At 76.2% G+C, this 43,463-nt stretch carries 33 protein-coding genes; 16 read left to right on the forward strand and 17 right to left on the reverse strand.

Features of this window, described 5'->3' with window-relative positions; genetic code table 11:
• Positions 1 to 157: 157 nt before the first annotated feature.
• Both AB0442_RS32450 and AB0442_RS32455 read left to right on the forward strand, forming a co-directional pair.
• Complete coding sequence (locus tag AB0442_RS32450; RefSeq protein ID WP_366167187.1) at positions 158 to 1,204, forward strand: CHAP domain-containing protein; 1,047 nt, start codon at positions 158 to 160, stop codon at positions 1,202 to 1,204.
• Between the two features lie 288 nt (positions 1,205 to 1,492).
• Positions 1,493 to 3,319: a BTAD domain-containing putative transcriptional regulator gene (locus AB0442_RS32455; protein ID WP_366167188.1), complete on the forward strand. Its 1,827-nt coding sequence runs from the start codon at positions 1,493 to 1,495 to the stop codon at positions 3,317 to 3,319.
• Positions 3,320 to 3,455: 136 nt separating this feature from the next.
• Here AB0442_RS32455 and AB0442_RS32460 read toward each other — a convergent pair whose 3' ends face one another.
• From AB0442_RS32460 to AB0442_RS32485, 6 genes are all read right to left on the reverse strand, one after another.
• The gene (locus AB0442_RS32460; protein ID WP_366167189.1) at positions 3,456 to 4,712 is read right to left on the reverse strand and encodes an ABC transporter substrate-binding protein; all 1,257 of its coding nucleotides are present in this window, start codon (positions 4,710 to 4,712) and stop codon (positions 3,456 to 3,458) included.
• Positions 4,709 to 5,863: a branched-chain amino acid ABC transporter permease gene (locus AB0442_RS32465; protein WP_366167218.1), complete on the reverse strand. Its 1,155-nt coding sequence runs from the start codon at positions 5,861 to 5,863 to the stop codon at positions 4,709 to 4,711. Before AB0442_RS32465 ends, AB0442_RS32460 begins: the two co-directional genes overlap by 4 nt.
• 1 nt (position 5,864) lies before the next feature.
• Entirely contained in the window at positions 5,865 to 6,755 is an 891-nt protein-coding gene (locus AB0442_RS32470) for a branched-chain amino acid ABC transporter permease (protein ID WP_366167190.1), read from the reverse strand.
• Positions 6,752 to 7,534, reverse strand: a complete 783-nt coding sequence (locus tag AB0442_RS32475) for an ABC transporter ATP-binding protein (RefSeq protein ID WP_366167191.1) — start codon at positions 7,532 to 7,534, stop codon at positions 6,752 to 6,754. Before AB0442_RS32475 ends, AB0442_RS32470 begins: the two co-directional genes overlap by 4 nt.
• Positions 7,531 to 8,346, reverse strand: a complete 816-nt coding sequence (locus AB0442_RS32480; RefSeq protein WP_366167192.1) for an ABC transporter ATP-binding protein — start codon at positions 8,344 to 8,346, stop codon at positions 7,531 to 7,533. Before AB0442_RS32480 ends, AB0442_RS32475 begins: the two co-directional genes overlap by 4 nt.
• 302 nt (positions 8,347 to 8,648) lie before the next feature.
• Positions 8,649 to 9,950: a helix-turn-helix domain-containing protein gene (locus AB0442_RS32485; RefSeq protein ID WP_366167193.1), complete on the reverse strand. Its 1,302-nt coding sequence runs from the start codon at positions 9,948 to 9,950 to the stop codon at positions 8,649 to 8,651.
• A gap of 309 nt (positions 9,951 to 10,259) precedes the next feature.
• Between AB0442_RS32485 and AB0442_RS32490 the strand changes: the two genes are divergently transcribed.
• Positions 10,260 to 10,679 carry an SHOCT domain-containing protein gene (locus tag AB0442_RS32490; protein ID WP_366167194.1) on the forward strand — a complete coding sequence of 140 codons (420 nt, stop codon included), beginning with the start codon at positions 10,260 to 10,262 and terminating at the stop codon, positions 10,677 to 10,679.
• A 102-nt stretch (positions 10,680 to 10,781) separates the two neighbouring features.
• Here AB0442_RS32490 and AB0442_RS32495 read toward each other — a convergent pair whose 3' ends face one another.
• Positions 10,782 to 12,668: a M1 family aminopeptidase gene (locus AB0442_RS32495; protein ID WP_366167195.1), complete on the reverse strand. Its 1,887-nt coding sequence runs from the start codon at positions 12,666 to 12,668 to the stop codon at positions 10,782 to 10,784.
• Positions 12,669 to 12,899: 231 nt separating this feature from the next.
• Positions 12,900 to 13,355 carry an ATP-binding protein gene (locus AB0442_RS32500; RefSeq protein ID WP_366167196.1) on the reverse strand — a complete coding sequence of 152 codons (456 nt, stop codon included), beginning with the start codon at positions 13,353 to 13,355 and terminating at the stop codon, positions 12,900 to 12,902.
• Between the two features lie 181 nt (positions 13,356 to 13,536).
• Between AB0442_RS32500 and AB0442_RS32505 the strand changes: the two genes are divergently transcribed.
• On the forward strand, positions 13,537 to 16,194 hold the full coding sequence (locus AB0442_RS32505) for a LuxR C-terminal-related transcriptional regulator (RefSeq protein ID WP_366167197.1): 2,658 nt from the start codon (positions 13,537 to 13,539) through the stop codon (positions 16,192 to 16,194).
• Positions 16,195 to 16,437: 243 nt separating this feature from the next.
• On the opposite strand, the gene AB0442_RS32510 is transcribed toward AB0442_RS32505, so the two are convergent.
• The 3 genes from AB0442_RS32510 to AB0442_RS32520 form a co-directional block, all read right to left on the reverse strand.
• Entirely contained in the window at positions 16,438 to 17,067 is a 630-nt protein-coding gene (locus AB0442_RS32510; RefSeq protein ID WP_366167198.1) for an MBL fold metallo-hydrolase, read from the reverse strand.
• Complete coding sequence (locus AB0442_RS32515) at positions 17,067 to 18,152, reverse strand: S-(hydroxymethyl)mycothiol dehydrogenase (protein WP_363547932.1); 1,086 nt, start codon at positions 18,150 to 18,152, stop codon at positions 17,067 to 17,069. Before AB0442_RS32515 ends, AB0442_RS32510 begins: the two co-directional genes overlap by 1 nt.
• A 125-nt stretch (positions 18,153 to 18,277) precedes the next feature.
• Positions 18,278 to 19,396: a DUF3103 family protein gene (locus tag AB0442_RS32520; RefSeq protein WP_366167199.1), complete on the reverse strand. Its 1,119-nt coding sequence runs from the start codon at positions 19,394 to 19,396 to the stop codon at positions 18,278 to 18,280.
• Between the two features lie 431 nt (positions 19,397 to 19,827).
• Here AB0442_RS32520 and AB0442_RS32525 point away from each other — a divergent pair, with 431 nt between their 5' ends.
• Positions 19,828 to 20,163: a hypothetical protein gene (locus AB0442_RS32525; protein WP_366167200.1), complete on the forward strand. Its 336-nt coding sequence runs from the start codon at positions 19,828 to 19,830 to the stop codon at positions 20,161 to 20,163.
• On the opposite strand, the gene AB0442_RS32530 is transcribed toward AB0442_RS32525, so the two are convergent.
• The 5 genes from AB0442_RS32530 to AB0442_RS32550 form a co-directional block, all read right to left on the reverse strand.
• Entirely contained in the window at positions 20,157 to 22,973 is a 2,817-nt protein-coding gene (locus AB0442_RS32530; protein ID WP_366167201.1) for a poly(A) polymerase, read from the reverse strand. The genes AB0442_RS32525 and AB0442_RS32530 overlap by 7 nt on opposite strands.
• The gene (locus AB0442_RS32535) at positions 22,973 to 24,718 is read right to left on the reverse strand and encodes an RNA ligase family protein (protein WP_366167202.1); all 1,746 of its coding nucleotides are present in this window, start codon (positions 24,716 to 24,718) and stop codon (positions 22,973 to 22,975) included. Before AB0442_RS32535 ends, AB0442_RS32530 begins: the two co-directional genes overlap by 1 nt.
• Before the next feature lie 100 nt (positions 24,719 to 24,818).
• Complete coding sequence (locus tag AB0442_RS32540) at positions 24,819 to 25,349, reverse strand: hypothetical protein (RefSeq protein WP_366167203.1); 531 nt, start codon at positions 25,347 to 25,349, stop codon at positions 24,819 to 24,821.
• 90 nt (positions 25,350 to 25,439) lie between these two features.
• The gene (locus tag AB0442_RS32545; protein WP_366167204.1) at positions 25,440 to 26,873 is read right to left on the reverse strand and encodes an MFS transporter; all 1,434 of its coding nucleotides are present in this window, start codon (positions 26,871 to 26,873) and stop codon (positions 25,440 to 25,442) included.
• Positions 26,870 to 27,460 (reverse strand): TetR/AcrR family transcriptional regulator, encoded by a 591-nt coding sequence (locus tag AB0442_RS32550; RefSeq protein WP_366167205.1) that lies wholly within the window; start codon positions 27,458 to 27,460, stop codon positions 26,870 to 26,872. Before AB0442_RS32550 ends, AB0442_RS32545 begins: the two co-directional genes overlap by 4 nt.
• 206 nt (positions 27,461 to 27,666) lie before the next feature.
• Here AB0442_RS32550 and AB0442_RS32555 point away from each other — a divergent pair, with 206 nt between their 5' ends.
• Positions 27,667 to 30,141: a glycoside hydrolase family 9 protein gene (locus AB0442_RS32555; protein ID WP_366167206.1), complete on the forward strand. Its 2,475-nt coding sequence runs from the start codon at positions 27,667 to 27,669 to the stop codon at positions 30,139 to 30,141.
• 103 nt (positions 30,142 to 30,244) lie between these two features.
• Positions 30,245 to 30,454 carry a hypothetical protein gene (locus AB0442_RS32560; protein ID WP_366167220.1) on the forward strand — a complete coding sequence of 70 codons (210 nt, stop codon included), beginning with the start codon at positions 30,245 to 30,247 and terminating at the stop codon, positions 30,452 to 30,454.
• Here the strand turns inward: AB0442_RS32560 and AB0442_RS32565 are convergent, their stop codons facing one another.
• Entirely contained in the window at positions 30,455 to 30,808 is a 354-nt protein-coding gene (locus tag AB0442_RS32565) for a hypothetical protein (RefSeq protein ID WP_366167207.1), read from the reverse strand.
• A gap of 89 nt (positions 30,809 to 30,897) precedes the next feature.
• Here AB0442_RS32565 and AB0442_RS32570 point away from each other — a divergent pair, with 89 nt between their 5' ends.
• From AB0442_RS32570 to AB0442_RS32610, 9 genes are all read left to right on the forward strand, one after another.
• A complete protein-coding gene (locus AB0442_RS32570) occupies positions 30,898 to 31,500 on the forward strand; it encodes an alpha-ketoglutarate-dependent dioxygenase AlkB (protein WP_366167208.1) in 603 nt (200 codons plus the stop codon).
• A 201-nt stretch (positions 31,501 to 31,701) separates the two neighbouring features.
• Positions 31,702 to 31,995, forward strand: coding sequence for a hypothetical protein (locus AB0442_RS32575; protein WP_366167210.1), 294 nt, complete (start codon positions 31,702 to 31,704; stop codon positions 31,993 to 31,995).
• Between the two features lie 94 nt (positions 31,996 to 32,089).
• Positions 32,090 to 32,797: a GNAT family N-acetyltransferase gene (locus AB0442_RS32580; protein WP_366167211.1), complete on the forward strand. Its 708-nt coding sequence runs from the start codon at positions 32,090 to 32,092 to the stop codon at positions 32,795 to 32,797.
• Between the two features lie 106 nt (positions 32,798 to 32,903).
• Complete coding sequence (locus AB0442_RS32585; RefSeq protein ID WP_366167212.1) at positions 32,904 to 37,514, forward strand: hypothetical protein; 4,611 nt, start codon at positions 32,904 to 32,906, stop codon at positions 37,512 to 37,514.
• 514 nt (positions 37,515 to 38,028) lie between these two features.
• On the forward strand, positions 38,029 to 40,698 hold the full coding sequence (locus tag AB0442_RS32590; RefSeq protein WP_366167214.1) for a nitrate- and nitrite sensing domain-containing protein: 2,670 nt from the start codon (positions 38,029 to 38,031) through the stop codon (positions 40,696 to 40,698).
• Positions 40,695 to 41,132 carry a roadblock/LC7 domain-containing protein gene (locus AB0442_RS32595; RefSeq protein ID WP_344624175.1) on the forward strand — a complete coding sequence of 146 codons (438 nt, stop codon included), beginning with the start codon at positions 40,695 to 40,697 and terminating at the stop codon, positions 41,130 to 41,132. Before AB0442_RS32590 ends, AB0442_RS32595 begins: the two co-directional genes overlap by 4 nt.
• The gene (locus tag AB0442_RS32600; RefSeq protein WP_363547974.1) at positions 41,129 to 41,533 is read left to right on the forward strand and encodes a DUF742 domain-containing protein; all 405 of its coding nucleotides are present in this window, start codon (positions 41,129 to 41,131) and stop codon (positions 41,531 to 41,533) included. The genes AB0442_RS32595 and AB0442_RS32600 overlap by 4 nt, the downstream gene beginning before the upstream one ends.
• Before the next feature lies 1 nt (position 41,534).
• Positions 41,535 to 42,101, forward strand: a complete 567-nt coding sequence (locus tag AB0442_RS32605) for an ATP/GTP-binding protein (protein ID WP_344624173.1) — start codon at positions 41,535 to 41,537, stop codon at positions 42,099 to 42,101.
• 107 nt (positions 42,102 to 42,208) lie between these two features.
• Positions 42,209 to 43,342 carry an FAD-dependent monooxygenase gene (locus AB0442_RS32610; RefSeq protein WP_366167216.1) on the forward strand — a complete coding sequence of 378 codons (1,134 nt, stop codon included), beginning with the start codon at positions 42,209 to 42,211 and terminating at the stop codon, positions 43,340 to 43,342.
• Positions 43,343 to 43,463: the final 121 nt, after the last annotated feature.

Raw genomic sequence — 43,463 nt, forward strand, 5'->3', positions numbered from 1 at the left:
GGTGTTTTTTTGGGGGGGGGGGGGGGGGGGGGGGGGGCGGGGGGGGGGGGGCCGCTCCGCGCGGGGGGTGGCGGCCCAGCCCGGGGGGGCGCCGGGGCCCTCCCGCCCCCCCCCCCCACCGCAGCGCCCGCACAGCCCCTTCGTCCTGAGGAGAACGGTGAAACCCACGTTCGCCCTGCGCCGGACGGCCCCGCTGGTCGCGGCCGCGGCACTCGCCCTCGGCCTCACCGCCTTCGCCCCGACCCCGCACGCCGCCGCCGTGACGCCGTCCGCCGCGGCGGTTCCGGCCGCTCCCGCCACCGCTGCCACCGCCGCGGCCGCCGCCGCCACCGCCGCCCAGCTCGCCGCCGCCAACGTCGGCCGCTCCGCCGGGACCTGTGCCGACACACCGACCCACAACACCCTGGGCGGCTCCCAGTTCGAGCACAGCTGCGTCGGCTGGGCCGGCGTCCCCGAGTACTGGTGCGCCGACTTCGCGATCTGGGCGTGGCGCAACGCCGGCCTCGCCGTGACCGGACTCGACGCCTCCGCGGTCAGCTTCCGCACCTACGGGCAGAACAACGGCACCCTGCACACCGCGGCCACCTACCAGCCGCAGCCCGGCGACGCCGTGATCTACGGCACCGGCACCGGCTCGGGCACCGTCGTCCACCACGTCGGCATCGTCACCTCGGTCGGCGCGGACGGCTCGGTGGTGACCGCCAACGGCGACTGGAACGGCGACCCGAACGCCGTCGACGAGCCCGCGTTCGCCAAGAGCTCCTCCGTGGTGTCGCTGGCCGTCCCCGCCTCCGAGCGCGCGGTCGGCAGCGTGCCCAGCACCGTCGACCCCGCCCACGGCTACCGCATCGACGGCTACATCACCCCGGTCACGACCTCCACAGCCAACCCGTACACCCCCACCCAGGTCTGCGGTCCCGGCTTCGGCGTGATCGACTCGCACGCGTTCGGCGGCGCCACCGCCTACCTGCTGTACGAGGCCTCCAGCGGCCGCAACTGCGTGGTCACCCTGGCCGACCGTCCCTCCGGCGCCGTCCCGATGGACGCCACCCTCACGGTGCAGGGAGGCGCCGGTGCCGCCAACCCCGGCAGCTTCACCTACTACGCGGGCCCGGTGACGCTGGACGCGGCGGGCACCTGCGTCGACTGGGGCGGCTCCTACCGCGGCACCACCTGGACGAGCGGCTGGAGCCACTGCGGCTGAACCGGCCGTTGACCGGAATTGATTGACCGGCCCGGACGGGGGCCGGCGGCGGCCCGGCCGAATCCGCCCCGCCGCCGCCCCCACCCGCTCCCCGGAGCGGGTCGGCCGTGCCGTGCCGCCGTCCGCGCCCACCTCGGAAGACCGACACTGCCCGGAGTTGATTGGTCGTCACCGCAAGATCCACCGGTCAACCCCGCACCGGCATAGAACGGAGTCACGCCGGGTGGCGGACCGGGGGACGGGCCCCGCCGCCCGGCGCACCAGGCCGAGGTGTGGGGGAGCGTGGGGATGGAGTTCGGAATACTCGGGCCGCTGCTGGTGCGGGACGCGGAGGGCGACCGCCCGGTGGCCGCGGCCAAACAGCGGGCGCTGCTGGCGGCCCTGCTCGTCCGGCGAGGGCAGGTCGTACCGGCCGACGTACTGGCCGACACCGTGTGGGACGGGTGGCCGCCGCGCACCGCCGCCACCACCCTGCGCAACTACGTGATGCGACTGCGCAAGGCCCTCGGTGAGGCCGGGCCCCGGCTCACCACGGAGGCCGGCGGCTACCTCCTGGCCGTCGCCGCCGAGGAGTTCGACGCCGACCGGTTCACCCGGCTGCGCGACCTCGGCCACGACCGGCTCCGCAACGGCGACGCCGAGCAGGCCGCCGCCCACTACGAGGCGGCGCTCGCGCTCTGGCGCGGACCCGCCCTCGTCGACGTCCCCTCCGAGGCGCTGCGGCGCTCCGAGGCCGGCCGGCTCGCCGAAGCCCGCCTCGACGTCCTCGAAGGCCGGACCGAAGCGGCGCTCGCCCTCGGTCGGCACACCGAACTCCTCGGCGAACTGAGGACGCTGACCGCAGCCCACCCCGAACGCGAGCGCCTCTGGGCCCAGTTGATGACCGCCCTCTACCGCAGCGGCCGCCAGTCCGAGGCGCTCGCCGTGTACGGGGAGGTCCGCCGGGTGCTCGCCGACGAGTTGGGGGTCGACCCCGGCAGCGAGATCCGCACCGTGCACGGCCGCATCCTGCGCGCCGACCCCGCCCTCGCCGCACCCGCCCGCCCGGCCGCCCGCACCCGTACCGTCCTCGTCACCCCCTTCCAACTCCCGCCTGGCCTGACCGACTTCACCGGCCGGACGGAGCCGGCCGCCGACCTCGCCGCGCTGCTCTCCGCCGACGACCGCCGCGCCCCGCTGATCGCGGTCGTCAGCGGCCAGCCCGGCGCGGGCAAGAGCGCCCTCGTCCAGCACGCCGCGCACGCCGCCCGCGGCGCCTACCCCGACGGCATCCTCTACGCCGACCTGCGGGGCAGCCACCGGCAGTCGGCCGGTCCGCACGCCGTGCTCGGCAGCTTCCTGCTGGCCCTCGGCGTGCCCGCCGCCGCCGTTCCGTCGGACACCGACTCCCGGACGGCACTGTTCCGCTCGCTGCTGGCCGGCCGACGGACACTGGTCGTCCTGGACGACGCCCGCGACAGCGCCCACATCCGGCCGCTGATGCCCGCCGGGCCCGGCAACTCCGCCCTGGTCACCGCCCGTACCCGGCTGCCCGACCTCGGCGGCAGCCACGCCCTGCACCTCGGGCCGCTGCCCGCCGACGAGGCCCGGCAGTTCCTCGCCCGGCTGGTCGGCCCGGCCCGGGCGGACGCCGAACCCCGGGCGCTCGGCCAGCTCGCCGCCGCCTGCGGCGGGCTGCCGCTCGCCCTGCGGATCTGCGGCGCCCGGCTCGCCGCCCGGCCCTCCTGGACGGTCCGGCACCTGGTGGAGCGGATCGTCGACGAGGGCCGTGCCCTGGACGAACTCTGCCTCGGCAGCCTGGACGTCCGCGCGGCCTTCGCGGCGGGCTGCGAGAGCCTCGACCCGCCGACCGCCCGCGCCTTCCACCTGCTGGCCCTCGCCCCGACCGACACCGTCGGCCTGAGCACCGCCGCCCGCCTGCTCGGCGAACCCCCGGCCCGTGCCGAACGCGTCCTGGAACGGCTCACCGACGCCGGCCTGCTCACCGCCCGCGAGCCCGGCCGGTACCGCTACGAGCCGCTGCTGCGCGCCTACGCCCGCGAACGCGCCCGGCACCGCCCCGCCCAGGCGTGGTCCGACCCGTACGCTCCCCGCCGCGCCGCCCTGGCCGGCTGACCGGTCCGGCTGTTGCGGCGGGCGGCCTCGGCGAGGATGCAGGCGAGGGAGAGCGACACGGGCCGGCACCTTTCGTCGGTCGGTCGGTCGGGCGGGGGACGGGGGCGACCGGGCCGGCCCGGTCGCCCGGGCGGGCTCAGCCCCTGGGCAGCGGGTAGCCGCGGGTGGCCGCGACCTCGTGGGCGGCCTCGGCGACGGCGAGGCCGCCGGTGGCCGACTTGGCGGGCTTGAGGATGAACGAGCCGTACGCCGAGGGCTCGGCGGCGTCGGTGAAGTCGAGCGGCACGTCCAGGACGTTGAGCGCCTTCTGGCTGCGGTGGGCGGCCACGATGCCCTCGCGGGTGAGGTCCTTGGCGGTGCAGGCGTTGCTGAGCGCCTCGGCGGCGACCTGGGCGGCCACCCAGCCGCTGACCACGCCGCTGTCCACCGGCGCGCCCGGGTACTTCGCCTGGTAGTCCTGCACCAGCTGGCGCATCCGCGGGGTGTCGGCGCTGGGCGCCGGGTAGCCGCTGACCAGGTAGAACATCTTCTCCAGTGCGGGGGCGGCGGCGCTGTCCAGCAGCTGCGGGGCGAAGCCGGGGGCGGAGCCGACCACCGGTACGGTGAGTCCCTGGGCGGCGGCCAGGCCGACCAGCGAGGCGGACTGCTTGGGCCCGGCGCTGACCAGGATCGCCTTCACCCCGGCCTGCTTGAGGGCGGTGACCTGGGCGCCGAGATCGGTGTCGGTGGCCTTGATCTTCTGTCCGACGATGCCGTAGCCGTGCTGCTTCGCCGCGTACTCGGCACCGGCCAGGGCGTTCTCGCCGTACTCGCCCTCGAAGTAGACGTGGCCGATCCGGTCCCCCGCGGCGAGTCCGGCCTTGCGGGTCAGGAAGTCCACCGCGTTGATCATGTCGATGTCGTAGGTGGGGCCGACCACCTGGATGTAGTTCTGGCCGAGCAGGGTGGAGGACCAGCCGAGCGGCAGGGTGAGGATCTTCTTGCCGGCGATCTCCTGCTTGAGCGCGGCGACCACCGGCGATCCGATGACCTGGGTGAGCATCGCCGAGTCGGGCTCGATCTCGGCGAAGGCGGCGACGCCCTTCTGCACGTCGTAGCCGTGGTCCTTGACCTTGATCTCGACCTTGCGGCCGCAGATGCCGCCGACCTTGTTGGTCTGTTCCACCCACAGCTGCTGGGCGTTGACGATGCTCTTGCCGAGCGAGGCGTAGACGCCGCTGAGGTCGGTGAGGGCGCCGAGGGTGATGGTCGTCCCGGTGACGCCGGGGCCCATCTTCACACCGTCCTCGCCGACCCGGTCGGAGGAGGTGTCGGCCTTGGTGCTGCAGCCGGTCGCGGTGAGCACGAGCACGGCGAGGGCGGCTGCGGATCTGAGCGTTCTGCGATCGGTCACGGGGTCGGCTCCTTGCCGGGCGAGGGACGGGTGGTGGTGCGGGAGACGGTCACGGGGACGGGCACCAGGGCCGCGGGAGCGGCGGCCGGCGCGCGCCGCGGCCGGCACCGGCGGGCCAGGCCCGCCAGTCCGTCCGGGGCGAGGGTGAGGATCAGGACGACGGCCGCGCCGTACAGGTAGCGGGCGGCCTCGCCGGGGGTGGCGCCGAAGGCGTCCGAGCCCGCGGGGGCGATCAGCGGCAGCCGGTCGGCGTACACGGTGAGGACCTGCGGGAGCAGCGAGACGAGGACGGCCGCGGCGGCCGCGCCGCCGACCGAGCCGAGCCCGCCGATCACGATCATCGCGAGGAAGTCGATCGACAGGGCGAGCCCGAAGTGGTCGGGCACCACCCGTTTGAAGGCCAGCGCGGTCAGTGCCCCGCCGGCCCCGGCGTACAGGCAGGAGACGGTGAACGCGGCGCAGCGGTACCGGGCGACCGGCACGCCCATCACGGCGGCGGCGGTGCCGCTGTCCCGTAGTGCGGCCAACGCCCGTCCGGGGCGGCCCTGTTGCAGGTTGCGGGCGGTGAACAGGCCGAGCGCGACCAGGGCCAGCCCGAGGTACCAGAGCCGTTCGAGGCCGCCGAAGGGCACGCCGAGCACGGCCAGGCCGCGCGGCGAGGCGTCGCTGAACGAGAAGCCGGACAGCGCCATCGGCTCGACCGGCCGGCCGTTGAAACCGCCGGTCACACTGCGGGAGTTGAGCATCACGTGCTGGCCGAGGAAGACCAGGGCGAGGGTGGCCACGCCCAGGTACATGCCGCGCAGCCGGCCGGCGATCGGACTGAACGCCGCGCCCGCGGCGCCGGCCAGCGCGATCGCGAGGACGAGGGCGAGCAGCGGCGGCAGGCCGAGCCCGGTGAGCTTGGACGGACCGCTGCCGGACGCCCCGCCGGAGAACCAGACGTAGCCGTACGCACCGACGGCGAGGAAGAAGGAGTGGCCGAGCGAGAGCTGCCCGGCGGTGCCGGTGAGCAGGCCGAGGCCGATCGCGCCGAGCACCGCGGCCATCGCGAACAGCCCGCTCTGCAGCCAGAACCCGTCCGCGTAGAAGGGCAGGGCGAGCAGCACGAGGACGCCTGCGGCGGCCGCGGCGCGGCGCCCGGTGATCAGCTCAGACACGGACGGCCTCCTTCGATCCGAGCAGCCCCGAGGGCCGCACCAGCAGGACGGCGACCATCACCAGGTACGGGGCGATGCCGGGCAGCCCCTCGCCGAGCGCGCCGAGCGCGTCCTGGTAACCGGCGGCGAGGGCGCCGGCCAGGCCGATGGCGAGGCTGCCGGCCAGGGCTCCGGCGGCCGAGTCCAGGCCGCCGAGGATCGCCGCGGGGAAGGCGGCGAGCGCGAGTTGGCCGGTCGAGCGGTCCAGGCCCGGCGCGGGGAAGGCGGCCAGGAAGACCGCGGCGACGGCGGCCAGCGCACCGGCCGCGCACCAGGCGGTCAGCCGCATCCGGCCGAGCCGCACCCCCATCAGCGCGGCGGCCTCCTCGTCGGCGGAGGCGGCCCGCATCGCCAGCCCCCAGCGGGTCCAGCGGAAGGCGGCGAAGACCGCCCCGATCAGGGCGACGGAGACGGCGATCCCGGCCAGCCGGGCCTCGGCGGCGTGCACCCCGCCGATCCGGACCACGGCCGGGCCCCACGGGTCGCCGGTGGCCAGGTAGTCGGCGCCGATCGCCCGGGCCAGCGCGGTCAGCAGCACCAGGTCGGCCCCGATGGTGAGGATGGTGGCGACGTGCGCGCCCGCCCCGCGCAGCCCGCGGGCGGTGAGCAGGTGGAGCAGGCCGGAGGCGGCCGCGGAGGCGGCCGCGCCGAGCAGCACGGCGAACGGGAAGCCGACCGCGCCGTGCGTGGCGGCGACCACCCAGCCGCCGAGCAGCAGGACGGAGCCGTGCGCGAAGTTCATCACCCCGGAGGCCTTGAAGACCACGGTGAAGCCCAGCGCGACCAGGGCGTAGACGGAACCGAGGGCGATCCCGTCGAGCAGGGTTTCGAGGAGCCGGGTCATGCTGCTTCCTCCTGTCCGAGGTAGGCGCGGAGCACCGCCGGGTCCTGCTGGACGGCCTCCGGGGTGCCGTCGGCGATCCGGCGGCCGAAGTCGAGGACGGTGACGGTGTCGGCGAGCCGCATGACCATCCCCATGTCGTGCTCGACCAGCAGGACGGAGATGCCGAGGGCGGCGCGGATCGCGGCGATCGTGTCGGCCGTCTCCAGGCGTTCGGCGGGGTTCATCCCGGCCACCGGCTCGTCGAGCAGCAGCAGTCCGGGTTCGGCGCAGAGCGCCCGGGCCAGCTCGACCCGCTTGCGCACGCCGTAGGGCAGCGCGCCGACCGGCTGGTCGAAGTGGGCCTCCAGGCCGAGGAACCCGGCGATCTCGGCGGCCCGTGCGCGGTGCCGCCGCTGCTCGCGGACGGCGCTCGGCAGGCGCAGGGCGGTGGCGGCGAACCCGGCCCGGGTGAGCCGGTGCCGTCCGAGCATCAGGTTGTCGGCGACGGTGCCCGCGGTGAGCACGATGTTCTGGAAGGTCCGGGCGATGCCGAGCCCGGTGACGGCGTGCGGCGGCATGCCGGTGATCTCCCGCCCGCCGTAGGCGACGCTGCCGGAGGCGGCCCGGTACACGCCGGAGAGCACGTTGAAGCAGGTGGACTTGCCGGCGCCGTTCGGGCCGATCAGGGCGTGCACGGTGCCCGGTTCGACGGTGAACGAGACGTCGTCGAGTGCGGTGAGGCCGGCGAACCGGACGGTGACGCCGCGGACCTCCAGCCGTGCGGCGGCGGGGGCGGTCATGCCGTCCACCTGCGCAGCTCGCGGACGGGCGGACGGGCGGCGGTGGCCGGGCCGTCCTCCTCGGCGGCGCCGAGGTAGAGCCGGCGGACCTCGTCGCCGGCGGCGAGCTCCGCGGCGGTGCCCTCCAGCCGGACGAGCCCGTTCTCCAGCACCAGCGCCCGGTGCGCGACGGCGAGGGCCATCGCGGTGTTCTGCTCCACCAGCAGGACGGAGGTGCCCTGCCGGTTGATCTCCTGCACGATCGCGCCGATCCGCCGCACCATCCGCGGGGCCAGGCCGAGCGAGGGCTCGTCCAGCAGCAGGACGCGCGGATCGGCCATCAGCGCCCGTCCGATCGCCAGCATCTGCTGCTCGCCGCCGGACATCAGGCCGGCCCGCTGGCGGCGGCGCTCGGCCAGCACCGGCAGCAGGGCGAAGACCCGCTCGCGGGCCTCCCTCCGGGTCGCGGCGCCGCGGCGGCCGCGGCCGAGCTCGCCGGCCCGCAGGTTCTCCTCGACCGTGAGATCGGCGAACACCCGTCTGCCCTCGGGGACCTGGACGACGCCCGCGCGCACGGCCAGGGCCGCGTCCTCCGCCAGCGGACGGCCGTCGACCGCCACCGTCCCGGCGGTGATCGCGCCCCGGTGCAGGCCGAGGGTGCCGGAGACGGTCCGCAGCAGGGTGCTCTTGCCGGCCCCGTTGGCGCCGAGGACGGCGGTGATCCGCCCGGCCGGGAGGTCCAGCGAGACCCCGCGCAGCGCCCGGACGGCGCGCCCGTAGGCGACGTGCAGATTCTCGACGGTCAGCGCGCTCGACCGCTCGGGTGGGCTCATGGTGCTCCTTGCGTCCGAGCGCCGGGCCGCGCACACGGGGCAGCAGCCGCTCGGGAGGGTGGGAAGCTCGGGCGACGGGGGCGTCCGCCCGGTTCTGGGTGAGCGGCAGGACACCACGGCGGCGGAGCGGCGGTCCATGGCGGGACGGGCACGCGTTGCGGCTGCACAGCGCCCGGCGGGCCGCGTTGTGAGCTCGACCAGTACCGGCGGCCGGGGCGGCGCGGGCGGTCCGGGAGCGGGGAGAGTGCACGGCAGGTCCGCCGCCGGGGCTTCAGGACGGCCCCGGCGGCGGCGCCGCGGTGTCAGGACGGCAGCAGCCGGTACGCGTCCAGGGCGAGCGACAACTCGACCAGGTGGCGCGGGTGGTTGAGGCTGCGGCCGCTCAACTGCTCGTACCGGCGCAGCCGGTTGAGCACGGTGTTGCGGTGGCAGAACAGCCGGGTGCCGGCCCGCTGGGCGGAGCCGGCGCTGTCCAGCCAGACGTCGAGCGTGCTGAGCATCGACTCGCGGTCCTGGACGTCGAGCTCCAGGACGGCGCCGAGCGCCCGGTCGACCAGCGCGGTGCCGAAGTCGGGGAGGGAGACGACCAGGGCGGTGGGCAGCCGCTCGTGCAGCAGGGCGACGTCGCCGTCGGCGGTGCAAGTGCGCAGCGCGATGTCGGCGGAGCGCCGGGCGGCGCCGATCTCGGCGAGCTCCTCGACGACGGTGCCGATGCCGACCCGGGTGCCGCGGTGGTGGCCGAGGCAGGCGGCGACCTCGGCCGGCTCGGCGTCGCCGAGCAGGACGAGGGCGTGCTCGCCGTCGGTGCCGCGGTGCCGGACGATCCGGACGCCGGGCGGCGGTCCGGCCTGCGCCGGGGCGGCCTCGGCGGGGTGCCGGGGCGGTCCGACCGGTCCGGCGAGGGCGGCGACCGCGTACCGGCCGCGCTCGGGGAGGTCCAGCGCGGCGGCGACGGTGGGCAGGTCGGTGATCCGGGTGGTGCCGTCGAGCAGGGCCTGCACCATGGCGCGGGCGCGTTCGCGGTGTTCGCGGGCGGTCTGGCTCTCGACCAGCCGGTAGGCCTGGGTGATCAGGTCGGAGTGCTCGTCGACGAAGCTCCAGATGCCGGCGGCGCTGTGCAGCAGCAGGTGGGCGTGGTCGGGCTCGCGGCGGGTGGCCGTCTCGACCAGCCGTCGCCAGACCAGGGCCCCGCCGAGCCGGAAGGCGTGCAGCAGGGCGTCCAGCGGGAGTTCGCGCTGGGCGCGGCGGGCGCCGATCTGCCAGGAGCAGAGCCGGGCGGCCTCCCAGGTGCCGGGCGGGTCGAGCAGGGTGCGCACCGAGCTCTCCAGCGAGGTGCGCACCTCCAGCCGCAGCTCCTCGGGGCCGATGGTGGCGGGGTAGGCGGGCTCCCGGGCGCTGATCTGCGCGACGAGCTCGCGGGCGAGTCCGTCGACGTCCTGCAGCAGGTGACCGGCGGTGCGGCGGAGCAGCTGTTCGGAGGCGGTGTCGGCCCGGGACCGGACGGGCCGCCGGGCGGGCGGTTCTTCGGGCAGGCCGCGCAGCCGGGGCTTCGGGGCGGGGCCAGTCGGTGCGGCGGCGGGCGGAGCCAGGGCGGGTGGTCTCACGGGCGCTCCCTCGTCGACTTTCAACTAGCAGTGCTAGTCAAAATCATCCGGCCGGCCCGCACAAGGACGACCGCCGACCTCGGCGGCAGTCGGCCGAATCGTGACCGCGCGCTTGCCGGGGCGTGACCGGACGGCGGACCGCCACGGAGCCCCCGATCGGCCGACACGCCGAGTGCTGCGCCCGGAATACGGTGGTATGACTCGTTCTGTCCCCCGTCCGGACCGGACGGCTGGGGCGGGCGGTGCGGGGGCGCCGCCGTGGACCGACAGCCCGCCGGTCGACCGGCGAACGGCTGGGACGGGAGTGCCATGGACGACTACCCGCTGCTCAACCTCTTCTGGACGATGCTGGAGCTCTTCGTCTTCATCCTCTGGTTCTTCCTGCTTTTCAAGATCATCACGGACATCTTCCGCAGCAAGGACATGGGCGGCTGGGGCAAGGCCGGCTGGACGATCTTCGTCATCCTGCTGCCGCTGATCGGCGTGCTGGTCTACCTGATCGCGCGCGGCGGCTCGATGGCCGAGCGCGACCTGGAGCAGGCGCAGCGGACGGACGAGGCGTTCCAGGCGTACATCCGCCGCGCGGCCGCTGACGGCGGCGGGGGCGGCGGAGCCGGCGGCGCGGGCCGGAGCCACGCCGACCAGCTGGCCAAGCTCGCCGACCTGAAGACCACCGGCGCCATCTCCGAGGAGGAGTTCCAGAAGGCGAAGGCGAAGCTGCTGGCCTGACCGGCCGTCCCGTCCGGGTCCTCGTGTCACTCGAACGGCGGAGCACCGGGCGCCCCTCCACGGGGGCGCCCGGTGCCGTGCGCGCCGGGGGCGGTCCGGCCCTCAGCCCTCGATCCGGTGCTGGGTCCAGAACGAGGTCAGATCGGTGCCGGCCGCGGCCTGGGCCGCCGCCTTGAACTCGGCGGTGGTGCTCACCCCGTACCAGTGCGACTGCGCGTAGTCGTGCAGCAGGGTGCTCATCGCGCCGTCGCCGATCAGCCGCCGCAGGTCGTGCAGGGCGCACTTGCCGTAGGTGTAGACGACGGTGGAGTACCGGGACGCGTGCGCGTCCCAGTACGCCATCGAGTCGGTGATCTTCTCGGCGGAGGACGACCAGGAGACGCTGCTCCAGCAGTTGCTGCCGGTCTTGCCGAGCGCCAGGTCGGTGGCGTAGTCGGTGAACGACTCGTCCAGCCACGGGCTGGTGTACTCGTCGTCACCGACGATCCCGTAGAACCACTGGTGCGCGATCTCGTGGGTCAGCGCGGTGGTGGAGACCAGGTCGAGCACGAAGCCCGGGTACTCCATGCCGCCGAACCAGAAGCCGTTGTCGAGCACCGCGTCCAACTCGGCGTACGGGTAGGCGCCGAAGCGCTGCGCGTGGGCGTCCACCGCGGACTCGGCGGTGGTCAGCATCGACTGGGCGTCACCGGAGGAGATCCCGCTCACCGCGTAGACGTTGACCTTCACGCCCGCCGCCGAGGTGCCGCTGACCTTCGTGAACGGCCCGGCGCCCCAGGCGAAGTCGCGCACCTTGGCCGCCGTGGCCCGGGTGACGGTGCGGCCCGGGGCGCCGGGGGTGTCCACCGAGGTCCCGGTGGCCGGCACCAGCAGGCCGCTGGGGTGGTCCAGGGTCACGTCGAAGTCCGCGGCCAGTGAGTAGAACGACTCCCCGTTGTTGGTGTACGGGTCGAGGTGCCAGCCCGCGGCGTCCCGGACGGCCAGCACCGGCAGCGCGTTGCCGAGGAAGTCGTACGCCCCGTCGTGGCCGAAGCGGTCCGCGCCGCTCGGCACGGTGATGCCGAGGTCGAAGCCGATCGTTCCGCCCTGGCCCTGGGCCAGCGGCGCGGGCAGGGTGACCTTCATCGCCGTGCAGGCCACCGAGAGCGCGGAGGCCGTGCCGCCGGTGACGTTGGTGACGGTGATCGGGGTGCTCGGGCAGCTGCCGTGCGCGTTGTCCCACAGCCGCAGGTACACCTCGGTGAGCGGGGTGGCCGAGGCGTTGGTGAAGGAGGCGCTCTCGTGGCCCGTCCAGGACGCGCCGGAGGCGTCGCTGCTCAGCGAGACGGTGTAGGCCGGTGCGGCCGGGGTCCGGGTGGCGTTCGGCGTCGGGGTGCCGGTGGGGCTCGGCGTCGGTGTCGGTGTCGGGGTGGGCGTGGGTGTCGGGGTGCCGCCGCCGGAGACGTTCAGCGCGATGTCGTCCAGCACGAAGCTGGTCTGCAGGCCGGAGTCCTCGGTGCCGGTGAAGGAGAGCGCCACCGTGCGACCCGCGAAGGAGGAGACGTCGAAGGTCTTCTGCAGGTAGCCGGGACGGGCGTCCAGGTTGGACCAACTCGCCAGCACGGTACCGCCGATGCTCGCGGTGAGCTTGTCGTAGGCGGAGGCGGCGGTGGTCTCCGCGGTGTCCACGTGCAGCCAGAGGCTGAGCGTGGCCGAGGTGCAACCCGCGGGCAGGGTCACCGACTGGGAGAGCGTGTCGGTGTGGGAGGAGCCGTAGCCGTCCAGCCAGGCGAAGGAGCTGCCGCCGTGCGCGGTCTGCCCGCCGCTGGTGATCACTCCGCTCGACGCGGACCAGGGTGAACCGCCGGACTCGAAACCGCCGTTGGCGACCACCTGGGCGGGGGTGCAGGCCGCCGCCGCGGTCGCCGTGGCCGTGGTGGCGCCGGTGGCCGCCACGGCGGCCGCGAGCAGCGCGCCGGCGGCGACCAGGGGGAGAAGGGTGCTTCTCATCGATCCTCTTCGGGTAGGGGACCCTTCCGTGCCGGACGAAGGGTCAACCCGCCCGTACGGAAGGCACGTTGACGACCGGCGGGGATCGGGGCCCGCCGGTCGCGAGGCCGAGAGAAGCGTGACAGCAGCCCGCCCTTTCATTGAAGGGGGCATGCCATAGATTTGGCCGGGTCTTTGCGCGGGCACCGCGGCACCGCGGCCTTCGCGTCCGCCGCGTGCCGGGGAGGGGCCCTACAGGGCGATCACGGCCTCGACGAGGGTGCCGTCGGGGGAGCGGACCACGGTGGTGTCCACCGCGAAGGCGTCGACCAGGTCCAGCCCGCGCCCGAACGCCGCGTCCACGTCGGCCGGCTCGCGGCGCGGAGCGGTCCGCTCGCGCCACCGGCCCCAGTCCCTGACGCGCACCGTCAGCGCGGACTCGCACACCTCGAAGAGCACCGACACGTCCGCACTGCCGCTGTGCAGCACCGCATTGGTCACCAGCTCCGTGACGATCACCGAGAGCGCCTCGGCCACGTCCGCAGGCAACCGCCGGCTGCGCACCAGCGCCCGCCCCGTGGCGCGCAGCCGCGGCACCGACTCGGGCACGGCGGGGAGGGTGACCGAGGCCGTCAGCCGGGAGGGCCGGACCGGAACGTCCGGTCCGGGAGCCAGGGCGACGGGTCTGGAAGAGGTCGAATTCCTCACGCGGGGCTCCTGCCTGCGCGGTGGGCGGCATCGGCGGCGGCCCCCGCCGACCCACGGGCCGCGAGGCCATGACCCGGACCACGCTGCCCGCCTTCCCACGGTCGCGGCAATCAGTGGAGACTGAAGTACGGATACGCAAAGAAAGCCCGGCGGTCCGGTGAACTCCGACAGGGTGGCACGTGTGGACGCACTGAACGAGACCGCGCTGCGGCACCTGCTGGCCCGGGCCTGGACGGCCGACGGCGGCGGCCGCCCCGTCCTGCTGCTCGTCGAGGGCGAGGCCGGCACCGGCAAGAGCCGCCTGCTCGCCCGGCTCGCCCACGGCGTCCCGGTGCCCGTCCGTACCGACCCGCAGGCCGCAGCCCCGGCCGAGGGCCCCGCCGCGGGCCCGGCGCTGCTCCTCGCCGATGACGTCCACCGGGCCGTCCCGGACCGCCGGGCCGCCCTGGGCGCCCTGCTCGCCGACCCGCCGGCCGGCCTCGCCTGCGTGCTCGGCTACCGCCCCGAGGAGCTGGACGAGCCCGGGCTGCCGCTCGGCCCGGACACCGAGTACGCCGCCGGGCTCACCGTCGTCCGCCACCACCTCGGACCGCTCGGCCCCGAGGAGGTCCGGCGGATGGCCGCCGCCGCGCTCGGCGCCGACCGCTGCCCACCCGACCTCGCGGACCGGCTGCACCGGGCGGCCGGCGGCACCGCCCAGGTGGTCGCCGACCTGCTCGACCTGCTCGCCGCCCGGGAAGGCCGGCTCCCGGACGCCTTCGCACCCCCGCCGCGGCTCACCGCCCTCGCCCTGCGCCGCACCGCCGCCCTGCCCGCCGCGCACCGAGGGGTCGTGCACGCCGCCGCCGTCCTCGGTGAACCCGCCACCGCCGCGGAGCTCGCCGAAGTCGCCGGCCTCGCCCCCGACACCGGCCGCACGGCCGTCCAGGCGGCCCTGCGCACCGCGGCCCTGCACGATCACGGCGACGGCCGGTACGGCTTCCGCGTCCCGCTCGCGGCCGCCGCCGTCCGGGACCACCTGACCGGCCCGCACCGGGAGGAGCTGCACGGCCGCGCCGCCGACCTGCTCGTCCGCCGGCAGCCCGTGCCCTGGGAACGGGTGGCCGGGCACCGCCGGGCCTGCGGACGCGAACGCGGCTGGCTTCAGGCCGTCGAACGGGCCGCCCAGCGGCACGCCGACCGCGGAGACCTGGAGCGGGCCGTCGCCCTGCTGGAGTCCGCGCTCGCCACCGGCCCGGTGCCCGAGCACGCCCGCTCCCGACTGGTCACCCTGCTCGCCCGCTCCGCGGTGATGGGCCTGCGCTCCGACCGCACCCTCGCCGTGCTGCAGCACATCGTCGCCGACCACGGCCTCGCCCCCGCCCTGCGCGGCGAGATCCGCCTCGACCTCGGCCTGCTGCTCTGCAACCAGATCGGCCGCTGCACCGACGGCCTGGCCGAGCTGGAGCGGGCCGTCGGCGAGCTCCAGGAACAGCCCGTGCTGCTCGCCCGGGCCATGTCCGCGCTCTCCATGCCGTACTGGCCGGGTGCCCCGCTCGCCGAGAACGTCGCCTGGATCGAACGCGCCCTCGCCGTCTCCGAGCAGGTCGGCGACCCGGTCGTCCGGGCCGCGGTCGCCGCGAATCGGGTCAGCGTGCTGCTCAACATCGGCGACCCCGCCGCCTGGCCGCTGGTCGACGCACTGCCGCGGGACGGCGAACCCGTCGCCGTCCGCCAGCAGGCCGCCCGCGGGCTGTGCAACGCCGCCGACGCCGCCGTCTGGATCGGCCACTACGACCGCTCCCGCGCCCTGCTCGGCGAGGGCGTCGCCCTGGCCGCCCGCAGCGGAGCCTCCTACGCCGAGCAGACCGGCCGCGGCTGCACCCTCGTCCTCGACTGGGCGACCGGCCGCTGGGCCGGCCTCGCCGGCCGCGCCGGCGCCCTGGTCGCCGAGGCCGGCGACATGCCCTTCATCGCCTCCGACGCCCGGCTGGTGCTCGGGCTGCTCGCGCTGGCCCGCGGCGCCTGGGCCGAGACCGAGGAGTACCTCTCCGGCCCGGACGCCCCGGACCGCGACCACGGCCCCGTCCCGCTGTCGGCCGCCTCCTCCGGCGCACTGATCCGGCTCGCCCTCGCCCGCGAGGACGTTGCCGGTGCGGCCGCCGAGGCCGCCCTCGCCTGGGACCGGCTGCGCGCCAAGGGCGTCTGGGCCTGGGCCGCCGAACTCGCCCCCTGGGCCGTCGAGGCGGCCGCCCGCGCCGGGGCCGCCGCGACCGCCCGCGAGATGGCCGCCGAGTTCGCCGCCGGCCTCGACGGCCGGGACGCCCCCTCCGCCGAGGCCGCCCTGCACTGGACCAGGGCCGCCCTCGCCGAGGCCACCGGCGACCCGAAGACCGCCCGCACCCACTACGAGCGGGCCGCCGCCGGCTACCGGTCACTGCCCCGCCCGTACCACGCCGCCCTCACCGCCGCCGCGGCCGCCCGCTGCACCCTGGAGGCCGGCGACACCGGCACCGAGGCCGCGGTCGAGGCACTGGCCGACAGCGCCGCCGCCTTCGAGGCGCTCGGCGCCACCTGGGACGCCGCCCGGACCCGGGCCGAACTGCGCGGCCACCGTCCGCCGGAGGACCGCCGCGGGCCCGGCCGCCCCGCCTACGGCGACCTGCTCTCCCCGCGCGAGGAGGAGGTCGCCCGGCTCGCCGCCGCCGGGATGACCAACCGGGAGATCGCCGCCGCCCTGCACCTGTCCCCGCGGACGGTCGAGCAGCACGTCGCGCGGGCCCTGCAGAAGACCGGAGCACGCTCCCGCCAGCAGCTCACCGCGGTGCCGCGGGCCGTCGTCCCGACCGAACCGGATTGATTGCGTATCCGTGGAATCCGGGCTCCGGATTCCGGGTCGCCCGCCGGGTGCGGCAGGCTCACCACGGGCGGCGCCGCACGTGATCCGGTCGGCGCCGCACGGGGGCCCGCCGCGACCGCGGCCCGCCCCCCGCACGTAGGCGCGGGAGGCACCGCGGCGGACCACCGCGGAGCCTCCCGTCACGCGTGTCAGGGGCGCCCCCACGCGCCCCCATGTGGCATCCGTACGCCTTTGACGACAGCTCTAGTGGCCTCGGGCGATCCACTCCTCCAGGTGCGGGGCCTCCGTGCCGATGGTGGTGGAGTCGCCGTGGCCGGTGCGGACGACCGTCTCCGGCGGCAGGACGAGCAGCCGCTCGCTGATCGAGCGGATGATCGTCGGGAAGTCGGAGAAGGACCGGCCGGTGGCACCGGGGCCGCCCGCGAAGAGGGTGTCCCCGCTGAACACGGTGCCGAGGTCGGGCGCGTACAGGCAGACCGCGCCGGGGCTGTGCCCCGGGGTGTGCAGCACGGTCAGCTCGGTGCCGGCCACCGTCAGGCGCTGCCCGTCCGCCAGCTCGCCGTCCGGCTTGAACCCCGGGTGGGTCTGCTGCCAGAGCACGCCGTCCTCCGCGTGGAGCAGGACGGGCGCGCCCGTCCGGTCGGCGAGCCCGGGGGCGGCGTTGACGTGGTCGTTGTGCCCGTGGGTGCAGACGATCGCGAGCAGCCGCCGGTCGCCGACCGCGGCGGCCACCGCCTCGGCGTCGTGGGCCGGGTCGATCACCAGCACCTGCTCGTCGTCGCCGACGATCCAGACGTTGTTGTCGACCTGCCAGGTGCCGCCGTCCAGCGTGAACTCGCCGGAGGTGACCAGGTGTTCGATCCGGGCGGCCATCAGAACAGCACCACCGATCGCAGGACCTCGCCCTTGTGCATCCGCTCGAAGGCCTGCTCGACGCCGTCCAGCGGGACGGTCTCGCTGACGAAGGCGTCCAGGTCGAGGCGGCCCTGCAGGTAGAGGTCGATCAGCATCGGGAAGTCCCGGCTCGGCAGGCAGTCCCCGTACCAGGAGGACTTGAGGGCGCCGCCGCGGCCGAAGACGTCCAGCAGCGGCAGCTCCAGCTGCATCTCCGGGGTGGGCACGCCGACCAGGACGACGGTGCCGGCGAGGTCGCGGGCGTAGAAGGCCTGCTTGTAGGTCTCGGGGCGGCCGACCGCGTCGATGACCACGTCCGCGCCGTTGCCGCCGGTCAGCTCGCGGATCGCCTCGACGGCGTCCGCGGCGGAGGAGTCCACGGTGTGGGTGGCGCCGAGCTTCTGCGCGGCGGCGAGCTTGCGGGCGTCGACGTCGACCGCGATGATCCGGGACGCGCCGGCCAGTCGGGCACCGAGCACGGCCGCGCTGCCCACACCGCCGCAGCCGATCACCGCGACGGAGTCGCCGCGGCCCACCCCGCCGGTGTTGATCGCCGCGCCGAGGCCGGCCATCACGCCGCAGCCCAGCAGGCCCGCCGCGGCGGGTGAGGCGGCCGGGTCGACCTTGGTGCACTGGCCCGCCGCGACCAGCGTCTTCTCGGCGAAGGCGCCGATCCCGAGCGCGGGCGACAGCTCCGTGCCGTCGGTCAGCGTCATCTTCTGCTTCGCGTTGTGGGTGGCGAAGCAGTACCACGGCCGGCCGCGCCGACAGGCCCGGCAGTCGCCGCACACCGCACGCCAGTTGAGGATCACGAAGTCACCCGGGGCGACGTCGGTGACGCCCTCGCCGACCGACTCCACCACGCCCGCGGCCTCGTGGCCGAGCAGGAAGGGGAACTCGTCGTTGATGCCGCCCTCGCGGTAGTGCAGGTCGGTGTGGCAGACACCGCAGGCCTGCACCTTCACCACCGCCTCTCCCGGCCCCGGGTCGGGCACCACCACCGTCACCACCTCGACCGGCGCACCCTTGGACCGCGCGATCACACCCCGTACCTGCTGGGCCATCAGAGCAGCACTCCCTCGTCGTGGGGCCCGGCCGCCCCGCCCGTCGCGCGGCGGCCGGGTGTTCCGTGGACCAATCTATCCGATCTGTCCACATTTCCATGGGAATTGCTGCCGATCAGGGCAGATCAGAAGGCGGACACCCAGTACGGCGAGACGTTCATCCAGCCGTTGCCCCGGGCGCCGTTCAGCCGGCCCGAGGACGTCCGGGCCAGGGTGTACCAGGAGTCCACGTAGTCCGGGTCGTCCGTCCACCACTCGGTGGGGATCGCGTCCAGCACCGCGTTGACCAGCGGGATGTACGCGCCCTGGTCGGTGACCGTGAGCAGGACGGCCGCGATGGCCTTGGCGAGGGCCTGGTAGTTGGTGCTGCCGTCCTCCTCCATCAGCACCACGTCGGCCAGGTCGTACTTGTAGTTCGACCAGTTCACCAGGATCTGGTTGGGCCGGTAGACCGTCCCGTCGTAGTCCAGGTACGGCATGTCGACCGGGTCGACCCGCACCTTGCCGTCCGTGCCGAAGCCGGTGACCAGGGCGTACATCTCGGCCGCGCCCTTGAACCACGGCTCCTCGTCGTCGGACACCTCGATCGCGTCGATCTTCGTGCCCCACCAGCCGCCCGCGGCGGCGGCCTGCGGCTTCACCGCGACGCCGCCCAGCGTGCGGCGGAGGATCTCGGCGCCGCCGGCGAGCGCCCGGGTCACGTCGAGGTCGACCAGGTAGACCGGTTGCCGGGGCACCTGCGTTGCGTCCAGGACGTGCGCCCGGCCCCGGGCGTCGTAGGCGGTGAGGGTGGTGGCCCGGTCGCTCGCCGGCGCGGCCGCGACCCAGGGCGCGGTGCCCGCGTCCAGTGCGGCGCGCATCGACGGGTCGCCGAGCCGCAGCCGCAGCAGCGGGCCGGTCGCGGCGTCCAGGCCCTTGGCGGCCAGGACGCGGGCGTTGCCGTCGGCGACCGAGGCTGCGAGCCGGTGGGCGGCGGCGCCGGAGGCACGCGAGGCGAGGGTGCCCGGGTCGACCTCGGCGCCACCGCGGACGGCGGCCCGCAGGCCGTCCCGCCAGGCGGCGTCACCGAGCGAGGCGGCGACCGCCCGCGCGGTCTCCTCCTCGACGGCCTGCACGGCGGAGTGTGCGCGGCCGGGCTGCGGCGGGGCCTCCGCCCGGGCGCTCGCGGTCTGTGCGGCGGCCCCCATGACCAGGGCGAGGACGGCGCCGACCGCGCCGACTCTCAGGGTGCTGATGGTGCTCAACGGTCCTCCATGGCTGGGTGTACGGAGTGCGCCCGCCACCCGTGGGCCACGGCAAGTTGACGCTCGTCGGCTTCCGCGTGGGGGCGGTGTTGAGTGAGCCAGGACAGCGAAGCAACCCCGTCGTGCCCGCGTCAAGGCTGCGCGGAGCACCTGCCTGACGAACAGTCAGTGTCGCTGCGGGGCAGCTGGCCACCACCCGAAGGGGGGCGCCGGGAGAGTGTCGGGTCCATCATGCCGGGTCGGAGGGGGTCGGCGGTAGGACGGAGAGCACCCCGGTTCGATCTTGTCCGGGGCGGGGCGCACCCCGCACACTCGACGGACCCACCCCTTCCCACGCGCCCGGACTCCCCTGCGGAGGCACCGGGGCGTCCGCCGTGCTGCCCTGACGGCGGGTCGGGCCGATCGGGGTGGCGACGCGAAGGGGAAGCGGAATGAACAACGACGCCGTCCTGCGGGCCCGGGTGCTGCTGCTCGGCACGGGGAAGCTCAGCAGGCTCCAGCGGGTCACCGCGCACCGGCTGCTGGCCGTGGACAGCCCGGCCGTCCACCTGCCGAAGCTTTCCCGCGCCCTGGTGAAGCTCGGCAAGGAGATCGCGCACCTCCCGGAGGCCCGGCTCGCCCTGCTGGACGAGGCGGTGGCGGCCGCCGGGGCGATGGACCCCGCCGACCCCCACCGCCCGCAGGTGCTCGCCGAGGCGCTGGACGCCCGGCGCGAGCAGCTCCACGCCATGGGCCGGACCGCCCACGGACCGGCGGGCGGTCAGTAGAGCGTCGGCACCCCGCCGCCCTCCGTCCGGGTGACCTCGACGCCGGGCATGCCTCGGGTCCAGCGGTCGGTGACGGCGGCGAGGGTGTCGGCGTCCGGCGGGGTGCGGCCGAGGCCGACGGCGAAGCGGGCGGTGGCGGGGCCGGTGGCGAACGGGTGCGGCCAGGCGTGCGCGTCGGTGGCACCGGCCTCGTCGAGGGCGGCGACCAGGGCCCGCATCCGGCCGCGGACGAGGCCGAGCAGGGTCTCGAACTCCTCGGCCCGGCCCGGCCGTACCGTCACCACCGCCCAGGCGGCGTGCCGCCGGTGCAGGGGCGGCGGGGCGAGCAGGCCCGGCTGCGGGTCGGTGCCGGTGGCGGCCGCCGACTCCAGGAGCTCCCAGGCCCGGTAGAGCTCCTGGGTGAGCAGCTCCCGTCCGCCGGTGGTGACCTGGGCGGTGCAGGAGCGGACGGGGGCGGTCGGGGTGGTGACGGTGACCGGCCCGGGCGGGCCGACCTGCGGGCCGACCGGTTCGCGCCAGTCCCAGGCCGCCCAGCTGCCGAAGAAGTGCCGCAGCAGGTCCTCGCCGTCGAGGTCCGATGCCTCCTGGACCGTCCGGGCGGCGAGGAGCGCCCAGGCGAGTCCGGGCAGCCCGCCGAACGGCGCCGAGTCCAGGCCGCGGGCCCTCGCCCAGGCCTTGACCTCCCGTGCCAGGGCGGCGAAGGCGGCCCGCCGCGGGCCGACGGCGGCGAGCAGCGCGTCGGCGTCGGAGACGGCGCTGAGCGCCAGGGCCGCTGCCTCGCCGAGTTCGGCCCGCCGCTCGACCGCCTCCGCGGGGTCGAGCGGGCCCGTCGGCACGACCACCAGGTCGACCGCCAGCCCGTCGACGGTGAAGCGCAGGCCCGGTACCCGGGCGCCGACGACCTGCCGCAGCCGGACGGCCTCCGGCAGCGCGGCCGCCACCCGGGCGGCGAGTGCGGGCGGGTCGGGCTCGCCGGGCAGTGCGGCGACCAGGTCCAGGTCGGCGCCGGGCAGGGCGCAGCCCGTCCGCCGTGATCCGACGAGGTGCAGCACGCCCTCGCCGAGGGCTCCGGCGAGCCGCCGGGCGGTGCGGTCGGCGAGCGCGTCCGGTGCCGGGTCGGGGGCCGGTGCGGCGGGCTCGGGGAGCCAGCGGAGCTCCCCGGTGCCGAGGGTGAGCACGGCGCGCGGCCGCATCGGTTCCCCGGCGCGCCGCGAGAGCAGCACCAGCTCGCCGACCGGGGCCGCGGCCTCGGGCAGCCGTGCGGTGCACTCGGCGACGAGTGCCCACGGGTCGTCCGTCCGGCCGAGGCTCAGGTGAGGGGTGAAGCCCTCCGAGCGTCCGCGGCAGCGCGGGAACCGCTCCAGCAGGGACCGGTGCAGGGCCTGCCACGGCCCGGCGCCGTCGGCGGCCGGGTCCAGCCAGACGGTGGAGCCGCTGCGGTGCCGGAAGCCGTGCACCCCGGCCAGCCGGGCGGTGAACGGCGCCGCCTCGGAGGCGGCCTCCGCGAGCAGCGGTGCGGCCTGTTCGAACTCGGCCTCGGGGACGAACCCGTACAGCACGTTGACGTGCGGCGGCCAGCGGTGGATCTGCGGGTCGTGCTCGGCCCGGACGGCCTGGATCGCGGGCCACAGCGCGTCCGGCGGCAGCCAGGCGAGGGCGGTGCGCACCGACGGGCCGACGTCGAAGACGCCGCCGGGTGCGGCCCCGCCGGGGCCCAGTTCGACCGCCACACCGTAATGGTCCGACGGGTGGAGGCCGTCCGCGGCCGGGCGGTCGCCGAGCAGGACGGCGGAGCGGGCCTGCGGACCGCCGGGGCGCAGCAGCACGCGGTCCAGCCGGGAGGCCCGGCCGGAGAGCGAGGAGACCGCGGCGAGCGGATTGGCGCCCGGGTCGAAGGTGGGGGTGCCGTCCTCGGGGCCGTGCACCGCGCTCCACGCGTCCTGCAGTCCGAGGACGGCGGCCGGGCCCTCGGCACCGCCGCGGCCGTCGTTGAAGTCGCCGGCCAGCACCAGGTCGCCCTCGACGCCGGCCAGGCCCTCGGCGATCCGGGCCAGTTCGGCCCGTCGGCGGGCCGGCCCGTCCTCGCTGTGGTCGCTGGTCAGGTGGGTGGCGGCCACGGTGAGCGGCCCGCTGCCGGTGTCGACGACGACCGCGGCGAGCGCCTTGTGCGGGCCGAGCGGGTGCCGGCCGGCCTCCAGCACGGGCAGCCGGCTGAGCAGCAGCAGTCCGCAGTCGGGCACGTCCCGTCCGCGGGGGTCGGTGCCGACCGTCCAGCCGTCCCGCAGCCAGGGCTCGCGCAGCAGCAGGTCGACCAGGGCCGGTTCGACCTCCTGCAGGGCGATCACGTCGGCGTCCGTGCGGGCGAGTGCCGCCAGCAGCAGCGGGCGGCGGCGCGCGGTGTCGATCCGCTCGCTGTCGTAGCGGTCCCAGAGGGTGTTCCAGGTGACGACCCGGACGGTGCCGCGCGGCAGCCGGCCGGCCGGGCGGTCGGCGGGCCGCCAGGCGGAGCCGTCCCAGGTGTGCGGGGTGCGGGCGGTGAAGAACGGTGCGTGCAGCCGCCGCCCGTCGCCGGCCCGGCCGGCCGCGGTGGTGTCCAGCCGGTCCACCCCGGCGGCGCGGTCCCAGACCGTCTCGCCGTCGGCCTCCACGCAGAGCACCCGGTGCCAGGGGATGTCGCCGCCCGGGGCGAAGCCGTCCAGCGGGACGCGCTCGGGGTCGGCGCCGCGCTGCTGGACGACCAGCACGAACCGGGACGGGTCGAACCGGGCGTCCCAGCGGACGCGGTGGTAGATCTCCTCGCTGGTGCGCATCAGGCGTCCTCCCCGTCGATCGTCCCCGCCGTGTCCTCGACGGCGCCGGCCTCGCCGACGTACCAGGTGCGGTGCGCCTCGCCCGCGTACGGCGGGCCGAACCGGTGCAGTTGCTGGGCGAGGACCCCGGACGGGACGGGGTGCGGCCGCACGCCGTTGCGGCGGACGAGTTCGGCCTCGCCGACCAGCAGCACCGCCTGGGTGACCAGGGCGTCGCGGCGCTGCGCGATGCCCTGCACGAGCGAGCGCTGCTGCCGGTTGAGCGAGGTGGCGTCCCACACGACGGTGCCGCCGCGGGCGAGCGCGGCGTCCAGCCGGTCCAGCCCCTCGCGCAGCACGTCCCCGTTGGCCCGCTGGTCGCCGCGGTCGCCGCGCTCCTCGCGCAGCCCGTCCAGCGAGATCCGGGCGGCGGTGCCGGGCAGCCGCTCGGCGAAGACGCTCTTGCCGCTGCCGGACGGGCCGACCAGGTGCACCAGGTGCGGGAAGGCGCCCGAGCGCCACCGCCAGGCCGCGGCCACGGCGTCGTCCACCCCGGTGACCCGGCCGAGCGCGAACGCCTCCCGGGCCTCGGCCCAGCAGCGGTCGGCGGCGTCCGGCCGGAGACCGGCGAGCGCCTCGCGGAGCCCCGTGCGGAGGGCGGCGAGCGGGGCCTCGCCGAGCAGTCCGGCGTCCTCGGCGTGCAGCGCCGACCAGGCGGCCTGTTCGCGGGCGTCGTCCGCCTCGGCGTCCGTCCGGCCGGCGGTGACGGCGGCGGCCACGGCGTGCAGCACGCCGAGGTCCGCGGCCTGGGCCAGCCGGACGAGGCCGGCCCGGCGGTCCTCGTCCGGGTAGGGGCGTTGCACGACGGGGTGCAGGCCGACCAGGTCGGCGACCCGGCGGGCGAGCGGCATGCCGAGCGGTGCGGCGAGCGTGGTGGCGAGCCGGGCCCGGTTGCTGCCGGGCAGGGCGGCCGCCAGGACGCCGGCCAGCCGGGCGTCGCCGCGCCGGCCGAGGACGTCGAGCCGGGCGGAGACCTCGGCCGCGGCCGCCTCGGCGGCCGGTGCCCGCTCCGGGTCGAGTCCGGCGGCGCCGAGCAGGGCGGGCAGGTCGGCGGGCGCGCCGGAGCGCACCGCCCAGAGGGCGGCCGCCGGGCCGAGGCCGTTCTCCACGACCGCGGCGTGCATCCAGTGGGTGTCGGTCCGTACGTGGTGCGGGCGGACCCACTTGGCGACCCGCTGCCCGAACTCCGCGCGGGGGAAGCCCTCGGCGGTGCGGACGACGTACCCCTCGACCCGTTCGGTGTCGAACCGCAGGGCGCGCAGGGCCTTCTCGTGGAGGACGCCGCGCCACAGCACCCGCGGGGCCGGGACGCCGAGGCGGCGCAGGAAGCGCACGGTGTCGTCCCAGCCGAGGCAGTGGTCGGTGTCGTCCCAGACCGAGAATCCGTAGAACCAGCTGTCCAGTTCGCGGTAGGCGAGCGAGTGCCGGGCGAACAGGTTCTCGCCGCAGACCCGCCAGCCGGCCGGGACCGCCGGGCCGATCCGGCCCTGCAGGGCCTTCACCCAGGTGCGCGAGGGGTGGTGGCCGGAGTCCAGCGAGCGGGCGTGCAGGCCGTCCCGGTAGAGGGTGGTGTTCTCGCCGTCCAGCTTCTCGGTGACGACGACCTCCCGGCCGCGCAGCCCTTCGAGGCCGCCCGCTCGGACGTCGTCCGCCGAGGCCCCCGGCGACCAGGGCAGGTGCGGGGTCCGCGGGTAGCTCACGCGCATGATCCGCTCCTGGTCGGGGTGGTGGGACCCCGTCACTGTAGGAGGCGGCCGCCGACCGATCCATCCAATTTGTCACCCTCGGCCGTCCCCGGCCGGACGGTCAGCGCGGGGGGAGGGGGACGCCGGTGCCGGGGGCGGTGGGTGCCCAGGTCGGCTCCGCAGTGGCGGTCTTCGGGTCGGTCTCGTTCATTCCGATCTTCCAGCCGTCCTCGCCGGCGTTCCCGTCGAGACGGAGACGCAGGGCCATGCGCCGGCCCGTGTCGTGGAAGTAGAGCACCACGGCCTGCCGGTCGATCGCGGGCCCCATGAACTCGGCGGTGACCCTGCCCTGCGCGCCCTTGCCGAAGGCCTCCACCCAGATCTTGGCATTGGTCAGCGCCCGGGTCTTCGAGCCGTCGGAGGTGGCCAGGGCCGACAGCCGCCCGGCGTCGCCGTCGGCCATCCGCCAGACCGCCTTCTGCACCACCTCCAGGGTCTCCGAGGACGGGTACCCGGCCACCTGCAGCGCGGTGTGGTCGGCGTAGTCGTTGGTGTACTCCACGTCCGGGTCGGAGGGGAGGCCCAGGTAGACCACGACCACCGCAAGGGTGAGCACCGCTGCGAACAGGGCACTCGTGCGGTTCTGGGTCATCGGCGGGCTCCCGACGGTGTCGATCATGCGGATGGTCCGCGACACCCTAGCGCCCGTGGAACCCCGGGCCGGAGGCCGTCCCGCGCGCGCCTACGAGGTGCCCAACCGCCGTGGACCCGCGTGGGCGGGGGTCTGGTCGGCGGGGGCCGTGCGGTGGGGGAGGGCCAGGGCGAGGGCGGTGCCCGCGGTGCCGGCGAGGGCGAGGAGGGCGAAGGACGGGCCCAGGGCGTTCTCCAGGGCGGGGCCGGCCGGGTGCGGGGTGCCGGCGAAGAGGGCGAGGGCGGTGGTGGCGGAGGCCACGCCGAGGGCGGGGCCGGTGTTCATGGCGGTCTGCTGGAGTCCGCCGGCCACCCCGGCGTGGGCGGTGGCGGCCCGGCGGACGACCACCGCCGTCGCGGCGACCATCACCGTGCCGAACCCGGCCCCCATCAACAGGAATCCGGCACCGGTGGACAGCGCCCCGGCCGTCCGGTCCAGCCGGGCGAGCACCAGGACGCCGGCGGTGAGCAGCGCCATGGCCGAGGCGATGGTCCGCCGCGGTCCGTACCGCTTCAGCAGGACGGGGGCGAGCGGCGCGGCGAGCACCATGGCGGCGGCCAGCGGCAGCGCGTGCAGGCCGGCCGAGAACGGGTCCAGTGCCAGGACGTCCTGCAGGTACCAGCCGGCGAGGAAGAGCGTGCCGAACATGGCCGCCGAGGCGGTGACCAGGACGCCGAGCGAGGCGGCCACGGCCCGGGAGCCGACCAGGTCCGGGGGCACCAACGGGCTTGCGGTGCGCCGTTCGTGCCGGACGAAGGCGGCGCCGGCCGCCGCGGCGGCGAGGGCTCCGAGGGCGGCGGACGCCGTCCACCCGGTCCCCGGCAGGCCGACCAGGGTGTGCACCAGGCAGGCCAGGGCCGTGCCGAGCAGCGCGGCGCCGACCGGGTCGAGCCGTACGGGTGCGGAGGCCGCGCTCGCGGAGGGCGCCGGGGGTGTGCCGCGGAGGCCGAGCGCCAGCACACCGATCACCAGTGCGGGAAGGACGTTGAGGGCGAACACGGCCCGCCAGCCGAGTGCGGTGACCAGGGCCCCGCCGAGGACCGGGCCGGCTGCTGCGGCGGCGCCGATGGCGCTGGTCCGGATCGCGACGGCGGTGGCCAGCCGTTCCGACGGGTAGGCGGCGCGGAGCATGCCGAGGGTGGCGGGCTGCAGGAGGGCGCCGAAGACGCCCTGGACGATCCGCAGGGCGATCACCCAGCCGATGCCGGGGGCGAGCCCGATGCCGGCCGAGGCCGCGCCGAAGCCGAGCGTGCCGACGGCGAACACCCGCCGGTGCCCGTACCGGTCGCCGAGCCGCCCGGCCAGGACCAGCAGGCTCGCCACGGCGATGAGGTAGCCGGTGCTGGTCCACTGGACCTGGGCGAAGTCCGCGTGCAGGTCGCGCTGCAGGGCGGGTTGGGCGACGGTCAGCACGGTGCCGTCCAGTGCGACGAGGACGGCGCCGGTGGTGCTCGCGGCCAGGGTGAGCCGGGGGGAGGGGCTCATGGCTGCACCGTCCCGAGGTGGGCGTCGAGCGCGGCGTGCAGCAGCGGTTCCACGTCCTCGGAGCCGGTGGCGAGCTGCAGGCTGCCCCACTCGCGGAGCTGGGCGATGCCGTGCAGGTTGGCCCAGAGCGCGGCGGCGGCGACCTCCGGGGCGGCGCCGGTGCGCGGACGGGCCCGGGCGACCAGGTCGACCAGCATCCCGAACAGCGGCAGGCTGGTCTCGCGCAGGCCCAGCCGGCCGCTGGCCAGCAGGTCGTGGCGGAACATCAGCTCGAACATGCCGCGGTCGCTGCGGGCGAAGTCGAGGTAGGCCCGGCAGAGCGCGGTGAGCCGCTCCCGCGGGTCGGCGTCCTCCCCGGTGCCGGCGGCCGCGGCGACGGCCCGGGCGGCGAGCTCGGCGAATCCCCGCCGGGCGATCGCGGACAGCAGCTCCAGACGGGTGGGGAAGTACCGCCGCGGCGCGCCGTGCGAGACGCCGGCGCGGCGGGCGATCTCGCGCAGGGTGAGGGCCTGCACCCCCTCGGCAGCCAGCAGTTCGACCCCGGCCCCGATCAGCCGCTCACGCAGCCCGATGTTCTCCTCGTTCATGGTGGACAGTGTCTACACCAGGTTCGTAGACACTGTCTACTCGCTTTCGTCGCGGGAGCGCTCCCCTCGGGATCGCCGAACGGCCGTCGTGTGCACGCCTCTTGACGTGCTCTCAGCGGACTGGCTTCACTGGCTTTTGGGAGCGCTCCCATACTGCGCTGCCCGAATCCCCACCCCCGTTCCCCCGTCCCAGGAAGGCCCCACCCGTGCCTCCAGCCACCGCCGCCCGCCGGCTGCCGCGCCGCGCGGCCGCCGTCCTGACCGGCCTCGCCCTGGCCGCCACCGGGTTGACCGGCGCGCTCGCCGCCCCCGCCACCGCGGCCACCGCCGCTGCTGCCGCCGACACCCCCGTCCGGGTCAACCAGCTCGGCTACCTGCCGAACGGCCCCAAGCGCGCCACCGTGATCAGCAGCGCCACCGCCCCGCTCGCCTGGCAGCTGCGCAACGCCGCCGGGACGGCCGTCGCCTCCGGCTCCACCACCGTGCACGGCGCCGACCCGGCCTCCGGCCAGGCCACCCACCTGGTCGACTTCACCGCCTACGGCACCGCGGGGACGGGCTACACCCTGGTCGTCGACGGCCGCGCCAGCCACCCCTTCGACATCTCGGCCGCGCTCTACGACGGCCTGCGCGCCGACAGCATGTCCTTCTTCTACCAGCAGCGCAGCGGCATCCCGATCGACGCCTCGCTCGCCGGCGCCGCCTGGGCCCGCCCGGCCGGCCACCTCGGCGTCGCCCCGAACAAGGGCGACACCTCGGTGCCCTGCCAGGCCGGGGTCTGCGACTACGGCCTGGACGTCCGCGGCGGCTGGTACGACGCCGGCGACCAGGGCAAGTACGTGGTCAACGGCGGCATCGCCACCTGGCAGCTGGTCAACTCCTTCGAACGCGCCCACCGGGCCGGCACCGACGCCGCCCTCGGCGACTCCACCCTGAAGGTGCCCGAGCGCGGCAACGGCGTCCCCGACGTGCTCGACGAGGCCCGCTGGGAGCTCGACTTCCTGATGCGGATGCAGGTCCCCGTCGGGAAGCCGATGGCCGGCATGGCCTTCCACAAGGTCCACGACGCCCAGTGGACCGGACTGCCGACCCGCCCCGAACTCGACTCCCAGCAACGCGAACTGCACAAGCCGTCCACCGCCGCCACGCTCAACCTGGCCGCCACCGCCGCCCAGTGCGCCCGCGTCTACGCCCCGTACGACGCCGCCTTCGCCGCCAAGTGCCTCGACTCCGCCCGCCGCGCCTGGGCCGCCGCCAAGGCCGACCCGAACGTCCTCGCCCCCGGTACCGACAGCACCGGCGGCGGCGCCTACGACGACGCCGACGTCTCCGACGAGTTCTACTGGGCCGCCGCCGAACTCCTCGCCACCACCGGCGAGGCGCAGTACCGCGACGCCGTCACCTCCTCCGCCCTGCACACCGCCCCCGCCGACGCCATCTGGTGGGGCGGCACCGCCACCCTCGGCCGGATCACCCTGGCCACCGTCCCCGGCGTCGCCCTGCCCGCCGACGACCTCGCCCGCCTGCGCGGCCGGCTCACCGCCGCCGCCGACGGGTACCTCGCCACCATGGCCGGCCAGGGCTACGCCGTCCCGATCGCCGCCGACGGCTACGTCTGGGGCTCCAACAGCTCCGTCGCCAACGACGCCGTGGTGATGGCCGTCGCCTACGAACTCACCGGCCAGCAGCGCTACCGGGCGGGCGCCCTGGAGTCCCTCGACTACCTGCTCGGCCGCAACGCCCTCGACCGCTCCTACGTCACCGGCTACGGCGAGAACGCCTCCGAGAACCAGCACCACCGCTTCTGGGCCCACCAGAACGACGCCTCGCTGCCGCACCCGCCCGCGGGCTCCTTCGCCGGCGGCCCCGACTCCGGCCTGCAGGACCCGGTCGCGGCCGAGAAGCTGGCCGGCTGCGCCCCCGCCGCGTGCTACGTCGACGACATCGGCTCGTACTCCACCAACGAGGTCGCGATCAACTGGAACGCCCCGCTGGCCTGGCTCGCCGCCTTCGCCGCGGAGCACCCGGGCGGGCCGCAGCCGACCGTGCCCGCCGTGCAGGTGGCCCCGGCCGCGGTGACCGTCCCCGAGGGCGGCTCCGCCGCGGTCGCCGTCCGGCTGTCCGCAGCCCCCGCGCAGAACGTCACCGTCACCGTCGCCCGCACCTCGGGCGACACCGACCTCGCCACCGCCGCCTCCCTGGTGTTCACGCCCGCGAACTGGGCGACCGCCCAGCAGGTGACCGTCTCCGCCGCCCAGGACGCCGACACCGCCAACGGCAGCGCCGTCTTCACCGCGGGCGGCACCGGGGTCGAGGCCGGCGCCTTCACCGCCACCGAAGCGGACGACGACACCGCCCCGCCCGCCGCCCCCTGCACCGTGGCCTACAAGGTCGACAACGCCTGGGGCACCGGCTTCACCGCGACCGTCACCGTCAAGAACACCGGCACCACCACCGTCAACGGCTGGACGGCCGGCTGGACCTACCCCGGCGACCAGCGCATCACCAACGCCTGGAACGCCACCGTCACCCAGACCGGCGCCGCCGTCACCGCCAAGGACGCCGGCTGGAACGGCACCCTCGCCCCCGGGGCCACCGCGAGCTTCGGCTTCCAGGGCGCCTACTCCGGCAGCAACACCCCTCCCGCGCAGTTCACGCTCAACGGCGCCGCCTGCAGCTGACACCGCAGCACGGCCTGCCGCAGCCCGTGCGGGGCACCCGGCCCACGGGTGCCCCGCACCGCCGCCCGTACCCGTCCGCCCCGTCCGGCAGCGCCACGCCCGGCTGCGGGTCCGGCACACCACCGCGCTGCCGGCGAACCACGTCACCGCCGTCACGCCCGCCGACGCCCGCGACGGCGGCAAGGACCTCCGGATCGGCGGGCGGAACGGCGCCCTCCAGTGGAACCGCGAGTCCGACGACGCGACGCTCCCGGTGCAGAGCCGCCCTGGGCCCGTCCCCGATCGCCTGCTGAGCCGGTCCGCAGCGCCCTGATCAGATCGCGCTGTACAAGGCGAGCAGCACGGTCGGGACGGCGGCCAGGCCCGCGCCCGTCCACCAGAACCGCCGGCCGCGCAGGCCCGTCAGCCGGGCCACCCCGAGGTTGACGAGGAACCAGAGCGCGACGGTGCCCGCCCACAGCGGGCCCAGCAGGAGGATCCACGGCAGGATCCCGTCGTTGTCGTTCGGATCCCGGCTGCCGAGGCCGATCCAGACCAGCGGGTAGCTCCGCACGAAGAGCAGGAGCACGAGCAGCGCGGGCACGCCGAGGCAGCCGGTGAGGAGATTGGCCAGCGCGACCGCCGTCCAGCGGGCGCGGCCCGGCCGTGCGGTCCCGTCCGTGGCCATGGTCCCCCTCCGAAGATCGTGATCGACGACCGACCGTACCCCTCCGCCGGGAACGGCCGGATGTCGGTGGGCAGGGCTAGCCTGCGGCCATGTCCGAGAACCGGGGGAGTGCGGCGGGGGCCGGTGTGCCCGGGCTGGTGCAGGTGGACGGCTGGCTGGCCGAGCGGGGCTGCGCCGGGCTGCTGGCGCGGATCGACGCCGAGCCCTGGTCGGCACAGCTGCGGCGGCGGGTGCAGCACTACGGCCACCGGTACGACTACGGCCGGCGCGGCCTGGCCGCCGGGCCGGCCGCCGAGCCCGCCCCGCCGCTGCCGGACTGGGCGCTCGCCCTGGCCGCCCGGCTCCTCGACGAGGGACACCTGGATACCCCGGCCGAGCAGGTGATCGTCAACGAGTACCTGCCCGGCCAGGGCATCAGTGCGCACGTGGACTGCGTCCCCTGCTTCGGCCCGGTGGTGGCCGCGCTCTCGCTCGGCTCCGCCGCCGTCATGGACTTCACCGACCCGGCGGGCGGCCGCCGGGTCCCGGTGCCGCTCGCACCGGGCGGCCTCACCGTGCTGACCGGCCCGGCCCGGTACGCCTGGCGCCACGCGATCCCCGCCCGCCGCAGCGACCCCGGGCCGGACGGCCGGGTGCCGCGCGGCCGCCGGGTCTCGGTGACCTTCCGGACCCTGGCGCAGCGACCCGGCTGACAGGGCCGGGCCGGTATCGCCCGCGGGCCGGACCGATCGGGACCGGTTCGGTCCGATTCCGTGCGAAAGCCCGGAATCCCGGTGGGCCCGCCGCCGACCGGCCTAGCATGACGGCCACAACTGCGCAGACAGCGTGACGACTTGGGGTTGATCCCGCGAACGGCAGCATGCGGCGCCCCCATGTGCACGAGGTGGTGACGGATGACCGACCTGACCCGGCTGAGGGTCCTCTTCGACGAGCTCGGCGACTACCAGCGTTCCCTGGACGACGGGGCACCGCTGGCCGAGGCCAAACCCGCGATGCTCGGCCGGCTGGCCGAGGCGCAGGTGCTGCTCCCGCCCGGGAACGAGCACCTCTGGAACGGCTTCCGCTGGTGGATCATGCACACCTCGGCCGCCGCCCAGCAGGAGGGCGGCGACGGCGCCTCCGAGCCGTGGCGGGAGTTCCTCGCCGAGGTCGACGACGTCCTCGGCCCGGCGCCCGACGCGGCCTGACCGCTCCCCGCCCGGTGGGAGGCCCGGGGCGGCGGGAAGGATCCGGCCGCCTCCGGTGCTGTCATCGACACCACCGATCCGAGCAGGGGAACGCATGTCCACCACGAACGGCACCCATCCGCTGGACAACCCCGTGCGCGCGGCGCTGGCCGGGCCGCACGCGCTGTTCGCCGGCCGGCTCGGGCGCCTGCTGCACTACCCGGCGGACGTCACCCCCTTCCTCGGCATGCCGGACGAGCCCGGGGCCGAGGACTGGGCCGACGCCGCCGTGCTCGCGGGCCCCGGCGGGCACGTGGTGACGGCGGCCGTCTCCGTCCCGCCGCCCGCGGACTGGCAGGTCACCTTCCGGATCGAGGGGATCCAGCTCGTCGACGAGGGCGTGGCCGCGGCCCCCGACCCGGAGGCCGTCCGGCTCGGTCCGGCCGACGTGCCCGAGATGCTGGCCCTGGTCGAGCGGACCAGGCCCGGCCCCTTCCTGCCGCGCACCGTCGAACTCGGCAGCTACCTCGGCATCCGCCGCGACGGCGTCCTGGTCGCGATGGCCGGCGAACGCTTCCACCCGCCGGGCCACACCGAGATCAGCGCCGTCTGCACCGACGACGCGCACCGCGGTCAGGGCCTCGGCACCCGGCTGGTCAGAGCGGTCGCCGCCGGGATCCGGGCCCGCGGCGAGCGGCCCTTCCTGCACGTGGCCGAGGACAACACCGGCGCCCTGCGGCTCTACGAGTCGCTCGGTTTCCGCGTCCGCCGCTCGGTGACCTTCGCCGGCGCCCGCGTCCCCGCGACGGCCCCCGCGCTCTGAGGGCTGCCGGGCCCCGCCGGCCTTCGCGGGGCAGTGCCTCGTACCGCCGGCAGCGGGGCCCGCAGCCCGGGACGGGGTGTCGGGGGAGCGTGGCAGGATCGCCCGCATGTCCGAGCCGAGCGTGCCGCTGCCCACCGACCCCACCGCCTCGACGGTGTACCTGGACTGGCTGTCCGTCAGGTCTCCGGGTGCGGAGGCGGGCGCGCGGCAGCAGTTCGCGGACGTCTTCGACGGCGTCCCGCCGCAGGCCCGCCGGAAGCCGGCCCGGTACCTGGGCGGTCTACAGGCGCGCAGCAGGCGCCTGCCGCCCGAGCACCTGCCCTGGTTCTGGGACACCGTCGGCCACCGGCTCGCCAGGGTGCTGCCGCGGCAGGCCGGGCAGGCGTACGGGCTGGCCAGGGAGGCCGAGCGGCAGGGCGGGGGCGCCGCCGACCCGGCCTTCCAGCGGGCGAACGCCGTGCTGGTGGCAGGGCTCGGCGTGCTGCCCGCGGCGGAGCTCTCCGCCCAGCAGCGCCGACTCGCCGCCGCCCTGCCGCCTGCGGAGGCGCACCGGGAGTTCGTGCGGTACGTCCGGGCCTGGGGGTCGGGCGGGGCGGTGCCGCCGGCCGATCTGCACACCCGGCTGCGGGCGTCCGCGAAGGCCGCCGGCCGCGGCCCGGACGAGGACGCGGCGCTGCTCGGCGAGGTACTGGCCGGCTGTCCGGGCCGCCCGGTGCCGGACGGACTGCTGGACGGTGCCGCCGCCCTGCTCGCGGCCCACCCGCCGTCCGACGCGGTCCGCGCCGGACTGCTGGAGATGTTCCCGCCCGCCGTGACCGCCCTCGGCTTCGCGCCGACCGCCGGCGGCGGGGCCTGGGTGCGCCTGCTGCGCGCCGCGGGCGCGGTGGACGCGCTCGCCGCGGGCCGGCTCACCCCGTCCGCGGGGCTCGCCGGCTGGCTCGGCCGGCTGCCGTACACCTACGCCCACAACCGGGTGGGCGGCGGCGGGATCACCCGCCGTCCGCTGCCGCCGGAGTTCTTCGAGCTGCTGCCGCCGCTGGCCGGCCGGCTGCGCGCCGAGGGCGTCCCGGTGCGGCTGCACGAGGCGCAGTACCGCGCCTCCGGGCTGGACGCCGACCTCGCCGACGCCTGCCTGGCCGAGGGCATCCCGGTGGAGACCCCGCCGCGGACGGTCCCGCTGGTCGTCTGGGGCGGCGAGTCCCGCCGCGACCTGCGGGCGCTCGCCGCCGACCCGGTGCTCGGCGCGCGGCTGGAGGGCACCGTCCACGCCGACCTGCGGCGCGGTACCGCGGTGACCCGGCTGCCGGAGAACCCGGCGATCGCCGGCGCCGTCCGCGCCCGGATCACCGGTCTGCTCGACGAGCTCGCCGACGGCGGACTCGGCGCCGCCGAGGACGCCCTCGGCATGCTGGAGACCCTGCTCGACCGGCCGACCGCGGCCGCCCTGGACGGCATCGAGGAGGCGCTCGCCGCCGTCGACCTCACCGGCCCGCTGCTGCGCACGCTGCGCGCCGGACTGCCCGAGGAACTCGGCTGGCCCGCCCTGGACGAGGCGCTCGCCGACCTCGGCGCCCCGCCGGCCGGCACGACCACCACCTGGCCGGTGCTCACCCTCTTCACCCGGGACCGCGCGATCGCGGTCGACCACCGCGGCCGCCGGGCGGACCACGTCCTCGCGCTGCCCGGGGACGCCGCGCTGCACGCCGTGAACTACGCCGGCGGCGACCTGCTGGTGGCCTGGACCACCGACACCAAGCACCCGTACACCTGGCAGGCGTACTGGGCGTCCAGGCCCGGGGAGGTCTTCGAGCCGGCCCGGGCCACCGGCCTGCGGACCTGGTCGGCCACCGCCTGCCAGTTCGAGACCGCCGACCGCACCGGCCGCTACGACGGCGCCCGGATCCTGCGCCCCGGCGACCGGGACGGCCTGGCCGCGTCCCGGCAGCTCTCCGACGGCACCACCGTGTGGAGCCGCAGCGCGCACGGCGACGAGGACTGGGACCGCCTCGACCCGGCCACCGGTGGGCGCACCGGTGCGTTCGACCGTCCGGCGCTCGCCGCCGCGCCGGTGCCGGACGGCCACCGGGTCCAGCTGCTCTCGCTGGTCGCGCTGCCGCCGGACGCGGACGCCGACGCCTCCCCGCTCGGCCACCGCGCCGGGCTGGCCGGCTTCCGGGTGCTGCGCGGCCCGGAGAAGGACGCCCACGGCTGGGACCACCGGCTGGAGGGCGCCGACGGCCGCACCGCCGAACTGCGTGCCTCGGCCTCCTGCGAGCCCTGGGCGGTCGCCCGGATGCCCGGCGGCGGCGCCGAGTGCGTGCTGACCGACCCGCACCGGGTGCACTGCCGCGACGCGCAGGACGGCTCGCTGCTGTGGCGGGCCGGCGGGGACGTGCCGGTGCTGCCGCCGCCGCCGTTCTGGCACTTCCTGGCCCCGCGCGACCCCGCCTCCTCGCGGGCGCTCCGCGCGGTTGGGCCGGAGGCGGCCGCGGAGCTGCTCGCCGCCGACGAGGAGGCCACGGAGGCCGGGATCGCCCGCCTGCTGCCGGAGGTGACGGACCGGCGGATCGCCGAGGGGGCGGCCCGGACGGTGCGGGCCGCGCGGGCCGCGCTGCGCCGCCGCGAGGTGCTGTCCGCGCGGGTCGCGGCCGTCCGTTCGGGCCGGCTGGCGCCGCTGGCGGAGACCTCCGACGTCCGGCTGCTCGCCGCCCTGCGCGGCCTGGTCGAGGTGCCCGGGTACCACCGGGCCGAGCCGCCCTCGCCGCAGCCGGCCACCCTGACGGCGCTGGCCGCGGACGGCGCCCACCTGGCCGGGCGGCTCGGCGAGGCGGAGCGCCGGCTGAGCCCGCCGGCCCGGGCCCGGGACTGGACGCCGCTGCTCGGCCGGATCGACGCCGCGGCCTGGCGCCTGGTCACCGCGGCCACCGCCGAGGAGGACCGGCCGGCCCTGGCCGAGCTGGTGCGCCGCTGGTCCGAGCAGCCGTTCGCGGTGGCCGGCGGCCGCTGGCGGCTCGGCGAGGCCACCGGCGCCGCGCTCGACGCCCGGCGGGCCGCGGGTGCGCGGGTGCCCGCCGTCCGGGCCGACGCGCTGTCCGGGCTGGCACCGGACCCGGGCCGGCCGCTGGACCGAGCCCTCACGTACCGCTTCCTGCAGCCGGCCGCGGATCCCGTGCCGGAGGGTGCCGCGGAGCTGCGGGAGGTCGCCGTCGACCGGGACGACGCCGGGCGGCTGGCCCGGCTGCTCGACCTGCTCGCCGAGCACGGCCCGGTGCGGTTCGGCCCGGGGGCGGTGGACGCCTTCGTCGCCCGCACCGGGGCCCGCCGGGCGACCGCCCTGCTCGTCCTCAACGGCCTGCCCGAGGGCGCCGACCACGCGGCCCGGCGCAGGCTGCTCACCTCGAAGCCGTACGGGGCGACCGAGCGGGACGCGCAGGCGCTGCAGACGGTGCTGCACCGGCTCGGCGGCGAAGGGCGCCTCGACCTGCTGGCCTCGGCCCTGCCGGACGACCCGGCCGAGCTGTGGCGGCCGGGCGGCCCGGAGGCGGCCGCCGTCCGGCTGGCCGACGCGTGGGCCCGGCTGGTGGGTACCGAGCGGCCGCTGGACGAGGAGGCCGCCCGCGAGCTGGGGGCGGAGACCGGGCTGGCGGAGCCGTGGCTGCGGATGCTGCTCGCTCCGGCCGGTGCCACGGCGGAGAGCGCCCCCTGCCGCCTCGTCCCGGCGGTGACCGCGTACGGCTCGGTCATGCTGCACACCGTCGGCCCGGACGGCGGGCCGGCGCGCGCCTGGTTCGCCGGCGGCCGCCACCAGTACGCCGCCGAGGCGGCCGCGCTGGTCTGGGCACTGACCGCGCGTCCGGTCGGCGACCCGGCGGCGGCCCGGGCGGCCGAGCAGTGCGCCTGGCTGCGGACGAGGCTCGCGGACGAGGAGCTGATCGTCCCGCTGGGGACCCACCGGCTGCCCGGCGGCGAGGAGGAGCGGGCCGCGCGGTTCGGGCCGGGTGTGCTGGAGGTGCCCCTCGCGCCGTCCGCGGCGGACCGGGGTGCGGAGCCGACCACGGTGTTCGACGACGGCCTGCTGCTGGTGCCGCGGTCCGGGTACGGCACGGTCTGCCTGCGGCCGGCCGGGCTGGCCGATCCGGCGGCCCGCCGACGGCTGGAGGAGTACTGCGCGGCGCACGGCCTGGACGACCTGCTGCGGCAGCTGCACGGCATCGACCTGCTGCGGCCCGGCGGCGGGCTGGAGCGGATGGCCGCCCGGGCCGCCGACACCCCCGTGCCGGCCGGCCGCTACGAGGCCGATCCCGCGCTGGGCGTGCCGCAACTGGTGGCGGAGGCGGCCGCGGAGCTCGCCGTCGGCCCGGACGCGGCCGCCCTGCTGCTGCAGCTGCTCGCGCTGGCCCGCCCGACCGACCGGAACGTCCGCCGCTGGAACGGCTGGACGCCGGCCCGGCACCGGGCGGCCCAGGCCGAGCTGGCGGCGGCCGGACTCGTGGAGACCGGCAAGCGGTCGCGGGCCGGCCGGACGGCCTTCGCCGCCGGGCCCTGGACGGAGCTCAAGGCGCCCGAACTCCCGCTGGAGACGGCCAAGCTGGCGACCCATCTGGCCGGCCGCGAGTTCCGCAAGGAGACCTCGGGCCCGTTCCCGCGGCTGCTGCCGCCGCGACCGCTGCACGAGATGTTCGCGGAGGCCTGGGCGGAGTTCTCGACGATCATGTGAATCGCTGATTCATCCTGGGAGATTCGCGGACCGTTCGGGGCGATTCCGACCGTTCGGATTCGATTTCCACGGACATTCTGACAGGATCACCTCACCCCGCGGCAAGTGGAGCGCTAGACTCCGAGCGGCTCGGCCGGCGGCCCTGACGGATGGTTCGCGGGCCGGTCCCGCTCCGGTCGCCCCTTCAGTTCCGGTGCCGGGAAGGGCAGTTCGCGCAGGCCGGATCAGGCCCACGGCGAAGAGACGTCGAACAACGGGACGTTGGTCCCTGTTGCGTCTCATCATGCCTGGTCATAGAGGGTGTTGAGGCACTGCGGTGGCGCCGTGCCGGCGCCGCGCCGTCATGGCGACTTTCCTTGTCGTTATACGGTGTGGCTAATATCCATCCGTCAGAGTCCTTATCAGATTCGACCAGTTCCGAACGACTGGTGTCATCTCCAAGGAGAATGCCCTGCGCACGCGCGCGCCTCGGCGGATCAGAACGGGCCGGCTGTCGCTCCGCGCGACCCTGCTCGTGCTGGCGATCGTTCCCGGAGTGGCGCTGGCCGCCCTGTGGGCCGTCACCAGCGGACAGCTCCTGTTCGACTTCCAGCGCCAGGCCGCCCAGGGCCTGCTCGCGCAGAAGGCCGGCCAGCCGTCCAACATCGTCTACTACAACCTCCAGGAGGAGCGGCGCCTGAGCGCCGACGTCCTCGCCGCGCACGGCGGCGTCGGCGACGCACTGCGCACCCAGCGCACCAAGACCGACGAAGCCGTCCGCGAGTTCCAGAAGCTCTCCGACGTCGCCGCCGACGACGCGCCGACCGAGGTCCGCGAGGCCGTCCGGCAGGCCCGGCAGGCCATCAGCCAGCTGCCCGCGCAGCGTGCCCTGGTCGACAGCGGCGGCGAGCAGCAGCAGGCCGCGGTCTACCGGTACTACACCGACCTGATCGCGGTGGACCTGCGGCTGTTCGCCTCGCTCAGCCACGTCGACAACGGCCGGATCACCACGATCTCCCAGCCGCTGGTCGACCTGTTCTGGGGCAAGGAGATGATCTCCCGCTCGGACGCGCTGCTGGCCCGCGGCTGGCCCACCGGCTCGCTCGGCACCGACGACTACCAGCAGCTCCGGCAGGCCGTCGCCGAGCAGGACTTCCAGTTCGGCACCAAGGTCGCGCCCTACCTGCCCGCCGACGAGGCCGCCATGTGGCAGCAGATCGCCGGCAGCCCGGCCTGGCAGGCCAAGTCCCGCGCCGAGCAGCAGCTGCTGAAGCCCGCCGCACCCGACCGCAACGGCCGGATCGCCCTCGGCGTCGACAAGGACGCCTGGCGCCAGTCGATCGACACCCTCACCCCCGAACTCGTCGGCCTGCTGGAGCACCGCACCGGGCTCGTCGTCGACGAGGGCAAGGGCAGCATCGTCACCCTGGCCGTCCGGCTGCTCCTCACCACCGTCGTGGGCCTGATCGCCGTCGTCGTCGTCGCGCTCACCAGCTGGCGGCTCACCCGCACCCTGCGCCGCCGGATCGGCAGGCTGCAGCAGCAGGCCGAGGAGCTCGAGAACGCCCTGCCCGAGGTGGTCGAACGCCTCGGCAACGGCGAGCAGATCGACGTCGAGGAGCACGCCCGGGCGATCGAGCGCGATCCGTGGGCCCGCACCGAGGACGAACTCGCCAAGCTCGGCGAGGCGTTCAACCTCGCCCGGACGAGCGCCCTGCAGGCCGCCGTCGCCCAGGCCGAGCAGCACCGCGGCTTCGAGCGCCTGCTGCAGCGGATCGCCCGCCGCACCCAGCTGCTCATCGGCCAGCAGCTCAAGAAGCTCGACGCGCTGGAGCGCCGCCACGAGGACCCGGAGATCCTGGAGGGCCTCTTCGACCTCGACCACCTCACCGCGCGCCTGCGCCGCTACGAGGAGAACCTGGTCATCCTGGCCGGCGGCACCCCGCACCGGCGCTGGCGCAAGCCCGTGCCGCTGCTGGACGTGATGCGCGCCGCCCAGGGCGAGGTGCAGGACTACCGCCGGGTCGTCATCGACCTGGACGGCAGCCCGTGGCTCTCCGAGCGCGCCGTCGGCCCGGTCGCCCACGTGATCGCCGAGCTGATCGAGAACGCGCTCAGCTTCTCCCGCCCGCCGAACCCGGTCGAGGTCCGCGCCGGCCGCGTCAGCCGCGGCGTCGCGATCGAGGTCGAGGACCGCGGCCTCGGCATGGACGAGGAGCAGATCGACGAGGCCAACGAGCTGATGACCCGTCCGCCCCGGGCCGACGTGCTCGCCCGCGGCGACGACATCCGCATGGGCTTCTACGTGATCGCCCGGCTCGCCGACCAGCACGGCCTGCGGATCGAGTTCCGCCAGTCGGCCTTCGGCGGCACCCGCGTCGTGGTGCTCGTCCCGGAGGAGCTGATCGTCCCCGACCCGACGGCGCGCCCCACCGCCGTCGCGGCACCGCAGACGGCCGGCGGCCTGCCCACCAGGTCCCGCGGCCGGGCGCTCGCCGGCATCACCGCCCTCCCCGGGGCCCCCGACCCGGCCACCGCACCCGTGGAGCTCCAGCCGGTGTCCGAGGAGGTCCCGTACGTGCCGATCGACGACCCGTACACCCCCGGCGACCCGTACCCGCAGCACGAGCCGCTCGGCGCGCAGCCCGAGGAGCAGCGGGCCGCCGGCCACGAGCAGCCCTTCCCCGCCGCCGTGCCGCCCGTGGAGGGCGCGCCCGCCCCGTACGGGCTGCCCGCGCCGTACCGTCCCGAGCCGGTGACCGCCGACTCGTGGCCCGGCCGGGTGCCCGCACCCGCCGAGCTCGTGACGCCGGTGCCGGTCGCCCCGGCCGTGCCCGCGCCGTTCCCCGCCCCGGCGCCCTTCCCCGGCACCGGCGGCTACCCCCCGCCGCCCGTGCCGGCCCTGCCCGGCGGCGAACCCCCGCTGCCGCGCCGCGTCCGCCAGGCCAGCCTGGTCGACGAGCTGCGGATCGACCCGGCCGCCCCACCGGCCGCCCCCGCGCCGCCGCGCTGGGACGAGAACCCGCTGTTCCGGCCGGCCCCCCGACGGGCCGGAGCGGCGATCGGTGCGTTCCAGCGGCGGTCCCGGGAGGCGCGCTCCGGTGCCGTCCCGCCGACTGCGCAGACCCCGCAGCCCGACGGGCGGCCCCGGCCCGGCGACACCCGTAACACCCACACCATCCCGACGAGAGAAGACCGGTCATGACGCGCACAATCGCCACCCACCAGGACCTCGACTGGCTGCTGGACGGCCTGGTGGACTCGGTGGCCGGGACGAGGTACGCCGTCCTGCTCTCCGACGACGGCCTCGTGGTGAGCCACTCCCGCACCATCGACCGCTCCGACGCCGAGCGCCTCGCCGCCGTCGCCACCGGCCAGCAGAGCCTCGCCCGCGGCGTCGGCCAGCTCTTCGCCGGCGGCCCCGTCCACCAGGTGATCGTCGAACTCGCCGAGCTCTGGCTGTTCGTCATCGCGGCGGGCCAGGGCACCCACCTCGCCGTCGTCGCCTCCCAGGAGGTCGACGCGGAGGTCATGTCGCTCGCCATGCACAACCTGGTGCAGCAGGTCGGCCAGAAGCTGAGCACCCCGCAGCGCGGCGAGTTCGACGCGTTCGCCGCCCGCGGCGGGCAGCGCGGGTGACGTCGTACTGGGACGAGGACGAGGGGGACGACGGCGCGGACGGCATGGTCCGGCCGTACACCATCACCCGCGGCCGCACCGCGCCCGAGCGCGACGACCTCACCCTCATCACCCTGCTCACCACCGTGCAGGAGCCGGTCGACGCCTACGGCGCGCCCGTCCGGCCCGGCCGGCTGCAGCCCGAGCACCGGATGATCGTCGACCGGTGCCGGACGCCGGCCGCCGTGGCCGAGGTCGCCGCCGACCTCGACCTGCCGGTCTCGGTGACCAAGATCCTGCTCGGCGACCTCGTCGCGCAGGGCCTCCTGACGGCCCGGGCCCCGATCTCGGTGGCCAGGGCCGCGGGCGGCGCCGACCGCGGCCTGCTGGCCGCCGTACGTGAGGGACTGAGGAGGCTCTGAGATGACGACCACCCAGGCGGGCGCCGCCGCGGTCAAGATCCTGATCGCCGGCGGCTTCGGCGTCGGCAAGACGACCATGGTCGGTGCCGTCAGCGAGGTCGCCCCGCTGCGCACCGAGGAGTACCTCACCACCGCCAGCGTCGGCGTGGACGACCTCGCCGGGGTCGACCAGAAGGACACCACCACCGTCGCCCTGGACTTCGGCCGGATCACCGTCAGCCCCGAGCTGGTGGTGTACCTGTTCGGCACGCCCGGCCAGGAGCGGTTCTGGTTCATGTGGAACGACCTGGTCAACGGCGCGCTCGGCGGCGTCGTCATCGCCGACACCCGCCGGCTGGAGACCAGCTTCGCGTCGATCGACTTCTTCGAGAGCCGGGGCATCCCGTTCGTGGTGGCGATCAACTGCTTCCACGGCGTCAACACCCGCACGCCCGGCGAGATCCGGGCCGCCCTCGACCTCGACCCGCACGTGCCGATGCTGGTCGGCGACGTCCGGGAGCGGCCCTTCGGGCGGGACGTGCTGCTCGCCCTGGTCGACCACCTGATGGCGCTGCCGGTCGCCGGCTGATCCGCCCGCGCGCCCCGCCGCAGAACCACGGCACCCGTCCCCGCCGTCCTCCCGCACCACGCGGCCGGCCTCCCCTGCCGGCCGTCCCCCGAACCCACGGAGAGACCATGGCAACACCCCTGCGCGTCCTCGTCCACGGCGGCGGCATCGGCGGGCTGAGCCTCGCCGTCGCGCTCGCCCGCCGCGGCCACACCGTCGAGGTCGCCGAACTCCGCGAGCAGCTCGACGCCCTCGGCGTCGGCATCATCCAGCCCTCCAACGCCCTGCACGTGATGCGCGAACTCGGCGTCCTGGAGGACTGCCTGAAGGTCGGCTTCGAGTGGGAGGTGCTGACCATCTGCGACCCGTCCGGCGCCACCCTGGCCAAGATCCCGCAGCCGCGGATGGACGACGCCCCCGCCAACAACGGCATACCCCGCCCGGCCTTCGCCGAGGTGCTCGGCCGGGCCGCCGCGGAGGCCGGCGCGACCGTCCGCTTCGGCACCACGATCACCGGACTCGCCGACGACGGGGAGGGCGTGGACGTCACGCTCTCCGACGGCTCGGCCGGCCGCTTCGACCTGGTCGTCGGCTTCGACGGCATCGGCTCCCCGCTGCGCACCCGCCTCCACGGCGACCGCTACCGCCCCGAGTACACCGGCTTCGCCAACTGGCGGGTCACCGTGCCCCGGCAGCCCGAGGTGCAGGGCGTGGTGATGAGCACCGGCAACCTCGCCGCGAAGGCGCTGCTCACCCCGATCACCGACGACCTCATGTACCTGGGTGCGGTGTTCGCCGAGGCCGAGGACTTCCGCCCCGACCCGGAGCGGGCCCACGAGCAGCTGGCCGAGCGGCTCGCCGGCTTCGGCGGTCCGGTCGCCGACGCGCTCGCGCAGGTCACCGACCCGGCCGCAGTGGTGTACTCGCGGATCTCCCAGGTCACCGTGGACGAGCCCTGGCACGTCGGCCGGGTGGTGCTGGCCGGCGACGCCGCCCACGCCTCCACCCCGCACCTGGCGCAGGGCGCGGCGATGGCGGTCGAGGACGCCCTGGTGCTCGCCCAGGAGCTGGACGCCGCGGACTCGGTGCCCGCCGCGCTGCGGGCCTGGGAGGAGCGCCGCCGGCCGCGGGCGATGTTCGTCCAGGCGCTGTCCCGGGCCGTCCTCAAGCAGGAGACCGGCACGCCCACCACGCCGGAGGAGGACGAACTCCTCAAGGTCGGCATCCCCGGCGCCGCCCACGTGCTGGTGAAGCCGTACTGACGGTCGAGGACCGACAGGGGCGCGGGGAACCGTACGGTTCCCCCCCCCCCCCCGGGCCGGGGGGCGCGCCCGGCGGGGGCGGGGGGGGGGGGCCGGAGCGCGGGGGGGGGGGCCGGGGCGC

The sequence above is a fragment of the Kitasatospora sp. NPDC085895 genome, from assembly GCF_040702125.1.
GTDB lineage: Bacteria > Actinomycetota > Actinomycetes > Streptomycetales > Streptomycetaceae > Kitasatospora > Kitasatospora arboriphila.

What these genes read in the sequence shown, in the direction of transcription:
- AB0442_RS32470 (WP_366167190.1), bottom strand. Translation starts at nt 6,755, where the DNA reads ATGACCCGGCTCCTCGAAACCCTGCTCGACGGGATCGCCCTCGGTTCC.
- AB0442_RS32525 (WP_366167200.1), top strand. Translation starts at nt 19,828, where the DNA reads ATGAACAACGACGCCGTCCTGCGGGCCCGGGTGCTGCTGCTCGGCACG.
- AB0442_RS32570 (WP_366167208.1), top strand. Translation starts at nt 30,898, where the DNA reads ATGTCCGAGAACCGGGGGAGTGCGGCGGGGGCCGGTGTGCCCGGGCTG.
- AB0442_RS32585 (WP_366167212.1), top strand. Translation starts at nt 32,904, where the DNA reads ATGTCCGAGCCGAGCGTGCCGCTGCCCACCGACCCCACCGCCTCGACG.
- AB0442_RS32530 (WP_366167201.1), bottom strand. Translation starts at nt 22,973, where the DNA reads ATGCGCACCAGCGAGGAGATCTACCACCGCGTCCGCTGGGACGCCCGG.
- AB0442_RS32475 (WP_366167191.1), bottom strand. Translation starts at nt 7,534, where the DNA reads ATGACCGCCCCCGCCGCCGCACGGCTGGAGGTCCGCGGCGTCACCGTC.
- AB0442_RS32610 (WP_366167216.1), top strand. Translation starts at nt 42,209, where the DNA reads ATGGCAACACCCCTGCGCGTCCTCGTCCACGGCGGCGGCATCGGCGGG.
- AB0442_RS32550 (WP_366167205.1), bottom strand. Translation starts at nt 27,460, where the DNA reads ATGAACGAGGAGAACATCGGGCTGCGTGAGCGGCTGATCGGGGCCGGG.
- AB0442_RS32575 (WP_366167210.1), top strand. Translation starts at nt 31,702, where the DNA reads ATGACCGACCTGACCCGGCTGAGGGTCCTCTTCGACGAGCTCGGCGAC.
- AB0442_RS32580 (WP_366167211.1), top strand. Translation starts at nt 32,090, where the DNA reads ATGTCCACCACGAACGGCACCCATCCGCTGGACAACCCCGTGCGCGCG.
- AB0442_RS32535 (WP_366167202.1), bottom strand. Translation starts at nt 24,718, where the DNA reads ATGCGCGTGAGCTACCCGCGGACCCCGCACCTGCCCTGGTCGCCGGGG.
- AB0442_RS32490 (WP_366167194.1), top strand. Translation starts at nt 10,260, where the DNA reads ATGGACGACTACCCGCTGCTCAACCTCTTCTGGACGATGCTGGAGCTC.
- AB0442_RS32545 (WP_366167204.1), bottom strand. Translation starts at nt 26,873, where the DNA reads ATGAGCCCCTCCCCCCGGCTCACCCTGGCCGCGAGCACCACCGGCGCC.
- AB0442_RS32455 (WP_366167188.1), top strand. Translation starts at nt 1,493, where the DNA reads ATGGAGTTCGGAATACTCGGGCCGCTGCTGGTGCGGGACGCGGAGGGC.
- AB0442_RS32480 (WP_366167192.1), bottom strand. Translation starts at nt 8,346, where the DNA reads ATGAGCCCACCCGAGCGGTCGAGCGCGCTGACCGTCGAGAATCTGCAC.
- AB0442_RS32540 (WP_366167203.1), bottom strand. Translation starts at nt 25,349, where the DNA reads ATGACCCAGAACCGCACGAGTGCCCTGTTCGCAGCGGTGCTCACCCTT.
- AB0442_RS32565 (WP_366167207.1), bottom strand. Translation starts at nt 30,808, where the DNA reads ATGGCCACGGACGGGACCGCACGGCCGGGCCGCGCCCGCTGGACGGCG.
- AB0442_RS32595 (WP_344624175.1), top strand. Translation starts at nt 40,695, where the DNA reads ATGACGCGCACAATCGCCACCCACCAGGACCTCGACTGGCTGCTGGAC.
- AB0442_RS32515 (WP_363547932.1), bottom strand. Translation starts at nt 18,152, where the DNA reads ATGGCCCAGCAGGTACGGGGTGTGATCGCGCGGTCCAAGGGTGCGCCG.
- AB0442_RS32605 (WP_344624173.1), top strand. Translation starts at nt 41,535, where the DNA reads ATGACGACCACCCAGGCGGGCGCCGCCGCGGTCAAGATCCTGATCGCC.
- AB0442_RS32495 (WP_366167195.1), bottom strand. Translation starts at nt 12,668, where the DNA reads ATGAGAAGCACCCTTCTCCCCCTGGTCGCCGCCGGCGCGCTGCTCGCG.
- AB0442_RS32510 (WP_366167198.1), bottom strand. Translation starts at nt 17,067, where the DNA reads ATGGCCGCCCGGATCGAACACCTGGTCACCTCCGGCGAGTTCACGCTG.